The 57,671-nt window shown below is 69.8% G+C and carries 48 protein-coding genes (1 of these 48 running past the window's edge); 24 read left to right on the top strand and 24 right to left on the bottom strand.

The window, feature by feature from the left end:
- Together ACIA3K_RS27000 and ACIA3K_RS26995 are read right to left on the bottom strand one after the other, a co-directional pair.
- A protein-coding gene (locus ACIA3K_RS27000; RefSeq protein ID WP_396804459.1) for a type ISP restriction/modification enzyme crosses the window boundary here: on the bottom strand, positions 1-654 show its start. 2,493 nt of this gene lie to the left of the window's left edge; only the first 654 of its 3,147 coding nucleotides appear in the window; its start codon is at positions 652-654; the stop codon falls past the left edge of the window.
- Between the two features lie 398 nt (positions 655-1,052).
- Positions 1,053-1,187 carry a hypothetical protein gene (locus tag ACIA3K_RS26995; RefSeq protein WP_396804458.1) on the bottom strand — a complete coding sequence of 45 codons (135 nt, stop codon included), beginning with the start codon at positions 1,185-1,187 and terminating at the stop codon, positions 1,053-1,055.
- A gap of 385 nt (positions 1,188-1,572) precedes the next feature.
- Between ACIA3K_RS26995 and ACIA3K_RS26990 the strand changes: the two genes are divergently transcribed.
- Together ACIA3K_RS26990 and ACIA3K_RS26985 are read left to right on the top strand one after the other, a co-directional pair.
- A complete protein-coding gene (locus ACIA3K_RS26990) occupies positions 1,573-2,454 on the top strand; it encodes a helix-turn-helix domain-containing protein (RefSeq protein ID WP_396804457.1) in 882 nt (293 codons plus the stop codon).
- Positions 2,447-2,641, top strand: a complete 195-nt coding sequence (locus ACIA3K_RS26985; protein WP_396804456.1) for a DUF397 domain-containing protein — start codon at positions 2,447-2,449, stop codon at positions 2,639-2,641. Before ACIA3K_RS26990 ends, ACIA3K_RS26985 begins: the two co-directional genes overlap by 8 nt.
- A gap of 63 nt (positions 2,642-2,704) precedes the next feature.
- On the opposite strand, the gene ACIA3K_RS26980 is transcribed toward ACIA3K_RS26985, so the two are convergent.
- From ACIA3K_RS26980 to ACIA3K_RS26945, 8 genes are all read right to left on the bottom strand, one after another.
- Complete coding sequence (locus tag ACIA3K_RS26980; protein ID WP_396804455.1) at positions 2,705-3,148, bottom strand: hypothetical protein; 444 nt, start codon at positions 3,146-3,148, stop codon at positions 2,705-2,707.
- Positions 3,149-3,182: 34 nt separating this feature from the next.
- Positions 3,183-8,114: a class I SAM-dependent DNA methyltransferase gene (locus ACIA3K_RS26975; RefSeq protein ID WP_396804454.1), complete on the bottom strand. Its 4,932-nt coding sequence runs from the start codon at positions 8,112-8,114 to the stop codon at positions 3,183-3,185.
- The gene (locus tag ACIA3K_RS26970) at positions 8,111-10,912 is read right to left on the bottom strand and encodes a helicase-related protein (protein WP_396804453.1); all 2,802 of its coding nucleotides are present in this window, start codon (positions 10,910-10,912) and stop codon (positions 8,111-8,113) included. The genes ACIA3K_RS26975 and ACIA3K_RS26970 overlap by 4 nt, the downstream gene beginning before the upstream one ends.
- 13 nt (positions 10,913-10,925) lie before the next feature.
- Positions 10,926-11,978, bottom strand: a complete 1,053-nt coding sequence (locus ACIA3K_RS26965) for a serine/threonine-protein kinase (RefSeq protein ID WP_396804452.1) — start codon at positions 11,976-11,978, stop codon at positions 10,926-10,928.
- A 200-nt stretch (positions 11,979-12,178) separates the two neighbouring features.
- Positions 12,179-12,589: a hypothetical protein gene (locus ACIA3K_RS26960; RefSeq protein ID WP_396804451.1), complete on the bottom strand. Its 411-nt coding sequence runs from the start codon at positions 12,587-12,589 to the stop codon at positions 12,179-12,181.
- Positions 12,589-13,971: a WXG100 family type VII secretion target gene (locus ACIA3K_RS26955; RefSeq protein WP_396804450.1), complete on the bottom strand. Its 1,383-nt coding sequence runs from the start codon at positions 13,969-13,971 to the stop codon at positions 12,589-12,591. Before ACIA3K_RS26955 ends, ACIA3K_RS26960 begins: the two co-directional genes overlap by 1 nt.
- A complete protein-coding gene (locus ACIA3K_RS26950) occupies positions 13,968-14,300 on the bottom strand; it encodes a hypothetical protein (RefSeq protein WP_396804449.1) in 333 nt (110 codons plus the stop codon). The genes ACIA3K_RS26955 and ACIA3K_RS26950 overlap by 4 nt, the downstream gene beginning before the upstream one ends.
- 193 nt (positions 14,301-14,493) lie before the next feature.
- The gene (locus ACIA3K_RS26945; protein WP_396804448.1) at positions 14,494-16,392 is read right to left on the bottom strand and encodes an N-6 DNA methylase; all 1,899 of its coding nucleotides are present in this window, start codon (positions 16,390-16,392) and stop codon (positions 14,494-14,496) included.
- A 102-nt stretch (positions 16,393-16,494) separates the two neighbouring features.
- On the opposite strand from ACIA3K_RS26945, the gene ACIA3K_RS26940 reads away from it, so the two are divergent.
- From ACIA3K_RS26940 to ACIA3K_RS26920, 5 genes are all read left to right on the top strand, one after another.
- Positions 16,495-17,055 (top strand): DUF4352 domain-containing protein, encoded by a 561-nt coding sequence (locus ACIA3K_RS26940; protein ID WP_396804447.1) that lies wholly within the window; start codon positions 16,495-16,497, stop codon positions 17,053-17,055.
- A 275-nt stretch (positions 17,056-17,330) separates the two neighbouring features.
- Positions 17,331-18,230, top strand: a complete 900-nt coding sequence (locus ACIA3K_RS26935) for a hypothetical protein (protein ID WP_396804446.1) — start codon at positions 17,331-17,333, stop codon at positions 18,228-18,230.
- Positions 18,231-18,313: 83 nt separating this feature from the next.
- Positions 18,314-20,764, top strand: coding sequence for an AAA family ATPase (locus ACIA3K_RS26930; protein WP_396804445.1), 2,451 nt, complete (start codon positions 18,314-18,316; stop codon positions 20,762-20,764).
- Positions 20,761-21,153: a hypothetical protein gene (locus ACIA3K_RS26925; protein ID WP_396804444.1), complete on the top strand. Its 393-nt coding sequence runs from the start codon at positions 20,761-20,763 to the stop codon at positions 21,151-21,153. The genes ACIA3K_RS26930 and ACIA3K_RS26925 overlap by 4 nt, the downstream gene beginning before the upstream one ends.
- Positions 21,154-21,273: 120 nt before the next feature.
- Positions 21,274-22,911: a hypothetical protein gene (locus ACIA3K_RS26920; RefSeq protein ID WP_396804443.1), complete on the top strand. Its 1,638-nt coding sequence runs from the start codon at positions 21,274-21,276 to the stop codon at positions 22,909-22,911.
- Between the two features lie 43 nt (positions 22,912-22,954).
- On the opposite strand, the gene ACIA3K_RS26915 is transcribed toward ACIA3K_RS26920, so the two are convergent.
- Positions 22,955-23,725: a hypothetical protein gene (locus tag ACIA3K_RS26915; RefSeq protein WP_396804442.1), complete on the bottom strand. Its 771-nt coding sequence runs from the start codon at positions 23,723-23,725 to the stop codon at positions 22,955-22,957.
- Positions 23,712-24,041: an RNA polymerase sigma factor gene (locus tag ACIA3K_RS26910; RefSeq protein ID WP_396804441.1), complete on the bottom strand. Its 330-nt coding sequence runs from the start codon at positions 24,039-24,041 to the stop codon at positions 23,712-23,714. Before ACIA3K_RS26910 ends, ACIA3K_RS26915 begins: the two co-directional genes overlap by 14 nt.
- A gap of 129 nt (positions 24,042-24,170) precedes the next feature.
- Here ACIA3K_RS26910 and ACIA3K_RS26905 point away from each other — a divergent pair, with 129 nt between their 5' ends.
- The 5 genes from ACIA3K_RS26905 (at position 24,171) to ACIA3K_RS26885 (ending at position 29,255) form a co-directional block, all read left to right on the top strand.
- Complete coding sequence (locus tag ACIA3K_RS26905) at positions 24,171-24,647, top strand: hypothetical protein (RefSeq protein WP_396804440.1); 477 nt, start codon at positions 24,171-24,173, stop codon at positions 24,645-24,647.
- 27 nt (positions 24,648-24,674) lie between these two features.
- Positions 24,675-26,471: a glycoside hydrolase family 15 protein gene (locus tag ACIA3K_RS26900; protein WP_396804439.1), complete on the top strand. Its 1,797-nt coding sequence runs from the start codon at positions 24,675-24,677 to the stop codon at positions 26,469-26,471.
- A 122-nt stretch (positions 26,472-26,593) separates the two neighbouring features.
- Entirely contained in the window at positions 26,594-27,088 is a 495-nt protein-coding gene (locus tag ACIA3K_RS26895) for a hypothetical protein (protein ID WP_396804502.1), read from the top strand.
- Between the two features lie 45 nt (positions 27,089-27,133).
- The gene (locus tag ACIA3K_RS26890; RefSeq protein WP_396804438.1) at positions 27,134-27,973 is read left to right on the top strand and encodes an aldo/keto reductase; all 840 of its coding nucleotides are present in this window, start codon (positions 27,134-27,136) and stop codon (positions 27,971-27,973) included.
- Between the two features lie 46 nt (positions 27,974-28,019).
- Entirely contained in the window at positions 28,020-29,255 is a 1,236-nt protein-coding gene (locus ACIA3K_RS26885) for a hypothetical protein (RefSeq protein WP_396804437.1), read from the top strand.
- 272 nt (positions 29,256-29,527) lie between these two features.
- Here the strand turns inward: ACIA3K_RS26885 and ACIA3K_RS26880 are convergent, their stop codons facing one another.
- Positions 29,528-31,597 carry a phosphocholine-specific phospholipase C gene (locus ACIA3K_RS26880; RefSeq protein ID WP_396804436.1) on the bottom strand — a complete coding sequence of 690 codons (2,070 nt, stop codon included), beginning with the start codon at positions 31,595-31,597 and terminating at the stop codon, positions 29,528-29,530.
- 117 nt (positions 31,598-31,714) lie between these two features.
- Here ACIA3K_RS26880 and ACIA3K_RS26875 point away from each other — a divergent pair, with 117 nt between their 5' ends.
- Both ACIA3K_RS26875 and ACIA3K_RS26870 read left to right on the top strand, forming a co-directional pair.
- Positions 31,715-32,728, top strand: a complete 1,014-nt coding sequence (locus tag ACIA3K_RS26875; RefSeq protein WP_396804435.1) for an SEC-C metal-binding domain-containing protein — start codon at positions 31,715-31,717, stop codon at positions 32,726-32,728.
- Between the two features lie 100 nt (positions 32,729-32,828).
- Positions 32,829-33,314 (top strand): DUF2231 domain-containing protein, encoded by a 486-nt coding sequence (locus ACIA3K_RS26870; RefSeq protein WP_396804434.1) that lies wholly within the window; start codon positions 32,829-32,831, stop codon positions 33,312-33,314.
- Between the two features lie 49 nt (positions 33,315-33,363).
- On the opposite strand, the gene ACIA3K_RS26865 is transcribed toward ACIA3K_RS26870, so the two are convergent.
- Positions 33,364-36,714, bottom strand: a complete 3,351-nt coding sequence (locus ACIA3K_RS26865) for a S8 family peptidase (protein ID WP_396804433.1) — start codon at positions 36,712-36,714, stop codon at positions 33,364-33,366.
- Between the two features lie 319 nt (positions 36,715-37,033).
- On the opposite strand from ACIA3K_RS26865, the gene ACIA3K_RS26860 reads away from it, so the two are divergent.
- A complete protein-coding gene (locus ACIA3K_RS26860; protein WP_396804432.1) occupies positions 37,034-38,917 on the top strand; it encodes a Xaa-Pro dipeptidyl-peptidase in 1,884 nt (627 codons plus the stop codon).
- 9 nt (positions 38,918-38,926) lie between these two features.
- Here ACIA3K_RS26860 and ACIA3K_RS26855 read toward each other — a convergent pair whose 3' ends face one another.
- Positions 38,927-39,811 (bottom strand): helix-turn-helix transcriptional regulator, encoded by an 885-nt coding sequence (locus tag ACIA3K_RS26855; RefSeq protein ID WP_396804431.1) that lies wholly within the window; start codon positions 39,809-39,811, stop codon positions 38,927-38,929.
- A 190-nt stretch (positions 39,812-40,001) separates the two neighbouring features.
- On the opposite strand from ACIA3K_RS26855, the gene ACIA3K_RS26850 reads away from it, so the two are divergent.
- The 3 genes from ACIA3K_RS26850 to ACIA3K_RS26840 all read left to right on the top strand — a co-directional run bounded on the left by ACIA3K_RS26850 (position 40,002) and on the right by ACIA3K_RS26840 (position 42,614).
- Complete coding sequence (locus tag ACIA3K_RS26850) at positions 40,002-40,763, top strand: SDR family oxidoreductase (RefSeq protein ID WP_396804430.1); 762 nt, start codon at positions 40,002-40,004, stop codon at positions 40,761-40,763.
- Between the two features lie 290 nt (positions 40,764-41,053).
- The gene (locus ACIA3K_RS26845) at positions 41,054-41,941 is read left to right on the top strand and encodes a DUF1996 domain-containing protein (RefSeq protein WP_396804429.1); all 888 of its coding nucleotides are present in this window, start codon (positions 41,054-41,056) and stop codon (positions 41,939-41,941) included.
- A gap of 73 nt (positions 41,942-42,014) precedes the next feature.
- Entirely contained in the window at positions 42,015-42,614 is a 600-nt protein-coding gene (locus ACIA3K_RS26840; protein WP_396804428.1) for a DUF305 domain-containing protein, read from the top strand.
- A 22-nt stretch (positions 42,615-42,636) separates the two neighbouring features.
- On the opposite strand, the gene ACIA3K_RS26835 is transcribed toward ACIA3K_RS26840, so the two are convergent.
- Both ACIA3K_RS26835 and ACIA3K_RS26830 read right to left on the bottom strand, forming a co-directional pair.
- The gene (locus tag ACIA3K_RS26835) at positions 42,637-43,374 is read right to left on the bottom strand and encodes an alpha/beta fold hydrolase (RefSeq protein WP_396804427.1); all 738 of its coding nucleotides are present in this window, start codon (positions 43,372-43,374) and stop codon (positions 42,637-42,639) included.
- Positions 43,371-44,000 (bottom strand): TetR/AcrR family transcriptional regulator, encoded by a 630-nt coding sequence (locus ACIA3K_RS26830; protein ID WP_396804426.1) that lies wholly within the window; start codon positions 43,998-44,000, stop codon positions 43,371-43,373. The genes ACIA3K_RS26835 and ACIA3K_RS26830 overlap by 4 nt, the downstream gene beginning before the upstream one ends.
- A gap of 109 nt (positions 44,001-44,109) precedes the next feature.
- On the opposite strand from ACIA3K_RS26830, the gene ACIA3K_RS26825 reads away from it, so the two are divergent.
- Positions 44,110-45,198, top strand: a complete 1,089-nt coding sequence (locus tag ACIA3K_RS26825) for an aldo/keto reductase (RefSeq protein WP_396804425.1) — start codon at positions 44,110-44,112, stop codon at positions 45,196-45,198.
- Between the two features lie 175 nt (positions 45,199-45,373).
- Here ACIA3K_RS26825 and ACIA3K_RS26820 read toward each other — a convergent pair whose 3' ends face one another.
- The 4 genes from ACIA3K_RS26820 to ACIA3K_RS26805 form a co-directional block, all read right to left on the bottom strand.
- A complete protein-coding gene (locus ACIA3K_RS26820) occupies positions 45,374-46,354 on the bottom strand; it encodes an alpha/beta hydrolase (RefSeq protein ID WP_396804424.1) in 981 nt (326 codons plus the stop codon).
- A 77-nt stretch (positions 46,355-46,431) separates the two neighbouring features.
- Positions 46,432-47,337 carry an acetyltransferase gene (locus ACIA3K_RS26815; RefSeq protein ID WP_396804423.1) on the bottom strand — a complete coding sequence of 302 codons (906 nt, stop codon included), beginning with the start codon at positions 47,335-47,337 and terminating at the stop codon, positions 46,432-46,434.
- Positions 47,338-47,493: 156 nt separating this feature from the next.
- The gene (locus ACIA3K_RS26810; RefSeq protein ID WP_396804422.1) at positions 47,494-48,693 is read right to left on the bottom strand and encodes a low temperature requirement protein A; all 1,200 of its coding nucleotides are present in this window, start codon (positions 48,691-48,693) and stop codon (positions 47,494-47,496) included.
- A 53-nt stretch (positions 48,694-48,746) separates the two neighbouring features.
- Positions 48,747-49,655 carry an NAD-dependent epimerase/dehydratase family protein gene (locus tag ACIA3K_RS26805; RefSeq protein WP_396804421.1) on the bottom strand — a complete coding sequence of 303 codons (909 nt, stop codon included), beginning with the start codon at positions 49,653-49,655 and terminating at the stop codon, positions 48,747-48,749.
- A gap of 120 nt (positions 49,656-49,775) precedes the next feature.
- Here ACIA3K_RS26805 and ACIA3K_RS26800 point away from each other — a divergent pair, with 120 nt between their 5' ends.
- The 4 genes from ACIA3K_RS26800 to ACIA3K_RS26785 all read left to right on the top strand — a co-directional run bounded on the left by ACIA3K_RS26800 (position 49,776) and on the right by ACIA3K_RS26785 (position 52,743).
- Positions 49,776-50,186 (top strand): VOC family protein, encoded by a 411-nt coding sequence (locus tag ACIA3K_RS26800; RefSeq protein WP_396804420.1) that lies wholly within the window; start codon positions 49,776-49,778, stop codon positions 50,184-50,186.
- A 149-nt stretch (positions 50,187-50,335) separates the two neighbouring features.
- A complete protein-coding gene (locus ACIA3K_RS26795) occupies positions 50,336-50,791 on the top strand; it encodes a pyridoxamine 5'-phosphate oxidase family protein (RefSeq protein WP_396804419.1) in 456 nt (151 codons plus the stop codon).
- Between the two features lie 87 nt (positions 50,792-50,878).
- The gene (locus tag ACIA3K_RS26790; protein WP_355048143.1) at positions 50,879-51,298 is read left to right on the top strand and encodes a PPOX class F420-dependent oxidoreductase; all 420 of its coding nucleotides are present in this window, start codon (positions 50,879-50,881) and stop codon (positions 51,296-51,298) included.
- 119 nt (positions 51,299-51,417) lie between these two features.
- Entirely contained in the window at positions 51,418-52,743 is a 1,326-nt protein-coding gene (locus ACIA3K_RS26785) for a glycoside hydrolase family 18 protein (protein ID WP_396804418.1), read from the top strand.
- Positions 52,744-52,802: 59 nt separating this feature from the next.
- On the opposite strand, the gene ACIA3K_RS26780 is transcribed toward ACIA3K_RS26785, so the two are convergent.
- On the bottom strand, positions 52,803-53,159 hold the full coding sequence (locus ACIA3K_RS26780) for a hypothetical protein (protein WP_396804417.1): 357 nt from the start codon (positions 53,157-53,159) through the stop codon (positions 52,803-52,805).
- A 168-nt stretch (positions 53,160-53,327) separates the two neighbouring features.
- Here ACIA3K_RS26780 and ACIA3K_RS26775 point away from each other — a divergent pair, with 168 nt between their 5' ends.
- The gene (locus ACIA3K_RS26775) at positions 53,328-56,129 is read left to right on the top strand and encodes a M14 family zinc carboxypeptidase (protein ID WP_396804416.1); all 2,802 of its coding nucleotides are present in this window, start codon (positions 53,328-53,330) and stop codon (positions 56,127-56,129) included.
- A 73-nt stretch (positions 56,130-56,202) separates the two neighbouring features.
- Here ACIA3K_RS26775 and ACIA3K_RS26770 read toward each other — a convergent pair whose 3' ends face one another.
- Positions 56,203-56,394 carry a DUF397 domain-containing protein gene (locus ACIA3K_RS26770; protein WP_396804415.1) on the bottom strand — a complete coding sequence of 64 codons (192 nt, stop codon included), beginning with the start codon at positions 56,392-56,394 and terminating at the stop codon, positions 56,203-56,205.
- On the bottom strand, positions 56,385-57,185 hold the full coding sequence (locus tag ACIA3K_RS26765) for a helix-turn-helix transcriptional regulator (RefSeq protein ID WP_396804414.1): 801 nt from the start codon (positions 57,183-57,185) through the stop codon (positions 56,385-56,387). Before ACIA3K_RS26765 ends, ACIA3K_RS26770 begins: the two co-directional genes overlap by 10 nt.
- Positions 57,186-57,671: the final 486 nt, after the last annotated feature.

Raw genomic sequence — 57,671 nt, 5'->3', positions numbered from 1 at the left:
CAGCTCCTTGCCCTCGAACTCGATCCCTGACCGACGCGCCAACAGCAGCCCAAACGTGACGGTCTGCGCGTAGGCGTCGGCGAACAACTCCTCGCTCAGGTGGGGAAACAGCCAGGTGCGCCAGTCGGCTAGATGATCGCTGAAGAGCCGGACCCTCCCACCGAGTCGCTCCTGACCGAGGGTGTCCAACACCTCGTCGCGCAACAATCGGCAAAGTCGTGCCGCGTCTCGGACCAGATGTTCGAGGCGACGATGTTGACGTGGACGCCACGCAAGGAAAGCGTGGAGCACGAGCGCCAGGTTGCCGTTGGCGGGCCGAAGGCGCGCACCGGCCCGATGCAGGTCGCCGTCCATCCGTGCCACTGGCCCCTGCAATTCTCCCCAGCGATACACCGCGAAGGACTGACCATCGGTGTACAGAACGTTTGGAAGCAGCTGAAGCTGGACCCATTGCCTACGCTCCCGGGCCGTGGGATGCCAACCGTGGCCGGGAACACCCCTGCCCGGCGCCTTGAGTTCCACATACCCGATCGGGGCTCCGTCGACGTCGATCAAGTAGTCGGGGCGGATAGCAAGTTCCGGGAGGCGGACCTCGCCGTGTGCCCTGACCGGGCAGCCAATCGCTTGTCCAACCGCAACGAGAAGCTCGACCATTGGTGCCCGCAAGGTGTCCTCCCGAGCAGCCAGTCCCCGCTGAAGGATCGGCGCGACGGAAGCACCGAAGTGAGAAACAGCTGCCTCCAGCACGGCGCCGTACGCTTCAGCAGAACCCCGAGGACCGGGCACGTCGGCCGCACTGCGGGTGCGGGCGCTCCTGTCCATGCGCCCTCAACTCGACCGGTGAGTCGTAAACGTGCCCCCACCACTCAGCTCGCCATGGCTACTCAGAGTCATTAGCCGACCTCCCGCCGTATTGCCACAGCATGCGGCAGGCAGCGAGATAGATCAATGGCGACAGTGCACGTCTGACCAACCGCATGATGCCGGTAGGTACGCACGACAGAGAACGGAGGCGCTGAAGGTGACTGGCCCGACCGGCCCGCCGACGGGGCTCACATCAACATCTGATCTTGCACGTCGCGGCGGAGCGAGCCTTCGCGCTGTTGCCGAAGGACCTGCGCACGCGCTTCGGCAGGCAGCACGCCACCGTGCTCAACAACGACCTGCTGGAGATCCCGCTCAGCCATCAGGCGGAGCTGGTGGCCGAGCTACGGCGGCGCGGTTACGAGGTGCACCGCGATGACGCCGATCAACGTGCTCGACGGCCGCAGCTCCAGCCCGCTGCCCGGCTGACCGCGACTCCCCCGCGCCGACCGCCGGCTCCGGGCGACACGCCGGAGCCGGCGGCAAATTCCGATCACTCTGAAAGACATACAGAACCCCCATTGGTACGCCGACAATCGTCGTGTGGGAATTGCGCGTACATGACTGCTGCCGGGAGCGTCTTGTATGGTCAGACGCGTATCGCTATTGCTGTAGTGGTGCCGACAAAGAATGGCCTAACGGCAACGGTTCCACGTTTCAGCGATGGCGTTCGGATGTAACACCATGCAACACGGAGAGGGGTGGCGGATGGCCGACGACATGGGATCGACAGTGCCGCGACGGCAGCTCGGGCGAGCGCTGCGCGACCTACGCACCGAGGCCCGGATAACGCTGGACGGCGCGTCCGAGGCGATGCAGTTCAGCCGGCAGAAGCTGTGGCGCATCGAGACCGGTCTCGGCCCGGTCCGCACTGTGGACGCCAAGGCCATGTGCGAGCTGTACGGGGCGACGCCCGACCTGACCGGCGCCCTCACCGCCCTGGCCGCTGAGACCAAAGCCAAAGGCTGGTGGCACTCGTACGGCGACGCCGTCCCCGACTGGTTCGAGCTGTACGTCGGCCTGGAATCCGCCGCGTCGCAGCTGCGGGGGTACGACGAGTCGCTGATTCCCGGCCTCTTGCAAACAGAGGCCTACGCCAGGGACGTCTATCAAAATCGAACCGAGATGAGCGAGGACGAGATCGATCAGCTCATCAGCATCCGACTTCAGCGGCAGGGCCTCCTACGGCGACGGCTGCCGAAGGCACCTCAGCTCACCTCGGTGCTCGCCGAGGCGCTACTGATCAAGCAGATCGGCAGCCGCAGGGTGATGGCCGACCAGCTCCGACACCTGAGCGACCTCACTGGCCTGCCGAACATCTCCATCCGGGTCCTGCCACTGTCCGTTGGGGCGCACTACGGCGCGCTGGCCGGCACCTTCATGATGCTTGACTTCCCTTTAACCAACCGGGTCGTCCCGGAGCCGTCGGTCGTCTACAGCGAGTCGCTGACCGGTGCCCTGTATCTCGATCGGCCCGAGGAGATCGCCGCCTACGAGATGGTCTGGGCGAGTCTTACGTCCCTGGCTCTCGATGAGCAACAATCGAGGCAACTCATCAGCAAGATCGTCGAAGAGGTTCATCATGACTGAGCTGACCGGTGCCCAGTGGCGCAAGAGCACCCGCAGCGGTGACAACGGTGGCGCGTGTGTCGAGGTCGCCGACAACCTGCCCGGCCTCGTCGCGGTACGCGACAGCAAGGACCCGGCGGGACCAGCCCTCACCTTCTCCCCCGCGGCCTGGACCAGCTTCGTTCAGGTCACGAAGTCCGAGCACTGACATGCACGGCGGACGGGAGCGCAGCTGGCGGACGCGCCGGACGCGCTCCCGTCCGGCAATCGGTCAGGAGGTCGCGTCCCCAATCGCTGGCTGAGTCACATCCTCGAACAACGACCACCGGTTCCGCCACGCCTCCACGTCCTTCGGGTAGATGGCCGTGTGACGGCTTTCCGGGTTACGCGGGCGAACACCGCCGACGCTCGCCATGAACTCGTCGTGCCGCTCGCGCACGCCGGCACGCAGATCGTCTCCGGGCACGACATAGAAGTCCCGATGTCCCTCGGTCACGCCCACGAGGACGTAGACGTCAACCGACATCGCCGTCATCCGGTCGATGTCCGCGATCATCCAGGTGCCCTGCGCAGCAACCTGCACGGCCGCCTTCCGTCCGTTGATCGTTACGAAGGTCTGCGGACCGTTCAGGCTCGCCGAATAGCCGCGCAACAAAGCCTCAGCCACTGCTAGGTGTCGCCCAGCCTGGTGCTTCTGGTGGTTACTCGGAGCCATCTGCTCTCCTTCGGGGTCGAAGAGGGGTAGCGAGCTACGACGGCCGCCAACCCGCGTCGACCGCATCCTGAAGCCGCTTACTGAATAGTGCATGCGCTTGCCGATATTCGTTCTCGCGATCCACCTTGTAGAAGGGCGCCGAATATCCTTCTGGCACTGGGTTCCGCTCCGGATCGTCGAGGTATGCAACCAGTTGCTCGTAATGGCCCTTCGTCTGCCCGACCCCGTAGGCGTGGTGATTACCGGCAATCTTCCTGCCTGACGAATCAAACCAGATACTTGCCTCATAGTCGGCCATGATCGGATAGCGTGCACGGTAAACAGCTAACAGCTCATCGCAAGTTATGCCCAGCCAAACCGAAACCAATGCATCAATTTCCACGCTGGCGGCCCTGCGCTCATACTCACTACGCAGTGGGGTGGTCGGCTCCCAATAGGGAGTTAGGCTGATCGGGGCAATCTCACTGCTGCCAGCAAGGTTCGGCCAGTTCACTGCCCATCTCTCGAAGTCGACCCACGCTTCATCGTAGAGTTCCTCCCATAGCGACCAATAATGCCGAGTGAGGCAGTTAAGTCGAAGCGTTCGCAATAGCAACGCAGCCTCAAGTGGATGCCCAGTCATCGCCGCCGGCATTTTTCGCGCCTCACCAATCCTGACATCCGCTCGGGCCGTGATCCGAAGCAGATAGTCCAGCGGTAGAGACGCCCAAAATCCTGCGGCTAGCACCGTCTCACGATTGCCCTTCGCGACCACCGATTCGAGCGTGCGAAGGTGGGCGGGACCAGGCGACAGAATAGCAGCAAACAGGCTTCGCTCCGTATCAAATGCGATCATCCTTCGCCATGTTAGACGGAAGAAATCCGTGTAACGTCCATCGCCCCACTCAGTCTGTGCCGCCCGATATCGATCCCAGTTGGTGGCCCTGCGGTAGTTAACTCTTGGAACCGCCAACTCCGGCAGTACACGGAGATCCCAAGCAGTCCAATCACGGTTGGTTCGGCAAGGATCGTTTGGCTGCTTAAGAAATGGAGATGCTACCCCAATGTGAGGGCCCTGAAGAATAACTTCTTCCATCCTCCCGGGAGTCGAGGTATCCCATTTTATTAGGCCATCTCGACGAGCCTCGGATTCATCGTAAGCGCGACTCGGAAGCAGATCTTGCGTTGCCATCCTGTGCGGATAGGACGCCAGAGCCTCAATGGCACCTTGCTCCTCTGCCGTGACTGGGTACAGCAGGGGGGTCTGCCTCGTAGGACCATCATGGTCACCGAGGCGCTGCCATCGTGAAAGCAGAAGGTCGTCAATCCCGACGAGTCGAGCACGGTGGGGTCGGATTTCCCAGGCACCCTTGTGCTTGATTCCTGGGATTTCACCGGACCCGTCGTGAACCAAGGATCCAGTGAGGGTGCTTGGATCGAAGAGCCAACTAGCATGAACAAATTCTACATCCCGCGGAAAACCGTACACATGGATCGCAAATTCAGTATTGGCATGAATTTCCGGGAAGACGCCCTTGCGGTTATGGAAGTGCGCGTGGAATCGCAGACGCTCGAAGGAAGCTTCCCGCAGCCTTGCCTCCTTAGACCCACCCAGGTGTGTGTCAGGATGGATCAGACCAGCCACCCCTGCGCGACCAAGGAGAACCCATACACGACACATAAAAGCGCGATAGAGGTCGAGTTGAGTACCAACCAAGAGAGGGTAAGTAGCAGCGCCACCGATCATCGCTACTAAGCCGACATTGCTTGCAAACTCCGTCATGAACATCTTCGCAGTAGTTTCACGAGAGGCCAGCACAGATGCCTTTCGCTCACGCACCGCTGACATTGACGGCTTGTCACTTAATGCGAACCACGGGTCCCACTCTGCCAACAGCCCGTCTTCTTGCCATCGAGGCCGCACCCAAGGCGGGTTGCCGACCTGGAGGTCGAAGCCACCCATAGCGAACGCCTGAACAAAGGTCAGTTCCCAATGGAAGCATCCTTGCTGCTCGGCGATTTGATCGGCCGCGAGCAGCCATGGGAAACGATCGGAAAGGGTTAGAGTAGAGTCGACGCCGATGACGCCGTCGAGCTTTTGCTCGAAATCGCTCATCTCGTTTAGGCTGGTGAACTTCTGACCGTAGAACCGCGCGGTGTCCTCGTCCAGGTCACGCCGCCCGACGAGCGCCTCGGCGAAGGTCAACCAGTCATCCAGGTTGGACAGCGGCACCTGCTGCCGGAGCTGTTCCGCGACCGTCATCCGCCGGGTGCCGGTCGCCTTGGTCGGCATCTTCATCTGCTGCGGCTGCACGTTGCCGTAGAGATCCTGAGTCTCGTAGACCACCGGTTCCTCGTACGCCGGCTCGTCCTTGATGTGGGAGACCTGGACGGGCGCGGCCGGGTAGGCCGGGTCCGAGCCGTCCAACAGCCCGACCTTGTCCAGCGGCCAGAACCACAGCGCGCACCAGACGTCCATCAGGGTCTTGAGCCGCCAGTACGGCGTGCCCGGCGCGGTCAGGTCGGCAAGGATCTCGTCCCGGGGCACCGCCTCAGTAACGGCCGGCAGGTCGTCAGCACCCCAGACCTTGATGTCGCGGCGGATCTCCCGCTCGGAGATGTCGAGCCGCTGCTGCACCAGCCCCCACAGGAACTCGACCCGCCGAGCCAGCGCCTGCAAGCGCTGCACCTGCGAGTTCTTCCCCTTGGCGGACGGCGTGCGCTTCATCGCCGTACGCCAGGCTTTCAATCGGGCGGTCTCAGCCGGCGCCAGCTCGCGGGCCTCCTTCTCCCCCGCGACCGCGCCCCACCCGTCGGCGGGGAGCAGGAAGTGGTGGATGGTGCCCTCGTCGATCGGCCCGTCCCGGAAGGGCTGCTCCTTCGGCGCGGTGGTGAGCCAGGACTTGTCGGCGAGCTGCTTCGCGGTGTAGGTCTTGCGGCCGGCGCCGATGAGGGAGTTGCCGCGTTGCAGGTGCAGGCCGAACCAGGGTGCCTGGAGGCCGGCGTGCATGACGTTGAGCCAGAGCGACACCTCGGCCAGCTCGACGGCGGTGCGGTTGAGGTCGACGCCGTAGCTGTTGTGCAGGGCGATGTACGCCTTCACCCGCTGGAGTTCGAGGTGGTAGTCCTCCGGGTCGAGGGTGACGTCCAGTTCCTTCTGCCGGCGGCGTAGGTATTCGGCGGCGACCTGGTTGATCGCCTCGTTGAGGAACGCGCCGGAGCCGAGGGCCGGCTCGCAGATCGTCCAGTCCAGCAGTTCGCGGGCCGGGGTGATGGTGTCGTCCTGGTCGAGCCGGTACTTGAGGGCGAGCTGGACGGTGACCTCGGTCAGCGACTGCGGGGTGTAGTAGGAGGCGCTGGTCTGCCGGTCCCGGCCGGCGAGCCGGTAGACGAACTGGCCCGCCTCGTAGCAGACCCGACTGCGGACCCCGGTGTACGGGTTCTCCTTGTAGACGAAGACGTTGTCGTCGTACTCGTCGGTCTTGGAGGCCGGGATCATCCACGAGCCGTCCTTCGGGTCGCCGTTCTTGGCGACCTCGTAGAGCTGCTCGGTGGCGACGAAACCGGTGTACGACATCAGGCCCTCGTAGACCGCGCCGAGCTGGTTGATGCCGAGCTGGGCGTACGAGATGAAGCCGCCGCGGCGCTTCTTGCCGCCCTTGGTGAGCATCAGCCGGCGCAGCACCTCGTAGAGGACCTTGTTGCGCAGCCGGGTGTCGATCTTCGGGGCGTCGTCGTCGTCGGGGTCGCTGCCCGGTTCGGCGATCAGTCGGCCGATGAGTTTGGTCTTCTCCGGCAGGAACAGGTCCGACTTCATGGGCTCGAAGCGCAGCCCCTCGCCCTCGCTGGCCTTGTCGGCGATCTCCGCGCCGCCGCGCGCCCGGTGCCCGTCGTTGACCATGCGGAAGAGCAGGTCCAGCGACTCGTACAGGTGGGTGCCGTCCTCTGCGGAGGGGGCGAGGCGGCGGGAGACGAGGTCACCGAGGCGGGCGAGGCTGTAGCCCTCGACGTACTGGGGGTCGTTGACCGGCAGCACGCCCAGCTCGGGGCGGGCCTCGGCGTAGAGCAGGAACAGGATGCGGTACAGGTAGCGCAGCGACTCCCGGCCGAGTTCCTTGGCCAGCTCGTCGAGGGCCATCACCTGCTGCGGTTGGTAGCCGGCCCGCCGGATCTGGTCGAGGACCTCGTTGGCGATGAGTTCGACGGAGACCTTCAGACCCTCGCGGAGTTCGCTGGACACGCCCACGGCGTGCTGGCGGGAGCCGGCGACCAGGTCAGCGAGGGGTTCGGTGCCGCCCTCGGCGGGTGGGCGCAGCGAGTCGGCGCCGAAGAGCGCGGCGACGACGTCCAACTCCTTGTCGTCGTTGCGGGCGTACGCGGTGTCGAGGCTGACGGCCAGGTAGCGGCCCTCACCCCAGACCGTGCGGTCGGCGAGGGTGACCACACCACCGCTGAGGATCAGCACGTAGCGGGGCTTCGGACTGTCGGCGGCGAACAGCAGGGAGGCGAGTTTGGCGCCCGTCTCGATGGTCTCGGTGCTCGACAGGGTGAGCGGGTCGAGCAGGCGGCCGGCGTCGTCCGGGTCCTGGGCGGCCTCGGTGTCGACCGCCCAGCCGCAGTCCAGCGCCACGATGCCGTGCGCGGTGCCCAGCTCGGCGTGGGCGACGTGGACCTCGTACTCCTGGGCGTTGCGCTCGACGGTGATGGTCTGCGGCTGCGGGTCGAAGCCGAGCGCCCGCAGCACGTCCTGGTGCTGCTTGCGCAGCCGCTCCGGGTCGAAGAAGTCGACGTCGGTCAGCTCGGTCTTGGCGTCGAAATACTGCCGGCGCATGCCGCGCAGCAGGGTACGCGGCGTCTGCTCGCCGTTCTTCTCGGCTGCGGTCCACCGCTTGACCAGATCACTGCCCTTGAGGGTGGTGGGCAGGATCTCGGCCAGGTAGTGCGCGGAGAGGTACTCGCCACGGTTGGTCAGCGACTCGAAGCTCATGCGGCGTTCTCCTGCGACGGTACGAGGACGGCGAGCACCCGCAGCAGCGGGTCACCCGTGGTTTCTAAGCGGTCGAGCAGGTCGTGCTGCTCCTGGACGGTGGTGTCGACGCGCTGGCGTCGCTTCTCCCGATGCGCGCCGGGCAGCTCATCGAAGAGGCTCGCCTGTTGGAAGGCGCTCAGCTGCTCGCGATATTTGCGCAACGGCTCGGCGTTCACCTCGGCCCACTCGTCGCGCTTGCCCTCCAGGTACCGCCGGGCCACCTGGACGGCCTCCGGCAGCAGCTCCTTCAGCGGAGCGATGGCGATGGTCTCCGCGCGGTTGACCATCGTCGGGCCGACGTTCGCCTCCCGCAGCACCTCGTCCATGGCCCGGATGGTTGGCGCGGCGGGGAGGTCGGAGACGGCCATCCACTGCACGACGGTGGGTTGGCCGAGGCGGTTGGCGTAGACGCCCTGGATCAGGAACGTGGGCGCGGCCACGTCGGCGGTGAGCACCTGGGCCTGCTGGCGGCCCAGCCGGATCAACACCTTGTCGACCAACCAGTCGACCATCGGGTGCACGTCGCTGAGGAAGGCGATGTCCGGCCACATCGGGGTCTTGCTCTGTCGGGCCTGGTCGAGTTTGCGCTGGGCGAGCGGACGGTCGAAGGTGACCTTGAGCCGCAGGTCCTCGCCCTCCCGGTGCGCCCGCAGGTAGGAGCGGGGCAGGTCGGTGAGCCGGTGCACCAGGTCGTCGGGCGCGAGGAAAGTCAGCAGCTCGTCTTCGCGGCGCAGGTCGATGTGGTCCTCGGGGCGATCCTCGTAGATCTCGTAGAGGGCCGTGTCGACGAAGTCCTGCGTCGAGTCGAAGAGCTTGGGGACTCGGGCCTGCAACACGTCCGCCGTCACGGGCGCGGTGCCGACCTCACCGAAGAGGTCGGCCATCACGTCGACCTCGGCGTGGGCGGCCTCGTAGGACTCGTCCACCGACTTGCCGGCGAGCAGATCGCGGACCAGCCGGTCCTCCTCGGCCTTCGCGTCGAACTGACCGGTCAGGGCCTCGACGCTGCCGAGGCTTCGGTGCGCGGTCTCCTCACGGTTGAGCAGCTTCTCAGCGACCGTCCGGTCGTCCTTCGCGTCATCGCGGTCGGAGGTGAGGATCAGCGCGAGGAACTGCGGTTGGTGCTTCTGCCCGTACCGGTCGATACGGCCGTTGCGCTGCTCGATCCGGATCAGGCTCCACGGGATGTCGTAGTGGATCAGGTGGTGGCACTGCTGGTGCAGGTTCACACCCTCGGAGGCGACGTCGCCGGTGAAGAGCAAGCGGACGTCACTGCCGGCCAGCTCGAACTCCTGCAGGATCGTCTGCTCATCCTTGTCGGCCACGCCGCCGTGCAGCACCCGGATCGCGTTGGGCTTGAGGCCGAGCAGCCCGGGGACCACCTCGGCGAGCCACTTGATGGTCGACACCCGCTCGGAGAAGACCACCGCCCGGGTTTCGCTGCCCTTACCGACGCCAATCTTCCGCAGCTCGTCGACCAGCCCCTTGAGCTTGCTGGAATCCTGGTCGGTCATCGCGGACGTCAGCTCCGCGAGCCGGTCCAGCGCCGCCCGCTCCGTACCGGTGGCCTTCTTCCGCCGGTTGGTCACCGTCTCGTGCAACGCCCGGTGCGAGGACAGAAACGACTTCAACAAGGTGTACGGAAAGAGCCGGTGCTGACCCGTGATCGCCTCGTCGGACCACTTGCCGGCCAGCCACACGTCGGTCAGCTCGTCGAAAAACTGCTCCTCGATCGGTGTCGCCGCGCAGTGCAGCGCCTGCGACGTGCCGCGGTCGGCCCAACGGTCGCCGATCTGGTCGCGTACCTCCGGGCTGACCTTCGTGCGGCGCAGGTAAAGGTGCGCGATGTCGCTGGCCTGGTAGTCCTTCTCGTTGGCGATCGCCGCCGGGTCGAGCAGCGAGATCAACTGGGCGAACGACTCCTTGTCACCGTTGTGCGGGGTGGCGCTGGCCAGCAGCAGCGCATCGGTCTTCGCAGCCAGGCGGCGGGCCAGCTCGTTGCGCTGGGTGCCCTTGTTGATGAGATTGTGCGACTCGTCGATGACGACCGCGTCCCAGGTCGTGGCGTCGAGGTGGTGGCCGAACTGGCCGGCGTCCTTGAGGGTGTCGACCGAGATGATGGCCCGTTTGAAGTACGTGAACGGGTTGCGGCCCGCCGGGATCTCCTGCTGGATGCGCTGGATGCCGGTCGAGTCGAGCCGCACGAGCGGGATGGCGAACCGCGTCCACAGCTCACGCTGGAACTGCTCAAGCACCTGCTGCGGCGAGACCACGAGGATGCGCTCACCGCGACCCCGGCGGATCAGCTCGGCGAGGATCAGCCCGATCTCCAGCGTCTTGCCCAGGCCGACCACATCCGCGAGCAGAATCCGCGGCCGCAGACCGGACAGCGCCAGCTCGACGGGTCGCTGCTGGTAGGTCAGCGGGTCCAGCAGGAACCGGTCGGCGAGGGCCAACCCTCGCTCGGTGCGGGGCAACGGAGTACGCCGCAGCACCGCCTCCAGGAAGAGACGGCTCTGCCGGAATCGCGACGAGGTGTCCTGGACGAGTTCCGTCTCCCCGGGCACCAGCGGCGTGATGTCCTCCAGCTCGGTGAAGAAGGTCGCCTCCACGTCCTGCACGAACTCGGAGACGCCGACCGCCTTCACCATCGTGCCGTCCGCGGTGCCGGTCTTGACGCTGCGAATCAGCCACTCCTCGTCGCGGACGACGATGCGGGAGCCCGGGGCGAAGGTCGCGGCCTGGGTGGTGGTCATCGGTGGTGCCTTCCTACAGGGTCGAGCGGCGGGCATACTGGCGGCGCACCTTGTCGACCAGCCACGTCACGTCGGTGGACGCCTTGGCGGGTGGCTGGCGATCGGGCTTGGCCGGTTCCGGAGGGATCGCATCCTCGATGACCGGCGTGCCCTCCGGGTCCTCTCGCGGATCATCCAAGTCCGGCGGGACCAGCAGCTCGGTGCCACCGTCATAGGTGAGGTCGGCGACTTCCTGGCGCAGGGCATGGACGCTCTTGCCGCTGGTGGCGGTGGCGACGGCGAGCAGCCGGCCGCGTACGTCGGTGAGGCCGGGCCGAGCGGTGGGGTCGTAGGCGAGCATCGCGCCGAGCAACTGCACCAGCTCGGTCGGCACCCCGGAGAGGTCGGGAAGATCGTTCGGCTCGCTGATGCGCAGCAGCAGATTCCACGAGTTGGTCGGTGGGTAGAGCCCACGCCCGCTCAGCGCGAAGACCAGGGTCGCCGCGAGCGCATAGACGTCCACCGCCGGGGTGAGGTCCCGCTCGCCCTTGACCTGCTCGGGCGACATGTAGGCGGGAGTGCCGACGAACGCGCCGGGCTCGGTCAGGTAGTCGTTCCGGTCGATCAGCATCGCCAGCCCGAAGTCGATCAGCTTGGGACCGTCGGGGCCGAGGATGATGTTCTGCGGTTTGAGGTCTCGGTGCAGCAGCTTGACCTCGTGCACCTTGGCGAGGCCTTCGGCGAGCATCGCGCCGGCCATCGCGGCCAGCGGCAGGGAGAGCGGCCCCCGGGCGTCGACGTGCTGGCGCAGCGTGGCCCCGGGGACGTACTCCACGGCGAGCCAGGCCGGATTCGCGTACGCGTCGGCACCCTCCAAGCGGGCCACCCGAGAGCCGAAGACCAACTTGAGGCTCTCAACCTCGGTAGCGAACCGCTCACGTACCGTCGCCGCCTCAATCAGATGCTGCTTGATCACTTTGATGGCGACCCGCTCGGCGGTCGGCGACACCGCGAAGAACACGTCGCCCATACCGCCCGAGCCCAGCGGACGGACCAGCTCGTAGCCGCCGATACTGCCTAGCGTCATTCGTCCCCCTCGCAATGACACCCGCCTAAAATGCTCGCCCGCTTGCCGACCGGACGCCTAGGCGGACGCATGACCGTACAACGTTGAACTTTCCACGAGGAAGCGTCCGAACGGGGGTTCTTGTTAGGCGCCGTATTAATGCTGATGTGGCAGCTAGGGTCCGGCGTCACTGTCCGATTTTTGACTCGGAGAGCGGCTTGTCAACCGTTCCAGAACATCAGTTCGCGCGCCTGCCGTGAACAGGCCGTCAGCTCCGGCACGCCGCGCGGCGGGACGACGTAGTCCCGCTCACGGATGAGCGCGAGAAAATCCTGGGGCAATGCGATGCGGTGACGCCCCACGTAATAGGCGAGGTCCTTCCGCCAAAGCCAGTCACCGTCAGTCACGACGGTCGAGCCGTTCATCACCTGCCGGGTCGAGTCAAAGGCGTCGTCGGCGACGTCCATCACGTCGATGAGGACGTGCCCCGACTTCAGATAGGCGACCACCTGGGTGAGGTCGGGCAGTTCCTCGTCAGCGACGCTGTCGAGGATGCTCTCCTGCGGCTCGGCCGAGCGGACCGGCCCGAGTTCGCGGAACATCCCCGCCGTCTTCAACTGACCGCCGCCCATCAACGCCCGCCGTTCGGATAGAAGGTCTTCCACTCCCCGTTGCCCCGGATCATCGGGGTCTGCCCAACCGGACCATACCGGTCGACACCGACGGCGTCCGTCGGCGCCGTCACGGGCACCCCGAGAGCGTCGGCAACCCGTTGCGCCGCTGGCGGCACGCCAAGTTCGGGGTCGACATTGCCGGTGTGACAGGACACCAGGCGCACCGGGCCGCCGTCGTAGTGAGGATTGGCGCGGATCGCATCGGCGATCTGCTGTGGGTCGGTGAGATTCGCGGGATGGTCGCCGCCGTCCGCACCCACGAGGCCCGGCCGGAACAAACCAGTGGGTTCACCGTGTACGACCACATCGTGATGGCCAGGTTTGGGCGCGACGGCATCGAAGTTGCGCATCGTGGCGCTGTCGTAGCCGATGGCCGTGCTGTTCGGCCGGTGGTAGACCGGGTCTCCTGCGGGAAGGTTCGCGTCAGGCGGTGGCGGCACCTGAGGATGCGCGGAGGGATCCTCCCAATCCGACCGACGCCCCATCGAATCGAGATCAGGATCTCCCCACGGCGCTGTGCGTCCACCAGTTGTGCCGCCATGCACAGGGCTGACCGGGTCTGTGCGGGCAGCCCGCCGGAGCAGGCCGTTGAGATCGTCGATCAGGTCGCCCAGGCGGCTGAGCAGCGGGGTCAGCCGACGCAGGCTGCTGATCAGCGCGCTGATCAGCTCGCCGATCCGCGCCGCCCACTTGGCCACCAGGCTGCCCACCTGGGAGATCACCAACGGAGTCGCGATGCCCAGCGTCCCGCCGGCCTCGGCCAGCCAGAGCGGCAACCTGACCGCTAGCACCGAGACGAAGTCCGCGATCAGGTCCCTCACCAGCTCGCGGACCAATGCCACCAACAGTCCGGCGCCCTCCACGAGGGCAGCGATGCCGCCGGCAGCCCGCGCGATGGCCTCCATCGCTCGCACCTGACCCGACATGTGCGCCCGGTATGACCGCGCCGAGGCGCCCTCCCATTCACCGAGCTGCGTGGAGACTGCCGCTTGCAGGTCCGCCAGGGCGTCGGTGCTCTGCTTAGCGACGTTGCGCCACGTGTGCGCGTAGGCGTTGATCTGATCCGGGTCGCCGGCCAGCCAGTCCAGCGCGTCGGACAGCGGCCTGACGTGTTCGAGCAACCAGCCGACGCCCCAACTGACCAGCGAGCCGAGCGGATCGAGCACAGTGGCCAGCGCGTCCATCGACGTGGCGACACCACCGATCGTCGAGTCGATCCAGCTTCCCGACTCAATTCCCGACACCGTGTCGGCGACGTCCTCGACCAATCCGAGCCCGGTGTACCACCGAGTCGAGTCGTGGCGCTCGACCATGAGCGGGTTGGCCGCCATGTCGGTCACAGCGGCAGTTCCAGCCGGCCGGCTCTGTCGGCGAATCGTCGCGCGCTAGCCTCGTCGGTGGCTTCGGTCGAGGCAGCAGCCAGTCGCAGGCCGGCCGCCGCCTCGCGCAGTGCTTCAGCGGACTCTCCCAGCGCGGTCACTGTCCTGTCCGCCACAGGGTCGATCAGACGGGGCAGAAACCCGCAGATCTGGCCGTACGCGTTCGTGCCCATCTGCACGTACGCCGCCGCGCCACGAGCGGTTGCCATCTTGTCGGCGGCGTCGTTGACCGCGGCGGCGTGGCGACTGACCGCCGCAACCGACATGCGCATCTCCGCGTCACCGGCCATCACTGAAGCCCTCACGCCCAGCGACCGGCTGCTCGTCAGCGGGGTTGGGGAAACGCCTGGCGAAGGTGTCGGTGACCGCCCGTCCGATTCCAGAGTCGGTGCCCATGGTGTCGTGACCTCCCCCATCGCGCTCGCGGCGTTCCGCTCAGCCCTCCACTGTGCCCCATGACCGCGATGGACGGTGTCCCAGCCATCAGGCATCTGGCCGCAGGGCCCCCCGCGCCAACCCGTCAGCGGTCAGTTGCGCCAGCTCCGCCCCGAGCGACGCGGCCTGACGGATCGCCGACTCGAAGGCGTCCAAGCGCCGGAACGCCTCCCCGTGCGCCCGCTGTTCGTCGAGCGACAGGCGCCGCACCTGCGCCCGTCGGATGTCGAACCGCATCGTCCCCGAGAGGCTCGACGCCTGCTTCTCGTTCGCCGATGTCCGCAGCTGGCCGGCCAGGAACCACGGATCCAAGGCCGCCGGGTTCGGCCGCAGCAGGTAGAGGTTACGCCCCAGCAGCGCCCCCTCGGTCGTGACCACCCGTGCGGTGAGTTGCCGCGCGATCATCGGCACCACGACGTCCCCCACAGCGAGGGGAATCTCCTGACCAAGCCGGTCGTCGACCCGCCCGGACGCCGCTACCCCGGCGAGCACGTCCGGCACGGTGAGCACCGGCGGACCGTCCGGTGCGGGTGTGGACGTGCCGGCGCGGACCGGCCCGATCAGATGCAGAGCCCCGGTCTTGGCCAACTCCCCCACCGTCAGGAACGCACCGTCCGGCTCCCCTGGCGCGGGTGTGACCTGCGGCAGCAGCGCCGGCAGCTCGCCGACGATGGCGGCCAGCCGCTCTCTGGTGCGTACCAGATGCTCGCCGGAAGCCTCGCTCACGACGGCGGGTTGCCGTCGGGCGGGGGTGAGGTCGACGTCCTCGTCGAGTAGTTCGATGACCGGGACCGCACGGGCGAACCCGGCCTCCTCGACGTTGCCGTCCGGGGCGGCGGCGAAGGCCCGCCACGCGGCCAGCACGCGCGGCGCGGTGTCGGCCAGGTCGCCGGCGGCGGCGTCGATCAGCAGCGCCCGCGCAGGTGGCGGCGCGTCGGTGGCGGCGCGGCGCAGCACCCACAGGTGCAGGGGTACGCCGTGTGGCGCCGCCACTCCCGGCGGAAGGGCGATGACGGCGCGCAGGTGGCCGCGGCGCAGTAGTTCGCCACGGATCCGTTTGCCGGCACGGCGGCTGGCCACAGTGGGTGGCATCAGCAGGACGGCGTGTCCGCCGACCCGCAGGTGGGCCAGGGCGTGCTGTGCCCAGGCCAGCTCGGGTTCGGTGCGGGGTGTGGTGCCGACGATCCAGCGGGGGTCGTGACCGAGTTCGTCGTCGCCCCAGTTCGTGGCGCCGAACGGTGGGTGACAGACGACGGCGTCGACGGCGCGGCCGGCGAACGCGTCGGCGCGCAGGGTGTCGCCGGGGCTGACCTCCCCGGGAACGTCGTGCAGGGCCAGCCACAGGCCGGCGAGTTTGGCGAGGTCCTCGTCGAGTTCCTGCCCGTATACGGAGGTGCTGCCGGCGCGGACGGCGGCGCGGAGGATCGCGCCGGAGCCGGCGGCCGGGTCGAGTGTCGAGCCGCCGCCGACGTTGGCGAGCCCGATCATCAGGTCGGCGAGGTCGTCGGGGGTGGCGAAGGGGCGGCCGGGCCCGGGTGCGGAGAAGCGCTGCCACAGCTCGTCGAACGCGCCCTGCGGGCCCAACTGGTCGGCGAGGGCGTCGATGTCGGGCAGCAGCGGCGCGAGCTGCCCGACGGGGTGGCCGGTTCGGGAGCCGCGTTGTCGGGCCAGCAGCACCGCGCCGACGGCGGCGAGCCCACCGGCTGGGGTGTCGCTGGCCGCGGCGAGATGTCGCCAGAGCCGGTCGGCGGTGGCCAGCTCGGGAAGTTTGCCCTGGGCGCGTAGCCACTGCTCGATCTGGATCAGGTCGAACTCAGGGCTCGCCGTCGTCCCGCCCACCGGCGCGGGGAAGTCGGGATGCCGCTTACGCCAGTTGCTGACCGCGGCACGACCGACGCCGGCGAGCCGGGCGATCTCCGCTGCCGTGATGGTCGGGTTCTCCTGCACCCCGAAAGTCTCGCACATCCGTCAAGCACGAGATTGTCTGTTGACACCGTTCTAGGACGATGCTCTCATTGACGCCGCAACGTTCACATCAGGAGGACAGCGATGCGCAAGACCACGACTCTCGCCCTGCTCGCCACCGGCCTCATCGCCTTGGGCTGCGGTTCCGGCGCCGCCGACAAGGCGAGCGACTCCACCGGCGACGACAAGGCGAGCGGCACCATCAGCGAGGAGGGCAGTGCCAAGGCCGAAGAGAAGCCGGCGAAGACCGCGAAGATCGGTCAGCCGGCCCGGGACGGGAAGTTCGAGTTCACGGTCAAGTCGTCCAAGTGCGGCGTGGCCAAGATCGGCAGTGACGTGCTCGGCGCGAAGGCGCAGGGCCAGTTCTGCCTGGTCATGGTCAACGTGAAGAACATCGGCAAGGAGGCGCAGATGTTCGACGGCAGCAGCCAGAAGGCGTACGCGGCCGACGGCACCGAGTACTCCGCCGACACCGGCGCGGCCATCTACGCCAACAAGAACGCCGAGACGTTCCTCAACGACGTCAACCCGGGCAACCAGGTGACCGGCGTCGTGGTCTTCGACATCCCGAAGAACGTCAAGCTCACCAAGCTCGAGCTGCACGACTCGCCGTTCTCGGGCGGCGTCGACGTCACCCTCGGCTGATCTCGCCCACCGCCCGGAGCGGGTCTGAACGATCCGCCCCGGCTGTTCACACCATCCCTGTTCACAGAGGGAACCAAGTGATGACCAACCTGATCACACCAGATCCAAGCGAGAGCCCCGAGTGTCTGGAGTCGACCGCTGGCACCTCGTCCAACCCGCGAGTGACGCCTTCAGTGCGAGCACAGCGATCATCACCCTCTCGGACTGACTCGTTGCTCTTCATGGCGGTCCAGCACTCGACCGTACCGCTGTCCTTTCGCTGCTTGGAGACGACCATGGCCCTCCCACACCCGTACGGCACCCTCCGCTGCTCGGCGAAGAGTGTCCATCCGCGTCGAGCCGTCCGTGCCACCGCCACGCTGCTCACCACCGCCCTGCTGGCGACGATGCTCACCGGCTGCGGCGACGAGAAAAGCCCCACCGCCACGTCAGCGACCGCCTCACCGAGCGCGTCCGTTTCCCCCAACGCGTCACCGACGCCGCCGCTCGACCGAGACGGCGACGGTGTCCCCGACTCGAGCGACACCTATCCCGACGACCCGAAGAACACACCGCAGCAGCCACCGGTCAGCCTTGAGTGCGACACCGGCAACGACTGGGATGCGCTGCTTGTGGTGCGGCCCGGCAAGAACGGCCGTCCGGATTTCAGCGAGGTGTGGGCGGCCAAGCCGACGTCCTGTGACTCCCAGGCCGAGATCTACCCGGTGACCGAAACCGAAAAGGCGGCTTTGAAGACGTCCAAGTACAAGGACGGGAACATCACGACCCTGTACGAGATGTGTGCTGCCGTCGACCCCGAGGACACGTATCTGGAGGCGGACTACGCCGCCAGTAGCGAGCAGATCCCGGAGATCAACGCAGCCCTCCTGCTCTGTCCCACCTACCCGTACGCGAAGAAGTGGCGCGAGGCGGTGAAGCGCGGGCAGGCCGACGCCGACCTGGCAGCCCAGGGTCGGATCTTCGGCGAGGGCACCTTCCGCGTGGGTAAGGAAATCAAGCCCGGCACCTACGTCACCACCGACGTCGACGGCTGCTACTGGGAGAGGCAGAACGCCTCCGGCGACACGATCGACAACTACTTCACGAACAGCGCCCGACGGGTGCAGGTGACCATCCGCTCCTCCGACTACGCCTTCAGCTCCGAGAACTGCGGCGAGTGGCGCCCCGTGCGCTGAGCTGAGGCACCCACATCCACCGCTCACCCTGGGCGGGCCGACGAGTCGTCGGTCCGTGGACCCCGCACGCCCTGGAGACGATCATGACCCAGCCTCCGCAGCCCACCATGCCCCTGATCGAGCTGATCTTCGAGCGGCTGGCCGCCGCTGACCTGCCGACCGAGACCGCCGAGCTGGTCCTCGCCGCGCTCACCAGCGAGCAGGACCTGACCGCCGCCCTCGCCGGCGCCCCTACCCGGCTCGACCCCCACGCCCCCACCGGCGGCGACTCGGCGCAGCACATCTGGTTGAAGTCGGTGACCGTCGCCGGTTTTCGCGGCGTCGGCCCGGAGCGGACCCTCCAGGTCGATCCCGGTCCGGGCCTCACGCTGGTCGTCGGCCGTAACGGTTCCGGCAAGTCCAGCTTCGCCGAGGCCGTCGAGCTCGCCCTGACCGGGGACAGCGCACGGTGGGCCGACAAGACCAGCGTCTGGCGTACGGGGTGGCGCAACCTGCACAGCCCGGACCCGTGCTGGGTCGACGTGGAGCTGCGGGTCGACGGGGTGGCGACGCCGACCCGGGTGCACCGCGCCTGGCCGGTCGACGCGGGGCTGACCGACGCCGAGGTGACGGTGACCAGCGCGCACGGGCGGCACGGGGGCCTCGACGAACTGGGGCTGGCCCGCCCGCTGGAGCTGTACCGGCCGTTCCTCACCGCGGCCGAACTGGGCAAGCTCGCCTCCGGCACGCAGAGCCAGCTCTTCGACGCGCTCTTCGCGATCCTCGGGCTCGACGCGCTCACCGACGCCGATCAGGGTCTGCTACGCGCCGCCCGGCCGCACGACACCACCATCAAGGAGGTACGCGCACAGCGCACCGCCCTGGCCAACGCGCTCGCCGACATCACCGACGAGCGGGCCCAGCGGATCGCAGAACTGCTGCGCGGCCGGGGAGCCGTTGACCTCGGCGCGGTCACGGCGGTCCTCGACGAGCCGGACGAGGCGACCACCGACCGGGAGGTGCTGCTCTGCCGCGAGCTCGTTGACCTCGACCCGCCGCCGGTCGACGAGGTGACCCGGCTCGCCGGTCAGCTACGGCAGGCGGCCGACGAGGCGGTGCGGTACGACGGTGGTCGGTCCCGGGCCGCGTTGCGCAGCGCCGAACTGCTCCGCCTCGCCCTCGAACAGCACGAGGACGACGGCGACGGACCGTGCCCGGTGTGCGCCACCGGCACCCTGAACGGTGGATGGCGTGCCGCCGCCGCACAGTCCCTGACCGAGCTGCGGCAGCGCAGTGTCGCCGCCCAGACGGCGGCGACCCGGCTCACGGCTCTGCTGCGGCAGACGCACCACCTGATCGACGACCTCGCGGTGCCCGAGGGTCCGGGGTCGGAGGCGGCGGTCGGGGCACTGCGGGACGCCGTGGCGGCGCTTCGACGCGTACCCGGGGAGCCTGCCGCGCTGGCCGACCACCTGGCCGCGTGGTACCCGGCGGTGGTGGCAGCGGCGGACGCGGCCCGCGCGTACGCCGAGGGATTCTTGCGGCAGCGCGACACCGGCTGGCGGGCCGCCGCGGCCGACGTGCGCGAGTGGTTGACCGTTGCCGGCGGGCTTGCGGCGCGGGAGGCGGCCCTGGCCCGGTTGAAGGCCGCGCGCGCGTGGCTGAAGGAGGCGGCGATGGAGATCCGCAACGAGCGGATCGCGCCGTTCGCCGGGCATTCGCAGCGGATCTGGGCTCAGCTGCGGCAGGAGAGCAACGTCGAGTTGGGTGCGATGACGCTGGAGGGGATCAACAACCGGCGGCGGGTGGTCTTCCCGGTCAGCGTGGACGGCGCCGACAACGGCACCGCGCTGGGCGTGATGAGTCAGGGCGAGATGCAGGCGCTCGGGTTGGCCACGTTCCTGCCGCGCAGCTGTGCGCCGGAGAGCCCGTTCCGGTTCATCGTGGTCGACGACCCGGTGCAGAGCATGGATCCGTCGAAGGTGGATGGCCTGGCCCGGGTGCTCGCGGAGTTGGCCGAGCAGCGGCAGGTGGTCGTGTTCACGCATGACAGCCGTCTGCCGGACGCGGTGAGCCGGCTCGACCTGGGCCGTGCACGGATCGTCGAGGTGAACCGGGCGGAGAGGTCGGTGGTGACGCTGCGGGCCGGATCCGATCCGGTGACCCGCTATCTGAACGACGCCCACGCCCTGTCGCGCAACGACGAGATCCCCGCCGAGGTGCGCGGCCCGGTGGTGGCCGAGCTGTGCCGCTCCGCAGTGGAGGCCGCCTGCCACCGGGCGATCTGGCGGTCCCGGGTCGCGCGCGGCGTCCCGCACACCGACATCGAGTCGGCCATCGAGGGCGCGTCGCGCCGACTGGCGACCGTCGTCGCCCTGGCCGCGTTCGACGACGCCGAGAAGGGCGGTGACGTGCTCGGCTGGCTCCACCGCCGACACGGGCGGCGGGTCGTCGACGCGTACCAGGCGTGTCGGGAAGGGGTGCACGGCGCGTACCAGGCGGACCTGCCCGGCCTGGTCGCGGACGTCCGTCTCCTCGCCGGGGCGCTGTCGTGACCGCGCCGACGCCGCAGCGCTGCCTGGCGGCGGCCGACGAACTGCTGCGTGGATCCGGTCTGCTCGGAGCTGCGGCCCTAAGCGCCGGTTGGTGGCCGCGGGCCTGCGCCTGCCTGATCCGGCTCGCCCTCGAAGGCGGCGTCGACGCGTACTGGGGGCGGGTAAAGCCGACCGTCGCGGCCTGCCGCCAGGGCCGCGCGAAGCAGTTGATGCTGCGCGGCCGGCTCGGTCCGGGCTCGGAGGTCGCCCGCCGGGTGGCGTTCGCGTGGACGACGCTCTCCGCCGCCACGCACCACCACTGCTACGAGCTGGCGCCCACGGCGACCGAGTTGCGTCGCCTCCACAGCGAGGTGAGCACCCTCCTCGCCCGACTTGAACCGAGCGGCTAGACCTGTTCAGTCACTCGTGTGTGGACGCTACGGGGCTTGAAAGTGCCGCTCCGGTTGAGCCGGCGTGAGCAGCTTGACACTTACCGTGATGCCGCTGTTGCCGATCATGGAGGATGTGCGATGCCGCCCGAGTTCGAAGAATCCGCGAACAAGGTCTCCATGCCCGCTGACGACGTTCCCGACGCCACCGTTGCCCTTGACGAGGAACCGACAGTCAGCCTGGTCGAGATCGAGCCAGGGCTGGCCGTCCTCTTCGCGGACCAGCCGCCGGTCGGCTTCGACGTGATCCCCTTCGAGATGATGAGTACTCAGGCGAACAAGGGCCTGACCGACAAGCTGGCGTTGGCCTCGGGCATCGGCAATCTTGCGGCGCAGGGCGCGCAGAGCGCGGTCAACGCGCACGGCCTGGTGCGGCTGGCGCCCGAGACGCTGCAGGCGCTGAACAGGGCGCGACCGATGACGTCGGGCGGTTGGAATCTGGGCTCACTCGTCACCGGCAAGGGGAGGATCGCCGCCTCGGTGCGCTGGGCGCCTGTGACGGGGGCGCAGACCGCCTCCATACTCTCCGCTCTCGGGCCGGCCGCTGCGCTGCTGGCGCTGCAGGTGCAGCTGGCGTCGATCTCACGTCGTATCGACGAGAACGTCGAACTCACTCGTGACGTCCTTCGTGCCCTGCACGAGGATCAGTGGGCAACGCTGCTCGGCCTGCACGAGACGACAATGCGCGCCGTGCGCGAGGCCCAGGCGGCCGGCACCGTCAACGACCACATCTACTCCGCCATCGCGACCAGGGACCCGGACCTACGCAAGCAACGACTGCTCTTCCGGTCGTTCGTCCGCGGGCACATCGACGCGCTGGACACCGACGGGCAGAGCCGTCGTGCCCATATCCAGAAGAATGTCGAGCAGATCCTCGCCGACGCGCACGGCATGCTGATGGCAGAGTGGTCCTGGTATCGCTCTCAGGTGTTGCGAGCGAGTCACATCAGCCGCGACGAAGCCCATGCCGTCGAGAACGAGCGGCTTCTGGCCGAGTTGGTCGCCGACACCCAGCGCGAGCACAGCCGAGCCATGGACGAGGTCGGGGGTCTCCTCACCGACCTTGAACGTCAGTGCCGTCTGATCGCCGAACTCCCGGCCGAGCGGAGCCTGCCGTTCACCGCCAAGCGTCAGAACATTCGGGACACCGTCGCCATGGCCGAGGCCTTGGCCGAGCGGGTGGCGATTCTCCGCAACCGTGTGCACACGCAACCCGCTCCGCTGGACCCACCGCTCACCGCCTTCCCCGAGGCGGTGCCGGATGAGGTGCTGCGAATCCTTCGTTGGATAGTGCCCGGTGACCAACCCCTGCTGGCCATCGCCGATGTCAATCTCGACCGTCTCGTCGGCGACGACGCCTACCTCGGAGTGACACCCGACCGTTTCTTTATCTCGGCGCAGGGCGCCGTGCGCAAACAGGGGATCATTGAGCGCGAATTCCCCCTCGCGGACCTTCGCTACGTGCGGTTTCGCGAACGTGACAAGCGAGGCCCTGTCCTGGATGTCATCACGACCGAGGAGAACATCCGGCTCACCTTCGACGACTGGGCCGGCAAGGGGCAGGGGTTGGACGACACTCGCCGGCTTGCCAACCTTCTGGCCGCGGCGATGAACCTACCCGAGGCCGAGCGGCGCACCGATCCGCTGTTGACCGGCAGCCTTCGGGACGCTACTCGCCCGTCTATTCCGCCGGCGAAGGCGGACGCCCTCCCGAGGTAGAGCTCGTAGGCCCTGAAGGTGGGCTGCGCGGGGAAGACGTCGTTCAGCCCGGCAAGGCCGCCTTCATCACCAGCGAGGCGGCCGCGGGCGGGAGCGGAACATTGAGGAGAAGCTCATCCCCGCGGTCTTCGACCGGACCGATCATCACCGCGACCTCGTAACGATCGGGTGTGGCCCAGATGTCGGGCCAGGTCAACGACGGGCACAACATCTCTCGCGGACCCAACTGCAGTTCGTGAGGTTTGCCAGGAGCGAGATCAAACCCACCTCGGATCGCATCGATGCCCTGGGAACCGGGATCGCCCGGTCTGTTGACCATCGGCCCTCCGCCGACAATGACACCGTCCTTCAGATAGAGCACCTGAAAAAGCGATGGCGGACTGGAAGCCACATGGACCGCCCGCGTGGCGGCGAATGTCACCGTCACCGCTGGACCGGAGTCGGTTTTCACCTTGACCACCGAGGACACCTCCGCCGTAAGGAGGCTGCCCGGAGTGGGAACCACGTGGTCGTAGCGGTCGCCGCAGACGTACACCCCAGGCTCTTTCTTGGCAGTGGCGGTTGGCCCGGTGGGAGTCGACGGACCTGGACTCGCGCCCGTGCCGGTGGTCGGATCACCCCCGCCGACGATCCCGGCCGCGGCGACCGTTACCAGCGACAGCACCATGATCGAAGCAACGCCGGTTCCGGCCGCCAGCAGCCCTCGCCGTCGCCGGACACGTGCGCGCACGCGATCAGTGGCGAACGACGGCGGATCGGCCTCGTCCGCCACCCTGGCCAGGCGGTCCCGCCAAAGACGGTCATCGGACGGCACGGTCGTCCTCCCCTACGTCGTCGTGCAGCAGCCCGGCCAGGCGACGTCTACCGTCGTGCAGGTGGCGTTTCACCGTGCCGGCGCCGCAACCGAGTTGCGCGGCGATCTCCGGAATGGGCAGATCGACGTGGTAGTAGAGGACAACGCACGCACGTTGTTGTGGGGTGAGCTTCAGGAGCGCCGCCCGGAGGTCATGTCGGGCATCCGCAGCACGTGAGCCGTCCTCGACCCGATCCGGCGCCAGCGCGAATGGCATCACGCGCCGCCACACGTCCCGCCGCCGGACCCGATCGAGGTAGAGCGAGCGGGCCAGCATGACAGCTTCAGTGGCTTATGGTGATAAACCGGACGCCCGGTGGGTGAGCGTCCGGCGCGGATCACGCGCCGTTTCAGCCGAAGGGTGGACCGATGATTGAGCACGCCCGCGGCGTCGACGACTGCTGAGATGGACTGGGCCGGATGGGCGTTGTTCGGGTTGGTCGCCACCGCGGCGCTCACCGCGGCGATGATCACCGCGCAGCTGGCTGGCCTCACCCGGCTCGACCTTCCTCTGGTGCTCGGGACCTTCGTCACCGCCGATCCCGACCGGGCCCGGGTCGTCGGGTTCTTCCTGCACCTGTGCGCCGGTCAGGGTTTCGCCCTCGGGTACGCGGGCACGTTCGCGCTGTTGTACCGCGCCACCTGGTGGATCGGAGCGCTGCTCGGGATCGTGCACGTGGGGATCGCCCTGACAGTGTTGCTGCCGCTACTTCCCGGTGTCCACCCCCGCATGGCGTCGCAGCGGGCGGGACCGGCCAGCACGGCGGTGTTGGAGCCGCCCGGGCTGTTCGCCCTCAACTACGGCGTCCAGACTCCCCTGGTCACAGCCGTCGTCCACGTCGTCTACGGGGTCGCGCTCGGAATACTCCTGCAGGCCCGCTGACCCGGCGCTCGTCGAGGAGCGACCGCCGTGACCGGTGAGCGGCCGATCAGCGACTACGGGCTGCTCGGCGACACGCGTACCGCCGCCCTGGTCGCCAGTGACGGCGCGATGGACTGGCTCTGCGTGCCGCGCTTCGACGGCGAGCCGCTGTTCGGGAGGCTGGTCGGGGGCCCGGACGCCGGGACGTTCCGGGTCGGCCCGGCGCGTCCGGCCACGGTCCTCGAACGCCGGTACCGGCAGCACACCGCCACGCTGGAGACCACCTGGGCGGTGGGCGGCGGCCGACTCCGCCTCACCGAGGCGATGGTCGCCGAGGTCAGCGGTCGCCTGCTGCCCACGACACTGGTGGTGCGCCGGCTGTCGGCCGAGGGGGCGGCGGTCGACGCGGTGGTGGAGTTCGATCCCCGCCTGGGCGTACGGCACCGCCGGCCCCGGGTCCAGCAGCGGCATCGGACCCTGGTGTGTGAGTGGGGGGCGCTGGCGGTCGCTCTGGACAGCACGCCCACGTTCCGGATCGAACCGGGCCGAGCCACTCCGCTCACGGTCCGGCCCGGTCATCCGGTCACTCTCGTGCTGGCCGTGGCCCACCGTGAACCGCTGATCCACATCGAGCCGACGGCCGGCTGGGACCTGCTCGTCGCGGACGAGGCCCGCTGGCGCGCCTGGATCGCCGAGATCGACGAGCGGGTGCCCTTCCGGGAGCACGTCGTACGAAGCCTGCTCACGATGCGGCTGCTCACCTACTCCCCCTCGGGAGCGCCGGTGGCCGCGCCCACCACGTCCCTGCCCGAGGATCCCGGCGGGGAACGCAACTGGGACTACCGCTACGTCTGGCCCCGGGACGCCAGCATCGGCGTCAGCGCCTTCCTCAGCGTCGGCAAGGCCGACGAGGCCCAGGGCTTCCTCGCCTGGCTGTTGCACGCCAGCCGGCTGCAACGGCCACGCCTGCCGGCGCTGCTCACGCTGCATGGCCGGCACGTACCAGCGGAACGGGAACTCGATTGGCCCGGCTACCTCGACAGCCGCCCGGTACGCGTGGGCAACGCCGCCGCCGGTCAGCACCAGCTCGACGGCTACGGCTGGGTGATCGACGCGGCCTGGGCGTTCGCCCAGGCCGGACACCGCCTCTATGCCGAGACGTGGCGGGCGGTACGCGGTTTTGCCGACGTGGTCTGCCAATGTTGGCCGGAGCCCGATGCCGGTATCTGGGAGGTACGCGAGCCCGCCCAACACGTCCATTCCAAGCTCATGGGCTGGCTCGCGTTGGACCGTGCCCTGGCCATCGCCGACACGCACCCCCTGTCGGACCGGCAACGTCGACGCTGGCAGCGGTCCCGGGACGCCATCGCCGCCGAGGTCCGGACGCGCGGCGTCGACCCGAGCACGAACAGCTACGTCCGCACGTACGGCTCCCGGGATCTCGACGCGGCTCTGCTCGTCCTGCCGCTGCTCGGCCTGGACCGGACCGGGTCACCCCGGGTACGGGGCACCATCGACGCCATCCGGGACCGGCTGTCCGCCGGTGGTCCACTGCTCTACCGCTACCCGCCCGGGCGGGACGGCCTTCCCGGCACCGAGGGCGCGTTCCTGCCCTGCTCGTTCTGGCTCGTTCAGGCCCTGGCCCGCACCGGGCGTCGCCGCGAGGCCGTCGAGCTGTTCGAGGCCATGGTCGACCACGCGAGTCCCCTCGGCCTGTACGCCGAAGAGGCGGACCCGGCGACGGGCGCCCACCTCGGCAACTACCCCCAGACGCTGACCCACGCGGCGCTCGTCCAGGCCGCGCTCGCCATCCGCGACGCCGTTGGTGATCCCGGGCCTGCCTGAGGGTAAGTCGCACGGCTAGCGCCGCCGCGATGCTGTCGTCAGTATCGTGGACCAACCAGAGGCCGCCGGTTGAGGTATCGGGTCGCTTTCCGCACAACAGGTTCGACAAGGAGCACACCGTGATGGTTGGCCTTCGCGCCGGGCTGGTGGCGACGACACTCGTCGTCGCTCTCGCCGGATGCTCCGACAACGCCCGAAACGACGATCCGCCAGATCGGACCGCCAGCGTGAGCCCGACACCGGTCCAGACCGACAGGGAACCGATCACGAAACGGTTCCCGCGCCTCGGCGACTTCGTCGAAGCCCACTGGAAGGCAGCAACCGCCGGGGGCGAAAGCCGCGTCACCGTGCCGGGCCCGACCGACACGCAGATCGAGGCACTCGTCGTCCTACGGCCCGACACCATCGCCACGATCCTCAAGGGGTACGAGTGGCAGCCCGCGCCACCCGGCTGGGAAGCGTCGTTGAGCGCCGAGCTGCGTCCGTTCCTGCCCACCGGTGGCACCTGGCAGGTCAGTGAGAAGTACGCCGAGGAGGTGCAGACGGCCCAGTACAACGGCACCGTCTACCTCGATGCCGGCAGCGGCACGGTTTTCCTCCGGGTGATCGACAGTTGACCCAGCCCACGGTGACGCGCCACTCGTGCGAGTAGGGTCCCGATCATGACGATTCCGCACCTGAGCGCCGCCGACGGCACGACCCTGCCCGCGATCGGGCTCGGCACGTACCAGCTGAACGGCTCGGCGGGCGTCGACGCGATCGGGCACGCGATCCGGGCGGGTTACCGGCTGCTCGACTCGGCGGTGAACTACGAGAACGAGGGCGCGGTCGGTCGGGCCGTGCGGGACGCGGGCGACGGCGTACGCGACGAGCTGATCGTCACCTCGAAGCTGCCGGGGCGGCACCACGACCACGACGCGGCGCTGACCACGATCGAGGAGAGCGTGTTCCGCACCGGCCTCGACCGGATCGACCTGTACCTGATCCACTGGCCGAACCCCAAGGTCGACAGGTACGTGCAGGCGTGGCGGGCGCTCATCGAGGCGCGTGAGCGGGGTCTGGTGCGACACATCGGGCTCTCCAACTTCCTGCCGGAGCACATCGACCGGCTGGTTGCCGAGACCGGCGTCGCGCCGGTGGTCAACCAGATCGAGGTGCATCCGTACTTTCCGCAGCAGGAGGCGCTGGACTACCACCGGGAGCACGGCATCCTGGTGCAGGGGTGGAGTCCGCTGGGCCACGGCAACGACCTGCGACAGCACCCGGTCATCGCCGAGATCGCGGCCGCGCACGGCGTCAGCACCGCGCAGACGATCCTGGCCTGGCACGTGGCCCGCCAGGTGATCCCGCTGCCCAAGGCCGCGTCGCCGCAGCGGCAGGTCGAGAACCTGGACGTCTTCGGTATCGCGCTCACCGACGACCAGGTCGAGGCCATCACCGCGCTGGGCCGCCCGGACGGCCGGCTGTCGGATCAGGACCCCGCGGTGTACGAGGAGTTCTGACCGACCCGGCACGCCGGACGGTCAGCGCCTGGGAGAGCATGTCGGCGTGCTCGACGGACTTGACGACATCGACTGGGCGCGGCTGGGCCACGCCTACGGGGCGGCCGACGACGTGCCCGGCCAACTGCGCGCGCTGCTCTCCCCCGATGCGTCAATTCGGGACAAGGCCCTGGGTGAGCTGTACGGCAACGTGTTCCACCAGGGCAACCGGTTCGAGGCGAGCGCCTACGCGGTGCCGTTCCTGCTGGAGATGCTCACCGGTCCGGGGACTCCAGACCCGGCATCGGTGCTCGGCCTGTTGAGCGCCCTGGCTGTCGGGTTCGACGAGGGTGTCCTACCGGACGGCTTCCCGGTGGTCGAGTACCGCCGGGCCGCCGATGGCGGGCGGGCGCTGCTCGCGGCCAAGCCGCCGCCGTGGACCGGCAGCGACGAGACCGAGAAGGAGTACGTCGAGTACCTCTACGTCGAGTCGCTGTCCGAGGCGGATCAGGGCCGACTGTGGGCGTACGTCGCGCTGGCGACCTACGACGCGGTGCGCGCCGGGGTCCCCGTGTTCCGCGCCCTGCTGGGTCACTCCGATCCGGATGTACGCCTGGTCGCGGCGTACCTTCTCGCCTGGTTCCCCGAGGAGGCCGACGCCAGCGTGTCCGCGCTGGCCGGCGCGCTCGACGCCGCGTCGGGCGTCGCGGCGACGCCCGGCGAGGTGGCCACCATGCTGGTGTCCACGGGGCTGCTCGGCGCCGCGCCGAACATCCGTTGGTTGACCGATGCGCGCCCGCTGGTCCGCTGGGCCGCCGCGATCGGTCGGGCCCGGGTCCTCGGCGCTACGGCCGACCCGGCGACCGTCGCCGAGTTGTTGGGCTGGGCGGCGCTGGCCTCCGGCGATGCCCTGGTCGAGCCGGTGGAGGGTGAGTGGGTGCCGTTCCTCGGTGGCGATCTCGGCGGCTACGCGGCGCTCGCCCTACGGCAGCTCGGTCCGCGACACGCCGACCGCGCGTTCGACGCGCTGCTCGACCGGCTGCCCACCGTGGACGGCGACCGGTCGCTGACACTGCTCGGCGCGGCACTGCGCCTCGCCTTCCCGGACGGTCCGCTGCCGGCAGGAACGCCGGTCCACGCGTTGACGCCCCAGCAGCGGCGGCTCGCCGAGGCCCTGGGCAGCTCCACCGAGCCGTGGCTGATCGACGGGCAGGAGTTCGGCAACGTGGCCGAACTGGTCGGCGGGTACGGCCTCCCCGCGAGCAGACCGGCGATACGCGCCTACCTCGCCCGCACCCCGTAGCGGCACGTCGCCCCGCAGCCCTAGCGGCACGTCACCGGCAACCCGTCGATCGCTACCGCGGGTCACCTCTGCGCGGGCGGGTGCCCCGACGAGCGTGATGCCTGTGTGGCATCAAGATGCCACTGAGGCATCAGGCTCACCCGGACATCCGCCTCCGACCACCGAGCACAGATCGTCCACCGCGCCAACCGCCACCTGCCACGGGTCGCCCCCACCGGCGGCGAACGCACGCGGCACCGGGGCAGCGGTGAACCCGGTGCCGCGCGCGTCCGTCAGACGAGCCCGCCGAGGGCCGGGTCGCTGATGCTGTCCTTGCCGTTCTCGACGTGGCCCGCGCAGCGGTACGCGAAGCCGGGGTCACCCGCGACGGCGACCGTGAGGTCGTACCAGCCGTGCGTGCGGGCCAGCGGCCAGGTGGCGCGCTCGGTGTGACCGGGGCGCAGTGACAGCGTGACCGGCCGGGAGTGGTAGCCGTCCCGGACGGTCACCTCGACCCGCTTCGGCCAACGGTTGGTGATCGTCAGCTCGATCTTGTCGCCCCGCTCGTCGACGGCGGGCGTGATGTCGAGATCCGAGCGGCCGGCGGCGAACCGGCGGAAGAAGCCGTTCGGTCCGTGCACCGACAGGTCGTACCCGGAGGAGATCTGCCAGGTGTCGGCCAGGCGCTTGCCCGGCTCGACCGTGTAGCTGCGCGGCGCGGCCGTGCTACCGGCCTGACGGACCTGGAAGACCGCTCCCGCGCCGCCGGTGTTGCGGAAGTCGATCCGGAACTCGCCGTCGCCCCGACGTCCGTCGGCGTGCAGGGCGTACGGGATCGCCCGCGCCGGCCGTACACCGCGCTCCTGCTCGGGCAGCCGCCCCTCGGCCGGCGGTACCGGCACCTCGTCGGGGTGCCGGACCAGGTCCTCGGGCTTGAAGTCGTCGGTGTCCGGCAGCTTCACGTCACGCGAGCGGTTCGGGTGCCGGAAGTCGAAGGCCGTGGTCAGGTCACCGACGACGGCACGCCGCCACGGCGTGATGTTCTTCTCGACCAGGTCCGGCCGGCCGTGCCCGAACCGCGTCTCCAGGAACTTGATCAGCGAGGTGTGGTCGAAGACCTGCGAGTTGACGTAGCCGCCCCGCGTCCACGGCGACACGATGATCATGGGTACGCGGATGCCGAGGCCGTACGGGCCCGCCGGGTGGTCGGCGTCGCCGGGGAAGATCTCGTTGGTGGTCGGCACGGTCGACTGTCCGTGCTCGCGCGTCTGCGGAGGCGTCGGCGGGACCACGTGGTCGAAGAAGCCGCCCTCCTCGTCGTACGTGATGAAGAGCGCCATCTTGCTCCACACCTCGGGGTGCGACGCGAGGATGTCGATGACCTGCGAGACGTACCAGGAGCCGTAGGCCGGTTCCCAGTTCGGGTGCTCGGTGTACGCCTCGGGCGCGGTGATCCAGGAGACCTGCGGCAGGCGTCCCGCCTCGACGTCGGCCCGGAAGTCGGCCAGCAGCGCCTCGGGGTCGCGGCCCTGGGTACGGATCTCGGTGCCGGTCTTCGCGCGGTCCGCCAGCGGCGTGCCGGGCTGCGCGTTCTGGTACTGGTGGAAGTAGAGCAGCGAGTTGTCGCCGTAGTTGCCGATGTACGGGTCGTTCGTCCATCCCCAGGAGCCGGCGGCGTTGAGCCCGGTGCCGACGTCCTGGTAGATCTTCCAGGAGATGCCGTTGCGCTCCAACCGCTCCGGGTACGTCGACCAGTCGTAGCCGGCCTCGGCGTTGGTGATGACCGGGCCGCCGCCCTTGCCGTCGTTGCCGACCCAGCCGCTCCACATGTGGTAGCGGTTCGGGTCGGTCGGCCCGATCAGCGAGCAGTGGTAGCTGTCGCAGACGGTGAACGCGTCCGCGAGCGCGTAGTGGTAGGGCAGGTCCTGCCGGGTGTGGTACGTCATCGACGTGACGCCCTTGTTCGGCACCCACCCGTCGAACCGGCCGTCGTTCCAGGCGGCGTGCCCGTCGTTCCAGCCGTGCGGCGGGTCCGGCAGGAAGGTCTGGCCGAGGTCCTTCACCTCGGGGCGGAACGGCAGCAGCTCGTCGGCGCCGTCGGGCTGGTGCCAGACGTCCTTGCCCGACGGCAGGGTCACCGGATGCGGGTCGCCGAAGCCGCGCACGCCACGCATGGTGCCGAAGTAGTGGTCGAAGGACCGGTTCTCCTGCATCAGGATGATCACGTGCTCGACGTCCTCGATCGAGCCGGTCCGGTCGTTCGCCGGGATGGCGAGCGCCTTGCTGAGGTCCAGCGGGAGCGCCGCGCCGATCGCGGGAACTCCCATCGCCTTGAGGAACGTACGCCGATCCACCGTGCCCATAACTCCGCCTTTGTGTGCTCTGGTCGAGAAACTGGCGACCGGACGCTATCGGGGGCGGGTTGACGGCAGATGACCATAATTGGGCCGGACGGGAGCCCTCCGACGTACCGTGAGATCGTGCCGACGAGAGACGTACTCACCAAGGCTGACCTCGCCGAACTGCGCCGCTCGGCGCTCGGCGCGGCCGACCCGCTCGGTGTCGCGGCCGACCTCGCCGAGGCGGTCGAGCAGGGCCGGTTGGAGGATCCCGACGATGCCGGGGACGCCCTGACGCTCGCCGCCGAGATCGCCCGGATCCGGGCCCGGACCGACGCGGCCCTGCGCTACGCGGATCAGGCGGTGGCGGCGTACCCCTCGGTGGACGACCCCCGGGCGGGCGTGGCCCGCGCGCTGCGGGCCCGGGTGATGTTCCAGGCCGGCGGCCGGGACGACGAGGCGATGGCCGAGCTGACGGCGCTGCGTCCGTTGCTGCTCACGCAGCCCGACGTGCCGGCCTACCTGAGCGCGGCGCTGGACGCGGCCGGTCGGTCGTCGACCGCCGAGACGTGGCTGAGCGAGGCGGTCGGCACACTGCTCGCCGAGCACGACACGACGGCAGACCCGCAGGTCGGTCCGCCGGACGCCCCCGGTGTGCTGTTCCTGCTGCTGCAACAGCGCCACCGGGTACGCCGCAACCTCAACCTGCCGCACGACCGGCAGGACGATCTGGCCGACCGGTTGGAGAACCAGCTCGTCCGCCAGGTCTCGGAGCGTCAGGGCGGCGCGTCGGATCTGCTGCTCTGGCCCCGGGACGAGTTCGACAAGCTGCTCGCCGCCCACCCAGAGCTGACCGACGTGTACGGGCCGGACTGGGACGCGCACCGGGCGCGGCTGGAGAAGGAGCTGGTAAGGCTGACCGGCGCCGGCCGGACCGGGCTGGGCGTGTACCGGGCGACGGTGGCCGGCCTGGACGCCTTCGCCCGTGGACGCGACGGCGACCCGACCGACGCCGCGGTCCGGGCCGGCTACGCAGCCGAGGTGTCGGCGCGGCCCGCCGCCCGCGTTCCCTGGCCACCCGAGCGCAACGACGCGTGCTGGTGCGGATCGGGTCTGAAGTACAAGAAGGACTGCCTGCCGCGCTCACGGAACTGAGCGGTGGCTCTGCGTACGCGACTCTGGGCACACCCGATCGGTACCGATAGCCTCCATGCCGCGGATCATCGAGATCCGCCGTGGCCGGAGGAGTCGCCGAATGTTCGAAGAGTTCCAGGGCATCCCCGCCCATCCGCTCGTGCTGCACGCCGCGGTCGTGTTCGTGCCGCTCCTGGCGCTCCTGGCGATCGCTTACGCGCTCGTCGCGCCGATCCGGCCGCACACGCGCTGGGTGCTGGCGCTGCTCGCGGTGGGCGCGCCCATCTGCGCGCTGCTGGCGAAGCTCACCGGGGACGCCTTCTTCGAGCGGTTGCGCTCGGCGAACCGGGTGACGCCGGAGTTCGTCCCGAAGCTGGAGGCGCACCAGGATTTCGGTGACCTGACCCTGTACGCGACGATCGCGCTGGGACTCGTGGCGCTGGCCCTGGTCCGCTTCGTGCCGCCGCGCGCCGCCGAGGGCGTACCCGCCAACCGGACGGTGACCCTGGCGTTGCAGGTGCTGTCGGTGGTGGCCGCCGCCGTCGCCGTGTACTACGTGGTCCGTACCGGGGACTCCGGCGCGAAGGCGGTCTGGGAGGGTCAGTGACGGCGGTGGTGTCGGCCCGGCCGTAGCCGAGCCGACACCACGTCACTCGTCAGCCGGCGTGGTACGCCCGGATGACGGTCTGGTCGATGCCGCTACCGCCGTTGCCGGCGGCCTTCACCCGCAGCGAGACGGCCTGCCCGGAGGCGACCTTCGGCAGGTCGAACCGGTAGTTGTCACCGCTTCCGGTGACCCGGGCCGACTTCCAGGTGACGCCGTCGTCGGTCGACGTCCAGACCTGCATCGACGTCACCTTCTGCGCCTTGACGCCGTGCGCCTGCCGGACGGTCAGTTCCGCCGGACCGCCGACGGGGTGGTTGTCGTGGTCCATCGGCAGCGCGTAGTCGACCGCGAGCAGCGGCAACGGCACGCGACCGGTCCCGGCCGGCCCGGCGGACCGGAACGTCCAGGACGTGTTGACCTTGGTGGAGATCGGCAGGATGAGGCTGGTGTCGACGTCGAAGGTCAGCCGGTAGTCGGCCATCGCCTGCGGCACCGTGAAGTCGGCGATCGGCCGGTCGCTCTGCTCGACCAGCTTGCCGTTGCGGTACAGCGACAGCGTGCGCTTCACGCCGATCGCCTCACCCTGCAGGCAGTCGGCGCGCTGGTGCTGGTCGGTCAGCGTCACCATGTCGAGGTGCAGGTTGCCCTGGGTCCGCGACGGCGGGCTGGCGCAGCTCCAGCCGTCACCGGCCGGGTCGTCGTACCAGTCGGAGTGCAGCGGCTGCCGTGCCCAGACCTTGGACTGCTGGCTGCCCGGCCGGTACTGGCGGGGCGCCTCCATGGCCCCCAGTCCGCCGTAGACACCCTGGTCGGCCCAGACGATCTCCGGTGAGAGGTACGACGTCCGGTTCGGCGGCATGACGCCCTCGAAGGTCTGGGTCACCGGCACTCCGTCGGCGGTCTCGCCGAGGCGGACGAACGTGGTGTACATCTCCGGCGAGTCGGTCTGGTGGAACCGCTCGTCGATGCGGGCCAGCCGGGCCTGCTCCGCCCTGGTCACCCGGAACGACGGGTCGGCCGGTACGCCGGCGGTGTACTCGTGCACGATGTTGTAGCGGTACGGCTTCGCGGTGCCGGCGGGCGAGTCCATGTTGACGGCCGCCCAGGTGCGCCGCGATCCGATGGTGGGCTTCGGGACCGCCACGCTGCGGATCGCCGCCGCCACACCGAACCCGCTGATCTGGTGCCACCACGGCAGGCCGTTCACCGCGGTCTGGAAGGTGGTGAGGTCGGTCCGGGTGGTCCGGGTGGCCGCCCCGTCGACGGTCGCCGTGACCGGCCGGGCCTGCGCCGGGTCGAGGGTCACGCTCCGGTCGGCGTGCACGTCCAGGTCACCCGCCGCGGTGAGGGTGCTCTCCTGCACGTCGCTGTCGACGTAGTAGGCGATCGACGCGCCGAGCACCGAGTACCGTCCGGCCGGCACCCGCAGGGTGAACGTGTCCCCCTGGGTGCCGCCGGCTCCGCCGTAGAACAGCAGCGGGTCGGTGAGGTTGGCGACCATGAGATTGATCCAGGCGTCCGCGCCCTCCCGCAGGCCGGGCATCGGCTTGGTGTGGATCGTCAGGTCGTAGCTGGGCTGCTCGACGGAGAAGCTCACCGGAGTCGTGGCGACCACGTTGTGGCCGGTGCGAGCGGTGACGGTGGCAAGGTAGAGGCCCGGCCGGCTGGCCAGCGCCGTGCGGTTGATCCGCAGGGTCGCCGCCCCGGTGGTGCCCCGCTTGAGGGTCACCCGGCTCGTCGACAGCGACGCCGCGCCGCGCGGCACGCTCTGGCCGTCGTGGTTGACGATCGAGACGTCGAGGTCGAGGACCGTCGTGGCCGGGGTGGACCCGCCGGTCCAGCTCAGCTTCGTCTCGCTGGTCCCGGACTGCGGGTACGCGAACGTGCCGAGGTTGATCACCGGCTGGTCGCTGGTCGGGCCGCCGAGGGCACGGGCCGCGTTGAGGCGGCCGGCGCCGATGGCGTACGGGTCGAAGCCGGTCAGCGGGTCGGCCGCGCCGACCAGGGCGGCCTTGATCTTCGCGCCGGTCCAGTCGGGGTGCCGCTGGGCGAGCAGCGCGGCGGCGCCGGCGACGTGCGGCGTTGCCATCGAGGTGCCGCTGAGCGACTCGTAGTACCTGTCGATCGGGTCCTGGAGGTTGGTGCCGGCGGCACGGGCCGCGACGATGTCGACGCCCGGCGCGACCAGCTCCGGCTTGGCCGCGTTGTTGTTGATCAGCGGTCCCCGGCTGGAGAAGTCGGCGAGCTTGTCGTCGCGGTCGACGGCCCCGACGGTGAGCGCGGTGGCGGCCGACCCGGGTGAGGAGATCTGCGCGCCGCTGTTGCCGGCCGCGATGACGAACAGCGTGCCGGTCTGCTCGCTCAGGGCGTCGACGGCGAGCGAGAGCGGGTCGCTGCCGTCGTCGGCCTGGCTGCCGCCGAGGCTCATGTTGATGACGTCGGCCCGGGTGGCCGCCCACTCCATGCCGAGGATGATGCCCGAGTCCTCGCCGGAGCCGTGGTCGTCGAGCACCTTGCCGATCACGAGCTGGGCGTCCGGCGCGACGCCACGACGCTGACCGTGAGAGGCCGCGCCGGTGCCGGCGATGGTCGAGGCGACGTGCGTGCCGTGGCCGTTGTGGTCGACGGCGTCACCGCCCTCGGCGGTGAAGTCGGCCCGCTCGACGACCCGCCCGGCGAGGTCCGGGTGGCTGAAGTCGGCGCCGGTGTCGAGCACCGCGACCCGGGCGCCCTTGCCGGTGTAGCCGGCCTTCCAGGCGTCGGGCGCGTCGATCTGGGTCAGGTTACGGTCCAGGCCGGCGGGCTTCGCGGCGGCGGGCAGGGCGGTGGCGCGGACCTTGCGGTCCAACCAGACCTTCTTCGCGCCGGCCAGCAGCGAGTTGGTCGCGAGCTTCGCGGTGGCCGGGCTCTTCTTGGGTACGTGGCCGGCCACCGCGCCGATGCTGGACAGCGTCTGCACGTCGGCGAGCGCGGCCACCCGGGCGGAGGCCGTGGCGGGCTGCACGATGACCGGCAGCTGGCTGGTGCTCTCGTCGTCGTACCCGTCGGCGATCAGCGCGGTGACGTCGAACAGGTCGGGGTCGAGGACCGAGCCGATCTGGGACGCGACACGGGCGGGGACGACGTGCAGGTGCCCGTCGGGACCGCAGCTCTGGTCGATCACCGCGTTCTCGTCGACCGGCCGGATCGTGACCTGCGGGCAGCCCGAGCCGGTGCTGCGGACGGTCACCACGTCGCCGGTCAGCAGGGTGACAGTGTGCGTCTTGCCGTCCGGGGAGGTGCGGGGTGTGTCGGTGCCGGCGATACCGCCGGGGCCGGCCGTGGCGGTGCCGCCGGGCACGGCGGTCAGCGCCGTGGCCGTCACGGCGACGGCCAGCAGCCAGCGTGTTCTCCTGAGCATGTCGCTCCTGTCTCATGTGGACAAATGGCGCCTCTTGGGCGACATTTGCAAGATCATAGGTCTGCGCGACGGATCTTCGGGAGGTCGCGAAGACAGTTTTTTCGTCCACCGAGACAACGTTGCCTGCCATGTGTCGACGGCCTACCTGGTTCGATGTCGATTCGGTTACCGCCGCGATCCCGGTCGGGAGAACGGCCGGAGGTGACCACCCGAAGGGATCGACGCCGACGTCCACCCGCACCTAGCATGGCGACGAATGGATCTTCGCGACTGGCCCCTGCCGAGACCCGGCAACCAGCCCGACCGAAGGGAGACGCGCGTGCGTCGACCCCGTCATCTGGCACTTCTGAGCGTCGGCGTGTCCGGCGCACTGGTCCTGAGCGCGACACCGACACCCGCAGCCGCCCGCCCCACGGCGTCCGCGCCCACCGGCATCGTCGTGGCCGACGGCATGACCCAACCGGTGTTCTCGCTCGCCGACGCCATCGAGGAGCGGGTGTACGTCCAGACCCCGGTGGACACCGATCACGACGGTCGTCCCGACCGGGTGGCGATCGACATCTCCCGGCCCCGGGAGACCGCCACCGAGGGCTTCAAGGTGCCGGTCATCTTCGAGCACAGCCCGTACCGCAAGGGCACCTGGGGCGACGTGCCGTACCCGAGCGTGCTGGTCGACGACCTGCCGCAGAACGGCCTGACCGACCACTCCGGCCGGCGTGCGCTCGACGCCGGCACGCAGCGCGCCCAGGCCAAGGCCAACCTGCCCGGCTCGCTCGACGACTACTACGTGCCGCGCGGGTACGCGGTGGTGCTCGGCCAGAGCGTCGGCACCGGCGACTCGGACGGCTGCCCGACCAGCGGTGACCAGGCCGAGACGCTCGGCACCAAGGCCGTCATCGACTGGCTCAACGGACGGGCCAAGGGGTACGACGCCAACGGCGCCCCGGTCACCGCCGGCTGGACCACCGGCGCGGTCGGCATGACCGGCGTCTCCTACAACGGAACGTTGCCCAACCAGGTGGCCACCACCGGGGTCAAGGGTCTGAAGACCATCGTGCCGGTCTCGGCGATCAGCAGCTGGTACGACTACTACCGGGCCAACGGTCTGGTGGTCGCGCCCGGCACGTTCCAGGGCGAGGACCTCGACATCCTGGCCCAGTACACGGCCGGGCAGGCACGTGCCGAGGGCCAGTGCGCCGACGAGCTCGCGCAGATCACCAAGGAGCAGGACCGGGTCACCGGCGACTACTCGCCGTTCTGGCGCGACCGCGACTACCTCGACGCCCGCAACGTCCAGGCCAGCGTCTTCGTCGTGCACGGCCTCAACGACTGGAACGTCAAGACCGAGCACTTCGCCGGCTGGTGGGACGAGCTGGCCAAGCGCCACGTGCCGCGCAAGATCTGGCTGCACCAGGGCGGGCACGGCGGGCCCGGCAGCAGCGCCTCGGTGACCCTGCCCAGCGGGCAGACCTGGACGTACAAGCAGACCGAGAACCGGTGGTTCGACTACTGGCTGTGGAACGTGCGCAACGGCATCATGGACGAGCCGACGGCGGTGCTCCAGCGCGAGGACCGGGCGTACACCACGTACGCCAACTGGCCCGACCCGGCCGCCCGCGAGGTCGGGCTGCGGTTCGCCGCCACCGACGCCACCGCCCCGGGCACGCTCACCACGGGCAAGCTGCCGAAGGCCCGCATCGAGCAGAGCTTCGTCGACGAGGGACGGACGATCCACCCGGACACCCTGGTCGCCGACCCGGACACGGCCAGCGCCAACCGGCTGGCCTACCGCTCCCCCGCGCTCGCGCAGAGCGTCCGCATCTCCGGCCGCCCCGAGATGCGGCTCCGAATGGCGATCGACAACAAGCCCGACGCCAACCTCACGGCCTACCTGGTCGACTACGGCCCGGCCGGGTCGACCGCCACGCCCGTCGTGGTGACGCGCGGCTGGATGGACCCGCAGAACCGCGTCAGCGCCGCGCGCACCGCGCCGGTCAAGCAGGGCAAGCTGTACGACTACCGGTGGACCATGGAGCCGAAGGACTACGTCTTCCCGGCGGGCCACCGGATCGGCGTGGTCGTCTTCTCCTCCGACCAGGAGTACACGCTGTTGCCGCTGGGCGGTACTGAGTTGCGGGTCGCCCCGAACGACAGTGAGCTGCGGCTGCCCGTGGTGGGCGGTCGGGGCGTACTCGGTTTCTGATCGACTCCGTCAACGGGTGGGGCGGTCCGACGAAGCGTCGGGCCGCCCCACCCGCGTCTGGTCGTCGGCGGTCCCGGTGTGGGCGAGTGCGGCGAGGAGCCGCAGCTTCTCGTCGCTGTCGCTGTCCTTGTCGGGGTAGTACACGACGAGGATGACGTCATCGATGGGGAGCTTGTCCCGGTGCAGGCGTAGGTCACCGACGACGGGGTGGTGCACCGTCGTCGTGCCTCCGTCGAGATTGCGGACGTCGTGGCGGGCCCACAGGGTGCGGAACCGCTGACTGGACAGCGCGAGTTCGCCCACCAGCTCAACGAACCGGGGGTTGTCGATGTCGTCCCCGATGGTCGTACGGAGGGTGGCGATGAAGTTGGCGGTGGCCTTCGTCCAGTCCTGGTGGAAGGCTCGTTCCTCGGGATCGAGCAGGAGCGACCGCAGCCGGTTCTCACCGGGCCGCAGGCGCGGGGAGAACGCCACGGCCATCGGGTTGGAGGCCAGCACGTCGAAGGCGCGTCCTTCGACGAACGCGGGGATCTGAAGGTGGGCAAGCAGCTCGTACACCCGCGCTGGTACGTGCTCGGTGCGCTTGCGGCGCGGCGTCCGTGGGCGCGCCGCCGCGAGGTCGAGCAGGTACATCCGCTCGATGTCGTCGAGCTGCAGGACGCGCGCGAGCGATTCGAGGACCTGCGGTGAGGGGTTCTTGTCCCGGCCCCGTTCCAGCCGCAGGTAGTAGTCGGGGCTGATCCCGGCGAGCAGGGCGACTTCCTCGCGTCGTAGGCCGGGCACGCGGCGCCGGCCGCCGGTCGGGAGCCCTACCTGCGACGGTGAGACCAGTTCCCGGCGGGCCCGCAGGTAGCTGCCCAGCCGGTGGCCGCCGCCCGACTCCTCTTCACTCATGGTCACCACGGTAGTGCGGCGCGCGTGCCGCAGAGGGGGCCCTGGTGGGACCTGGGAAAACGGGGGCCCTGCCACCTCCACCGGGCTCGGTCAAGACTGGTGATCGCCCTGCTCGGCAAGGACAGCGAGCAGCACCGTAAGCGCCCGCGAGCTCACCCGCCGGCGCCCTCTGGATCGAAGGGAAGATCTCGTGGATCTCTCCAACCGCACAGTTCTCATCGTCGGCGGCACCTCGGGTATGGGGCGGGAGTTGGCCCGGCGGTTCGCCGCGGCGGGCAGCACCGTGGCCGTTGGCGGTCGCAACCCCGAGGCCCGCGCGGAACTCGCCGCGGAAGGTTTCGGCACGTTCGGCATCGACGTGACCGAGGGTGCCTCTGTCGCATCTGCCCGGGACGCCGTCCTCGCCCGCTACCCCGAGCTGGACACGGTGGTGACGATGTCGGGTGCCATGCTCCTGGAAGACCTTCGCGACCCCGCGCACTTCGCGGCGGCGCAGACGACGATCGACACCAACCTGGTCGGCACCATCCGGGTCATCGACGCCTTCACGCCGCATCTGGTCGGTCGGGGTGCGGGCACCTTCATCACCGTCACCTCCGGCATCGCCTTCCTGCCGTTCCCGCCCATGCCCAGCTACGCCGCCTCGAAGGCCGGGGTGCACGCCTACTCCGAGGCACTGCGCGCGCAACTCGACGGCACCGGTGTCGACGTCGTCGAACTCGTCCCCCCGGCCGTCGCGACCGCCGGTCAGGACACGGTGAACCCGCGCGCGCTGCCGCTCGACGACTTCGCCACCGAGGTCATGCTGCTGCTCTCGGCGAACCCCACCCCGAGCGAGATCCTCGTGAAGGGCGTACACATGCACCGCTGGGCCGAGCGCGACGGCACCTACGCCGACCTCGTCGCACAGCGCTCGAAGGCCCTGGCGATGCTTCCCGGTCGCCAACGCTGACACCGTTCGGGGTGGCGGGCACACCCTCTAACGCGTCCTAGGAAGATAGTTCACCGCGGCAGCCGGTCGGGTCCGCTACGGGCCCGGCCGGTGTGCTGTCGTCGTCATTTTTCCAGCAACTGCGGGACGTATTGACAACTTTCGACATCAGGGCGAGGCTTGGACTGCTGAGAGCGCTCTCTCGCACCGGCCCCACCGGGCCACCACCAGTCTGGCCAGGGCACACTCCGCTGTCTTCGGCGGCGGCACCGGAGTTGCCCCTGACCCGTCCCCCCGACAGGAGTTACCAGATGGACAGGGCCGCACCCCACGTCCCCCGCCGGCTACGCCTCACCGTGGCGATCGGCGCCCTGCTGACCCTCCTCGGCACCTACCTGGTCTCGACCACCGACCGGGCCGACGCCGCCCCGGTCGCCAACGTCATCCGGGTCGCCGAGTTCCCCGCCGACTGCACGTACAGTCACCGGCTGCCGGACGACCCGATCGTCTTCCCCGGACTGCCGGGGGCCTCACACATGCACAGCTTCTTCGGCAGCACGGCGACGAACGCCACCACCACCCTGCCCGACCTGGTGAAATCCACCACCACCTGCAACCCGGCGGTGGACGTCTCGTCGTACTGGGTGCCGACCCTCTACCGCGACAACGTCGCGGTAGAACCGGCCATCGCCACGTTCTACTACCTCGGTGAGGGCGTGCGCTCCGATGTCGTCGCCAACACCCAACCGATCCCGCAGGGCCTGCGGCTCGTCGCCGGCAACGCGAAGGCCACCGGCCCGAACGACAGCATCGCCCGCTGGTCCTGCCTGCACGCCGGTCAGGTGCCACCGTCCAAGGACTTCGTCAACTGCCCGGCCGGCACGATGCTGGAGTCGTACCTCGACTTCCCGCAGTGCTGGAACGGCCGCGACCTGGACTCCGCGGACCACAAGAGCCACCTCGCGTACCCGGTGAACCAGGCCTGCCCGAGCACCCACCCGGTGCACGTGCCGAAGTTGCGGCAGGTGCTGCGGTACCCGGTCAACGGCGACCCGTCGCACTTCCGGCTCGCCTCCGGGCCGGGCTACACGATGCACGGCGACTTCTTCAACGCCTGGCCGACCGCGGAGATGGCTCGCCGGGTCCAGGACTGCATCCGTCCGGTCGTCAAGTGTGGACACGACGGCCGACCGATCTGAGTCGTCGTGGGGGCGGCCCGGTCCTGCCGGGCCGTCCCCTGCCCCTCGGGGGCCGCGCCGGAAAGGAGGAGGCATGCGCGTTCACGTCGCGTTGCTCATGACGGCGGTACTCGCCGCCGGCTGTGCCGGCGGACCGTCGAGCACCACGGACGAGTCGACGCCACCGCTTCCCACGCCGGCCGCCGCCACCCCGTCGACCGGCGCGTTCAGCCCCACCGACATCGCCTGGCTGCAGCTCACGGCGGCGATGACGCAACGACTGATCCCGGTGCTGGACCTGGTGCCCACCCAGACCACCGACCCGACCTGGCACGGGCTGGCCGCGCGGGTCCAGGCGAGCAACCGGGCCGACCTGGCCCGCTCCCATGACCTGCTCGGCGAGGCCGGAGCGCCGACGACCAATCCCCACGAGGGTCACGACATGCCCGGCATGATCACCGCTGACGAGCTGGCCGCGCTCCGGTCGACCACCGGGAAGGCGTTCCAGCGGCTGCTCGCCACCCATCTGCGGGCGCACCTCGCGCAGGCGGTCAAGATCGCCGCCGCCGAGCAGCGGGCCGGCGTCCACCCGGACACCACCGCACTGGCCGCAGCCGTGATCCGAGCCGGTGACGGCGATCTCGCCCGTCTCGACCAGCTCGACCGACCACCGGCGACGCCCCGGCCGACCTGACGGTCCGGGCCCGACGCCGAGTTCAGCTCGCCAGCAGCCGGGCGATCGTCGCCGGTTCCGCCAGGTGCGGGAAGTGGCTGCCGGGCAGCACGGTGACCTCCACCTCCGGCAGAACTCCCGTCAGCCAGGCGAGGTAACGAGCCGGCGGCTCGGACGAGGTCACCCAGCGGTAGGGAACTCCGCGCTCCGCGATCGATCGCAGGTCACCGGACCGCGCGGCGGCGACGCCCTCGTCCAAGGAGTGCAGGATCTCGCCCCAGTACCCCAGCAGCAGATCCGGCCGGGGGTCGGTCGCGGTGGTGACGATCGCACGCGCCTCGGCCGGCAACGACTCGATGCCCATACCGGCCAGCATGCGGTCCCACACCTGCCGCCACTGCGGGCCGCGCAGCGTCGGCTCGGCCTCGCGTACGGCGGCGCCGAACGGGCCGGGCAGCAGGATCTGGTCCAGGTTGACCACTCCCCGCACCGGATGACGCGCCGCGTAGGTCGTGGCGACCACCGCGCCCACCGAGTGCCCCACCACGATCGGCGTGCCGAGATCCGCCTCGGTCACCCTGGTGTGCACGACGTCGGCGACCTCGGACATCCGGTAGGAGTTCCGCCGGGGCGCGTCGCCGTGACCGGGCAGGTCGAGGGCGAGGACCCGCCGGTCGGGGTCGATCGCCGCCAGCTCGCGCCGCACCGGGTCCCACTGCCTCCTGTCGTAGGTCAGGCCGTGGATCAGAACCAGTGGCGGTCGGTTGTCGTCGTCGTTCACTGCCGTACCTCTTCCGGTCTTCGATCATCTCGGCGGGCCGCCCGCAGGCGTTCGATGGTCACATCGAGCACCGCCTCCAGGTGGTCGATCCTGCCGGTGGAGAGCAGCAGCAGGACGCCACCCTGGATGCCGGCCAGCAGGGCCGCGGCGGTGCGCTCGGCGTCCACGTCGGGAGCGATGTCACCGGTCGACTGCATGTGCCGGACGCCTTCGGTGATCTTGTCCTGCCAGCGCCACATGAGCCCGGTCACGATCGCCTGGGCGCCCGGCGCGCGCCGACCCGTCTGGCCGAGCAGCCCGTTGAGCGGGCACTTCACGCCCTGGGCGCGGTAACGCTCGATGAGCCGGTCCCGCCACGCCTGCCAGGCCAGCCAGGAGGTCAGGTTGCTGAGCATCGGCTCCTGGTCGGTGAGCACCTGGTCGGCCTCGTGCTGGGCCACCGCGAGCAGCAACTCCTCCTTTCCGTCGGGGAAGTAGTGGAAGAGCTGGCCCTTGCTGGTGCCCGTGTGGGCCATCACATCTTCGAGGCGTACCTCGTCGACGCCGCGCTCACGGATCTCGGCGGCGGCGCCGGCGACGATCCGCGCTCGGGTCGCCTCGCCCTTGCGGGTCAACGCGCGAGTCATGGCCCCACCCTAGCTGGGGTTTTGGACTTGCAGGTCCATTTCTGGCGAGCCAAGGTCGTGAACGCGCGGCCCGCTCCGAGGACCGCACAGCGACCAGGAGGACGCGACGATGAACCAGTACTACCTGCTCGGACGGTCCGGCCTGCGGGTGAGCCGACTCGCGCTGGGCACGATGAACTTCGGTGTCGACGGCTTCCACGCCGCGTACGGCAAGACCGAGGAGGAGTCCGAACCGATCTTCCGGCAGTATCTCGAATCGGGCGGGAACTTCGTCGACACGGCGGACTTCTACACCGCCGGAGAGAGCGAGAAGATCCTCGGCCGCCTGATCGACCGGGCCGGTGTCCGCGAGCGACTCGTGCTCACCAGCAAGTTCACCAACACCATCGACCCGAGCGACCCGAACGCCAGCGGCAACGGCCGCAAGCACATCATCCGGGCCGTCCAGGCGTCACTGGGCCGACTCGCCACCGACTACATCGACCTGTACCTGCTGCACACCTGGGACCGGATCACCCCGGTCGAGGAGGTCGTGCACACCCTCGACGACCTGGTGCGCTCCGGCAAGATCCGGTACGCCGGCCTCTCCGACGTACCGGCCTGGTACGCGGCCCGCGCGCAGAGCTACGCCGAGGCGCACGGCCTGGCCCCGCTGATCAACCTGCAACTGCCGTACTCCCTGGTCATGCGGGACATCGAGGCGGAGTACGTGGCGATGGCCCAGACCCTGGGCATGGGCATCACCGCGTTCAGCCCGATCGGCGGCGGCCTGCTCAGCGGCAAGTACCGACGCACCAGCGAGGGCCTGAGCGGCACCGGCCGGTTGACCACCCCCAACGCCGCGGGTCGGGAGATCAGCCCCAACGACTGGACGGTCATCGACGCGCTGGAGAGCGTGGCCGCCGATCTGGGACGCAGCATGGCGCAGGTCGCGATCAACTGGGTGGTCACCCAGCCCGCCGTCGGCTCGGTGATCATCGGGGCGAGCAGCGCCGGGCAGGTCTCCAGCAACTTCGAGGCGCTCGACTTCGAGATCCCGGCCGACGCCCGCCGCCGGCTCGACGAGGCCAGCGCCCCGAACCTCGGGCTGCCGTACGGCATGTTCACCCCGCAGTACCAGTCCTGGGTGGTGAGCCCGGGCCTGCACATCGGCGACAAGCCGGCCGGCTACGCCCCGCAGGTCGTCAACGCGGCCTAGGTGTGCTGTCCAGGGACGTTGGTGACAGGGCGTAGAAAGAGGGCGTCCTCGTCACCGAACGCGCCGCCGGGGCTTCCCTTGCACGCGCTCGCTGCATCCAACGCCCCGACGACCGCCAACGGATCCCGGGCGGCAGGTGACAGCGGTGCTCGCCCGATGACCGCCGCCACCGTCGTCACCCGGCGACGGTGGCGGTGTCGGCGGTCCCGGACGTCGGCGTCGGAGCGCCCTCGTAGAGGTCGACGTAGCGCCGCAACACGTCGGCGGCCCGGTCGTCGAGCGCGGTCAGGTCGAGGGTGTTGTGGCGGACGCTCAGCGACTCGGGCAGGGCGTACACCCGCAGGTCGATGCCGTTCGCCCGCGCGATCCGGCGGGGCACCCGCACCGCCGCGGCGGGGTCCACCACCGTGTCGAGCGGACTGATCGCCACGGCCGCGCCCACGAGGCCGGTCCGGTGGAAACGACGCGGCAACGACCGCACGATCGTCAGGTACCGCGTGACCGCCACGAGCGAGTAGCCGCGAGCGGTGACCCGGTCGCGCAGGACCCGCCGCCCGTACAGCGTGATGAGGGGCCGGACCGCGAACGCCGGTGCCTGCCGGGGGCCGAAGAACGGCGACAGCACCAACAGCCGCCGTACGACGTCCCCCCGGGTCTGGGCCAGCCAGGTGGCCAGCACCGCGCCACCGGAGATGCCGACGACACCCACCTCGTCCCCCAGGCCCGCCGCAACCGTCACGGCCTGCTGGGCGTACGCCGTCAGCTCGCCGGCCTCGACCCGGTGGTGGACCCGCCGGTCGACGGTGCCGTGGCGCGGGGCGCGCGGTATCCACACGTTGTAGCCCCGGGCGTAGAACACCTCGGCCAGCGCGTCGTACTGCTCCGGCGCCATGGTGTAGCCGTGCAGCAGCAGGACGGCCCGGGCGGTACGCGTGCCGTGGCTCAGCAGACGGCTGCGCGACTCCGGCCGTACCTCCGGATCGGTCGCCTCCGCCGCCGTGATTCTCCCGGCGGCGGCGGTGGCGGCGTCGAAGTCGAGCGGTGACGCCGGCGCGAGCCGCAGCTTCCGGTGCCCCAGCGGCCAGAGGTAGAGCCCGGCGACCGCCGCCGCGACCAGCGCCGCCCCGCCGACGACGAGGGTGAGGAACTCCGGCATGGGCAGATCCTGACAGGAGGTGACGTGGGCACGGCCGCGGGGGCGCGCCCCGGTGACCCGGGGCGCACCCGAAGCGACTACGCCGTCTCGGTCGTCTCGCTCGGTGGCGCGAACAGCACCCGGGCGCGGAGCTGCCGGAAGCCGGTCCGTTCCAGCTCGGCGAGCACCGCGACGCGGTGGGCGTCGACGTCGGCGATCACCTCTCGCGCGCCACCGGCGGCGAGCACCCGGACCGCCTCGGCCAGCAGCTCACCGCGCGCCGCGTCGTCGAGCAGGCCGAGGTACGCCAGAAGCGGGTAGCAGGCGTCGCCGGCCGTGCCGACCAGGCCCACCGGCCGCCCGTCCGCCACGCCGACCCGCCAGTCGTCGGGAGACTCCCCCACCCAGGCCACCGGATCGCTGGCCAGGTCGACGCCGCCGACGGCACGCGCGATCTCCCTGACGGTCAGGACGTCGGGCTCGGCGACCTGGGCGACCAGGGCGTTGATCTCCGCCACGTCGACGGGTGGCCGGAAGGCGTAGCGGCCGGAGGTCGCCGGCAGCGGCGTGCCCGTCCACGAGCAGCGCAGCCGCTCACCCACCTCGAGCAGGCCGGCGAGTCGGGCCGCCTCCATCGGCGCGGTGACCACGGCCAGCACCTCGGGTCGACGCCGCCAGTGCGCGGGCAGGGCCGCGTAGTAGCGGCCGGGACCTCCCAGCGCCTCGTGGGCGGCGCGCAGCAGCGCGGCCCCCACCTCCGGCTCGGCGGCCAGGTCGAACCGCTCCAGCCAGGGGGCGCCAACGGCCCCGGGCGGGAGGAGCCAGGCCGCCCGGCCGACGACCCGGCCGCCGCGCAGGGCGATCCAGGTGGTCTCGGGTCGATAGCCGCCGCCGGCGATGCCGTCGGCGTACGGGATCTGCCGCAGTTGGGGCAGCGGATCGGTCATGGAGTCGAACAGGTTTTCCTCGCCCGCGACGAGCGGGCGGATGACCAGACTGGTCATGGCGGACCTCCGGGAAGCGCGCGCCCCGGGTCAGATCCGCGTGGACGCCGGTACGCGGAGGGGGCGCAGAACATCGGACATTGTTCTGACCTCCTTCCGGCTCGACGGCGTGCCGCCACCATACGGGAGGCGTCCTCGGCGTTCAACGCCGCCAGGTCACAGCGTCGGGTTGGTCTGCGCGCCGCGCCGGTGGGCGTGCCCGTCGGCGACGGCGATCCCGGCCAGGATCAGCGCCGCCAGGCCGGTCACGGCGACCGGCGGGAGCAGGACGCTGGGCAGGGCCGCCACCGCCAGCACCGCCGCGCCGAGAAACAACATCTGGCAGCGCGGCGCGGACTGGTACCGACGCTCCAGGAAGCTGCGGCCGATCAGGAACAGCACCGGACCACCGAAGATGATGGCCACCAGCGCCCAGTCGATGGGCGGGTGCGGATCCTCGATGACCTGCCCGAAGCCGACGGCGGTGCAGATGATGCCGCCGACGATGAGCAGCAGGCTGTAGCTCGCCAGCCGGGAGAGTTGAAGGCCCTCCCCGGCTGGGCTGCCGCTGGCCTGCTTGCCCGGTCCCACGTGGTAGAAGTAGATCCGCCAGAACGAGACCGTCGCCACGAAGGCGGCCACGAGGGTGATGGTCCGGTCGGTCGAGAAGCCCGGGAAGCTGACGGCCGCGCCGGCTTCGAGCACCACCTCGGCCAGCGCGATCATGAAGAACTGGTTGTACCGCTCGGCGAGGTGCACCTCGGAGACCCCGGCCAGTCGGGCGATCGGCGCACGACCGATGAGCGGCACAGGCCAGTTGATGGCCGCGCCGACGACCTCGATGCCGAGGGCGAGCGTCCAGAGGACACCACGGCCGAGGCCGCCGTCGAGACCGCCGCCGATCCAGAGCACGCCGGTGACCGTGTGCCAGGCCAGCACCCGGTACGAGAACGTCTGCGCCGGATGACCCTGTAGGGCGAACACCAGGTACAGCGATCTGCCGAGCTGGATGGCGACGTACGTGCAGGCGAAGATCATGCCCCGCTGGCCGAACGCCTGCGGCAGCGACACCGCCAGCACCAGCGTGCCGAACATCGTCATGAGGAGGACGACCTGGACGTCCACCCGGCGCGGGTCGTAGGTGCTGGCCAGCAACGCGTTCAGCGACCAGATCATCCACATCGCCGTGAAGATCAGCAGCGTCTGCCCCGCCTCGGACAGCAGCGTGTGCCGGACGATGGTCAGGTCGTCCGCGACCCGCCCGGCGAGACGGGCGAGCGCGAAGACGTAGACGATGTCGAACAACAGCTCCAGGACGGTCGCCGAACGCGGGCTCGTGCTCTCGGCCAGCCCGCGCATCCAGGTGCGCGTCAGCATGGCCGCACCCCCTCGTACCGGTTTAGGGAACTTTATCCCGGTACGCCCACTCGTCAGGCCGGATCGCCCGCAGCGGGCCCGACGTGGTCGCGCCACGAGTGCCGGGGCTCGTAACCCAGGACCCGCCGCGCCTTGTCGATGCTGAGCAGGGTCTCGTGCTCGCCCAACTCCTTGCGGACCTCGACGCCCGGGTAGACCTCGGCCAGCAGGCTGGCGCTGGAGCGGGTCATGACGGTGTCGGCGTTGGCGATGATGAAGACGTCCGCGCCCGGCCGGTCGTACGCGAGGGCCCGTTCCACCGCCTGGGCGCCGTCACGGGAGTCGATGTAGCCCCACAGGTTCCACCGCCGCGCTCGCGGGTCGGCGTCGAACGACGGGAACGGCGCGTAGTCCTCGACGTCCATCACGTTGGAGAAGCGCAGACCCACCATGACCAGCTCCGGGTCCCACCGGCAGAAGTGCCGCGCCATCTCCTCCTCGAGGGCCTTGTTCAGCGAGTACGTCGACTCCGGCCGGGGCGCGTACTCCTCGTCGACCGGCGCGTACGGCGGCGGGGTGTCGAACGGCAGCCCGAGCACCGTCTCGCTGGACGCCCACACCACCCGCCTGATGCCGGCCGCCCGGGCGGCGGCGAAGACGTTGTACGTCGCGGCGGAGTTGTTCGCGAACGTGACCGCGTTCGCCATCAGCCCGGGCGCCGGGACGGCGGCCAGGTGCACGACCGCCTCGATGCCACCGGCGTGCTCGTCCGCGCCCCCGGTGAACGCCTCGACGACCTGCCCGTAGTCGGTCAGGTCGACGAGGAGGAACTCGCCGTCGACGTCGCGGGGGTCGCGCCCGCCCGCACGGTCCACCGCGAGCACGTCGACGCCGACGCCGCGCAGGTGGGCGACCACGGCGCGGCCGAGCTTGCCGGTGGCGCCGGTGACGACGACACGTGCGGGGAGTACGGGATCGCTCATGGACCCATCCTCGCCGGACCGCTCCGGCGGCCCGCACGCGGGTGCGTACCGGCGGGCCACCCGCCGCACCGATCAGGAATCGAGAAGTCACCGCTGGCGGCCCTCCCTAGCATGACCAGCATGGACATCACCATTCACACGACCGTTCTCCCGCACGTCGACCCGGACGCCTCGGTGGCCTTCTACCGCGACGCCCTCGGCTTCGAGGTTCGCAGCGACGTCGGAAAGGGCACGATGCGGTGGATCACCGTCGGCCCCGTCGGGCAGCCCGGCACGTCCATCCTGCTGGCGCCCCCGGCCGCCGATCCCGGCATCAGCGAGGACGAGCGGCGCACCATCGCCGAGATGATGGCCAAGGGCACGTACGGGTGGATCCTGCTGGCGACCCGGGACCTGGACGGCACCTTCGAGAAGGTCCAGTCCGGTGACGTGGAGGTCGTCCAGGAGCCGACGGAGCAGCCGTACGGCGTGCGGGACTGCGCGTTCCGCGATCCCGCCGGCAACATGGTCCGCATCCAGGAACTGCGCTGAGCCCGTGTGTCTCGCCGCCTGGGGGCGCGCACGCGCCGAGGAGCAGCGCCTGAACGAGCTCGCGCGACTGCGTCGCGTGCCGGACGTGCCGCTGGTCGCGGCGGGGGCGGGCGAACCGCTCACGGATCACGAGGCCGAAGGGGGACGACATGGCGAGCGCCCCGCCGCGCAACCGTGAAGAGCGGCTGAGGGACACCCGCCGGAGGTTGGACGACGACGTCGACCTCTGGGTCGCCACGTCGGGCTCCCCGGGCGGCGCGTACCTCGTCCCCCTCTCCTTCCTCTGGGACGGGACCGTGTTTCTCATCTCGACGCCGCGCGCCTCGGTCACCGGCCGCAACCTGCTCGGGGATGGCCGGGTGCGGCTCAGCCTGGGAACGACCCGCGACGTCGTGATCGTCGACGGCGCCGCCGAGGCGGTGGACACCGCCGACCTCGGCCACGAGCGGCGGGCGGCGTTCGCCGCCAAGACCGGGTTCGACCCGAGCGCGGGCGCGGAGCCCTACCAGTACTTCGTGATCCGGCCGCGGCGCGTCCTGGCCTGGCGGGAGGCGAACGAGCTGAAGGGGCGCCTCCTCATGCGCGACGGCAGTTGGCTCGCCTGAGTCACCCGACGATCCGCGTCCTGGCGTGCGGGGGCCGGCCGGGTGCGTACCGTGCAGGGGGTAGACGCTCGTGTGAGGAGAGAAACCATGTCCAAGCCACCGCTTCCCGAGGCCGCGGTCGAGATGCTCAAGAAGCCGAACCCGGCTGTCATGACCACGCTTCGCAATGGTGGTCAGCCGGTGTCCGCCGCGACCTGGTACCTGTGGGAGGACGGCCGGATCCTGGTGAACATGGACGAGAGCCGCCGCCGTCTGGAGCACGTCCGCAACGATCCCCGGGTCTCCCTCACCGTGCTGGACGAGGCCGGGTGGTACACCCACGTGAGCATCGTCGGGCACGTCGCCGAGCTGCGCGTGGACGAGGATCTGGCCGACATCGACCGGCTGTCGCGGCACTACACGGGCAATGCCTACCCGCGGCGGGAGCGTGGTCGGGTCAGCGCCCTGATCGAGATCGACCGCTGGCACGGCTGGGGGTCGATGAAGGACAACAACCAGGTCGGTTGACCGACTCAAGGCGGCGGTGGCGGACGGGCGGCTCTTGACCGCAGAGCGTGATCGGCTTAACTTCATCAATCAGATAAGTGTCTTTACTAATTCTGTTTTGATCCCTCGTGGGAGTGCCGATGCGTCCATTGCGCCACCGCCGCCTCACCGCCGTCGTCGCCCTGGCGACCCTGTTGATCACCGCTGCCCCGCCCGGCGCCGCGAACGCCAGCGCCAAGCCCGACCGCCAGCCCGGCTACCACCGGGTCGGCTACTTCACCCAGTGGGGCATCTACGGTCGGGCGTTCCCGGTCAAGAAGCTCGACACGTCCGGGGCGGCGAGCCGCCTCACCCACGTCAACTACGCCTTCGGCAACATCAGCGAGGACGGCCGCTGCTATGTGGACGGCGGGCCGGGCGAGGGCGACGCCTGGGCCGACTACCAGCGACCGGTGCCCGCCGAGGAGAGCGTCGACGGCGTCGCCGACGCCCCGGGCCAGGCCCTCAACGGCAACTTCCACCAGCTCGCCAAGTTGAAGGCCAAGCACCCCCAGCTCAAGGTGCTGATCTCGCTGGGCGGGTGGAGCTGGTCGACGTACTTCTCCAACGCCGCCCGCACGGACGCCTCCCGTAAGGCGTTCGTCGCCTCCTGCATCGACCTGTACCTCAAGGGCAACCTCCCGGGCGCGCCGGGCGCCGGGGCGGGCGTCTTCGACGGCGTCGACCTCGACTGGGAGTGGCCCAACTGGGACGGTGAGCCCGGCAACGTCATCCGCCCCGAGGACCGGGAGAACTTCACCAAACTGCTCGCCGAGTTCCGCCGGCAGCTCGACGCGTACGGTCGCACCACCCGCGTGCACCACCCGCTGACGGCCTTCCTGCCGGCCAACCCGGCCGCCATGGACGCCGGCTTCGAGGGCCGCAAGATCTTCAAGTACCTGGACTTCGGCACCGTGCAGGGGTACGACTTCCACGGCGGCTGGGAGGCCCGCGCCAACCAACAGTCGGCGCTGCGCGTACCGGCGGGCTCGCCCGACAACCCGGACTTCTCCGTCGAGGTGGCCGTCGACGGGTGGATCGCCCGGGGCGCGCCCCGGCACAAGCTGGTCCTCGGCATCCCCTACTACGGTCGCGGCTGGACCGGCGTCACCGGCGGCGGCAACGGCCTGTTCCAGCCGGCCGCCGGGCCCGCGCCGGCCACCTTCGAGGCCGGGTACGAGGACTACAAGAACCTCAAGAACCTGGCCGGCAACGGCTACACCGTGCACCGCGACCTGCGCGCCGGGCACGCCTGGCTGTTCGACGGTACGACCCTCTGGACGTACGACGACCCGGCGGTCGTGTTGCAGAAGACGCTCTACATCCGGCGAACCGGTCTGGGTGGCGCGATGATCTGGTCCCTCGACGGTGACGACGACAACGCCACCCTCACCAAGACGATCGGCCTCGGCCTGACCACCTGGTAGGCGTCCGGACGCCCGTGATCACGCGCTGCGCGAGCGGCACGGGATCACGGGCGTCGCTCCTACGGCGTCACGGCCCGCACGGTGGCCTCGATGAGCGCGGTCACCTCGGTCATGTCCCGCGCGCGGGGCACGTCCAGCTCGGCGGACCAGTCGTCGCCCCGACTGAACCCCACCGACACGTCGTCGCGGCGGTGGGTGAGCCACCCGGCGACCGCCTGGACGAGCACCATGGCTACGCCCGCGTCCTCGACCGCCACCCGCAGTACGTCCACGCCGCCCTCGGGCGCACCCTCCGGTGGTGTCGGGGCCACCCCGGCGCGCAGCCGGTCGTCGGCGCGCAGCCAGGACGCCAGCGAACGCTGGGCGTCGGCAGACGGAAGATCTGGACGAACCGCGAGCGTTATCGTCTCCGGCACGTTCTGCTCCCTCCAGGACGACGCTGAGTCACGCCACCATCCTGCCAGCCGGATCCGCGCAGGGCATCCCACGCACTCACCGAAGTCGATCAGAGCTTGACCGCCGCCTCGACGGATCCATAGGCTCCGGCCACTGCGAGGCTTTCCCCCAAGAAGGGAACCCGAGACATGGCCCCATCGTCGCGTCCGTTCTGGACGGTCCCTGCGAGACGGTTGGCGGGCGCCGCCGCGATCACGCTCCTGCTCGGCACGACTCCCCTGCTCGGCGGCACCGCACCGGCGAGCGCCGCCGCACCGTCGACGTGCAGCAGCGACCCGACCGCCCGGCTGTCCGACGTGCCGAGCCCCGAGGCGGCGCTCGGCTTCCCCCTCGGCGCCGGCCAGGAGCGGGTCGTCACCAACGACGAGGTCCGCACGTACCTCGGGGCCGTCGACCGCGCCTCCGAGCGGGTCGTCACCGGAGTGCTGGCGTCCAGCGTCCTCGGCCAACCCCTGCCGTACGCGGTGGTGTCCAACGAGCGGCACGTGCGGCCGTCCGCGCTGCGCAAGATCGCCGGCGACGTACGCGACCTGCGTGATCCCCGCCGGACGAGCGCGCGGACGGCCGCCCGTACGGCGAAGGACAGCCCGGCCATCGTCTGGATCACCGCGAACGTGCACGGCGGCGAGAAGAGCGGTACCGACGCGGCCCTCAAGACCCTGTACGAGCTGGCCGCCGGCCTGTCCTGCGAGGTCGCCCGGCGCAACGACAACCTGGTCACCGTCATCGTGCCGACGCAGAACCCGGACGGCCGCGACGCGACCCGGCGGCAGAACGAGTTCGGCTTCGACCTGAACCGGGACTGGTTCTCCCGTACCCAGCAGGAGACCGACGGCAAGCTCGAACTGCTGCGCCGCTACCCGCCGCAGGTGTTCGTGGACGCGCACGAGATGGGCGGCCGGCAGTACTTCTTCCCGCCCAACGCCGACCCGATCCACCACGAGATCGCCGGTGAGTCCGTGGACTGGATCAACCGGATCGGCGAGGCCAACAAGGCCGGCTTCGGTTACAACGGCGCCTGCGGCGACACCGTCACCACCGAGTGCTACTTCAACTACGACACGTACGACATGTTCTTCATGGGCTACGGCGACACCGTGCCGACCACCGGTTTCGGGGCGGCCGGCATGACGTACGAGAAGGGCAGCGCCTCGGCCGTCCCCGACCGGGTGCAGCAGCAGTTCCACACCCAGTGGTCGACGCTCGGCTGGGCCGCCGCCAACAGGCGCGAGGTGTTGGACGGCTACTTCGACATCTGGACCGACGCGCTCGCCCAGGGCCGGGCGGGCACCCTCGAACCGAACGAGGTGGTGCAGCCCACCAACGAGGTCCAGTTCCCGGTGCCCGACGTGACGATCCGCTCGTACTTCCTGCTGCCCGACCGGCAGCTCGCCGACGTCCGCCGGCTCGTCGAGCGGCTGCGCCGCATGGACGTCGAGGTGTACGAGGTGCAGAAGCCCACCCGCGTGCCCACCGCCCGCGTCTTCGGGGGCCGCAGCGCCACAGACGTCACGGTGCCAAAGGGCGCGTACTGGATCCCGATGGACCAGCCGCAGAAGCACTGGATCCAGGCGATCATGGGCGAGGACCCGTACGTGCCGTTCCCGTACTTCTACGACGTGTCGTCCTGGAGCAACCCGCTGCTGATGGGTGTCTCCACCATCTACACGGGCGACAACGTCCGGCCGAAGGCGCAGTTGGTGCGGGGAATCACCGGCGGCTGCAGCGGGCTGGCCTGGCCGTGGGGCTCCTACACCTACCCGCTGGACTCGGCGGCCGCCGCCGAGCTCACGTTCACCCTGCTCGGCCGGGGCGTACCGCTCGTGCGGGACCTCGACACCGGCCGCGTCGCGATCCCGGCGCGCGGCCTGAGCCGTACGGTCGACGACCTGGCGAGAGCCGCCGGGGTCACCCTCGCACCGGGCGGACGCCCCGCCGGCACCCCACTCGCCCGGCCCGACGTCGGACTGTTCCAGGGCACCGGCATCTCCACCACGTCCGGCTCGCACGGCGAGGCCCGCTACGTGCTCGGTAAGCGGTGGGGCCTCGACCTGAAGCCGGTCACCACGGCCGACATCAACGACAACACCGAGGCGTTCACCGGACGTACCGTGCTGCTGGTCCCCGACGGCAGCAGCCCCACCGGCGGCCTGACCGCCGCCGGGCAGGCCAACCTGCGCGACTGGATCGCCCAGGGCCACACCTACCTCGGGCTGCGCAACGAGGGCACCCGGCTGGCCCGCGCCGCCGGCCTCACCTCCACCACCGAGAAGACCAAACCGGCCGACTACCTGGTGATCGGCTCCCACCTGCGGGTCGACGTCGACACCGACAACCCGGTCGCCCTGGGCCGCCCCGCCGAGGACTTCGAGTTCAACAACAGCGACCCGATCCTCACCCCGAGCAGCACCGGGACGAACGTGCTCAGCTACCCCAGCGGAGACACGTTCTGGGCCAACGGCTACACCGTCGGCGCGGACACGCTCAAGGGCACGGCCGCGGTCGTCGACGAACCCACCGGCGCCGGTCGGGCGGTGCTGTTCGCCTTCAACCCGCTCTTTCGGGCGTATAACGAAAATGGTCTGCACCTGGTGGCCAACGCGCTGCTCTACCCGCCGGGCGCGCCGGACGCCCGACGCACGCCGGGCGGGGACGCGGCTCGCGCCAGCGCCGCCGCCGCGCCGGTCGCGGCGGACCTGGGCGGCGGCTGGCGGCCCATCACCATCGAGGTCGCGGCGGCCGACCTGCCGCGCGCGCGGGCCGTCGTCGAACGCTTCACGACCGACGCGCGCACGGCCGCGAAGGACACCTCGGCGTACGTCGTGATCCCCAACCCGCAGGGCCTCCAGGCCGACGAACACCCCTTCACGAACGATCTGGTACGCGCGCTGCGCGCCGCCGGAGTGCCGTTGCGGTCGGTGGTCGCCTGACCGCTCCCCCGCACAGCGAAAGCGCCCGCCCCTCTCGTTCGAAGGGGCGGGCGCTTGTTGCTGGGGCTGCCGGTTACGGCCGGCGGGCGATCTCGGCGACGAACGTCCGCCACCGGGCCGGCTCGAAGACCAGGGTCGGCCCGTCGGCGTCCTTGGAGTCCCGCACGCCTACGACACCCGGAAGATTGTCGGCAACCTCGACGCAGTTGCCGCCGCCAGAGCCGCTGCGGACGGACTTACGCCACACAGCGCCGATCAGGTCCATGACGTCACCACATCCTTCATCAGCTCGATCGACTGACGGCGGGGAAGTGCTTCGCTGCGAACCATCTCCCACCTCGACATGAGCGTATCTACATCTTCGTCTCGATCGATGACGACCCCGCCGAGCTGGTTCTCCATCTCTGCCACCCATTTGTGCTCCGGAAGGCGTGCCAGGCTGAACGGCCCGGTCAGGCCGACGTGCATGCTGACCTCGTCCGGCAGCAGGTGAACGTTGATGTTGGGTTGCTCTGCGAGGGTGGTCAACTGCTTGATCTGTCCCGCCATGATGTCGCGGAAGTCCGTACCGGCGCGGCGCAGCACCGCCTCGGCGATCACGGCGACCACATGCGGGGCGTTCGCCTTCGTCAGGATTGCCTGCCGGTCGATCCGGTGTGCCAGCCGCTTTTCCACCTCGTCTTCGCTCAGCGTCTCGTTGCAGCGGATCACCGCTCGGGCATAAGCGTCGGTTTGCAGAAGACCCGGGACGAGGTTCGGCTGAAAGCACCTGAGCTGGGTCGCGGTGCGTTCGGCATCGAGCCACGGCAGGAACCAGGACGGCGCTCCGAGCTTCGCGACCATGCGCTCGAACAGGCCGTTGTTCTTGAGGGCGCGGTCGGCGCCCTTGATGAAGTCCATCGTCAGCGCCCGCGTCTCGCTCTCGACGGCGCTGACGTGCGAGGCGCTGAACCCGGCACCCCGACCGAACGATTCCTGCGTCATCCCGGCGGCCCCTCGGGCGCGACGGATCTCGGCAACGATGAACGCGGCGAGCGAGTGCGGCAGATCGGCCATTCAGTGTTCCCCAAACCGGAAGATCGACTACTCACGCCACTGCCCGGCGTGGAAAGCTTCGCCAGCTCAACCGGAGCGACGAAACGCCTTCCGAGCGTAGTGCCTTCCGACCATCAACCGGTCCGCCCGACATGGCGCTGCGGCACCTGCGGAGTCGCCTGGCCGTGCTCGGCCGCCAAGCTCCGCCTCCTGGCGACGTACCGGATGGAACGCCCGGCCCTGCTGGACCACCTGGCCGTGCTTCAGTCAGGAGCCGCCGCTCACCTCTCGGCACTCAATCCCGACAATCCACCCATCGACCTGACCGACCGCTTCATCACCTGGCTCCCCCCGCTAGCCGACCGTCCACTCGCGCCAATCCGTGCAAATCTTGGACAATTTCCGTTAGCAGCTTGGGCTCAACCGGTGGTTGCAACACCCCCTGTTGGTGGTTGTCGTTGGGGTGGTTATGGCGTCGAGGTTGAGTGCGTTGGAGCGGGAGCAGAT

This window comes from Micromonospora sp. NPDC051543, assembly GCF_044454415.1.
Lineage (GTDB): Bacteria > Actinomycetota > Actinomycetes > Mycobacteriales > Micromonosporaceae > Micromonospora.
This window is presented reverse-complemented; position numbering and strand designations above follow the sequence as displayed.

Coding starts and splice junctions, on each gene's coding strand:
- ACIA3K_RS26995 (WP_396804458.1), bottom strand. CDS start 1,187: ATGGCTGAGCGGGATCTCCAGCAGGTCGTTGTTGAGCACGGTGGCGTG.
- ACIA3K_RS26990 (WP_396804457.1), top strand. CDS start 1,573: ATGGCCGACGACATGGGATCGACAGTGCCGCGACGGCAGCTCGGGCGA.
- ACIA3K_RS26985 (WP_396804456.1), top strand. CDS start 2,447: ATGACTGAGCTGACCGGTGCCCAGTGGCGCAAGAGCACCCGCAGCGGT.
- ACIA3K_RS26980 (WP_396804455.1), bottom strand. CDS start 3,148: ATGGCTCCGAGTAACCACCAGAAGCACCAGGCTGGGCGACACCTAGCA.
- ACIA3K_RS26975 (WP_396804454.1), bottom strand. CDS start 8,114: ATGAGCTTCGAGTCGCTGACCAACCGTGGCGAGTACCTCTCCGCGCAC.
- ACIA3K_RS26970 (WP_396804453.1), bottom strand. CDS start 10,912: ATGACCACCACCCAGGCCGCGACCTTCGCCCCGGGCTCCCGCATCGTC.
- ACIA3K_RS26965 (WP_396804452.1), bottom strand. CDS start 11,978: ATGACGCTAGGCAGTATCGGCGGCTACGAGCTGGTCCGTCCGCTGGGC.
- ACIA3K_RS26960 (WP_396804451.1), bottom strand. CDS start 12,589: ATGGGCGGCGGTCAGTTGAAGACGGCGGGGATGTTCCGCGAACTCGGG.
- ACIA3K_RS26950 (WP_396804449.1), bottom strand. CDS start 14,300: ATGGCCGGTGACGCGGAGATGCGCATGTCGGTTGCGGCGGTCAGTCGC.
- ACIA3K_RS26940 (WP_396804447.1), top strand. CDS start 16,495: ATGCGCAAGACCACGACTCTCGCCCTGCTCGCCACCGGCCTCATCGCC.
- ACIA3K_RS26935 (WP_396804446.1), top strand. CDS start 17,331: ATGGCCCTCCCACACCCGTACGGCACCCTCCGCTGCTCGGCGAAGAGT.
- ACIA3K_RS26930 (WP_396804445.1), top strand. CDS start 18,314: ATGACCCAGCCTCCGCAGCCCACCATGCCCCTGATCGAGCTGATCTTC.
- ACIA3K_RS26920 (WP_396804443.1), top strand. CDS start 21,274: ATGCCGCCCGAGTTCGAAGAATCCGCGAACAAGGTCTCCATGCCCGCT.
- ACIA3K_RS26910 (WP_396804441.1), bottom strand. CDS start 24,041: ATGCTGGCCCGCTCGCTCTACCTCGATCGGGTCCGGCGGCGGGACGTG.
- ACIA3K_RS26905 (WP_396804440.1), top strand. CDS start 24,171: ATGGACTGGGCCGGATGGGCGTTGTTCGGGTTGGTCGCCACCGCGGCG.
- ACIA3K_RS26895 (WP_396804502.1), top strand. CDS start 26,594: ATGGTTGGCCTTCGCGCCGGGCTGGTGGCGACGACACTCGTCGTCGCT.
- ACIA3K_RS26890 (WP_396804438.1), top strand. CDS start 27,134: ATGACGATTCCGCACCTGAGCGCCGCCGACGGCACGACCCTGCCCGCG.
- ACIA3K_RS26880 (WP_396804436.1), bottom strand. CDS start 31,597: ATGGGCACGGTGGATCGGCGTACGTTCCTCAAGGCGATGGGAGTTCCC.
- ACIA3K_RS26870 (WP_396804434.1), top strand. CDS start 32,829: ATGTTCGAAGAGTTCCAGGGCATCCCCGCCCATCCGCTCGTGCTGCAC.
- ACIA3K_RS26865 (WP_396804433.1), bottom strand. CDS start 36,714: ATGCTCAGGAGAACACGCTGGCTGCTGGCCGTCGCCGTGACGGCCACG.
- ACIA3K_RS26855 (WP_396804431.1), bottom strand. CDS start 39,811: ATGAGTGAAGAGGAGTCGGGCGGCGGCCACCGGCTGGGCAGCTACCTG.
- ACIA3K_RS26845 (WP_396804429.1), top strand. CDS start 41,054: ATGGACAGGGCCGCACCCCACGTCCCCCGCCGGCTACGCCTCACCGTG.
- ACIA3K_RS26840 (WP_396804428.1), top strand. CDS start 42,015: ATGCGCGTTCACGTCGCGTTGCTCATGACGGCGGTACTCGCCGCCGGC.
- ACIA3K_RS26830 (WP_396804426.1), bottom strand. CDS start 44,000: ATGACTCGCGCGTTGACCCGCAAGGGCGAGGCGACCCGAGCGCGGATC.
- ACIA3K_RS26825 (WP_396804425.1), top strand. CDS start 44,110: ATGAACCAGTACTACCTGCTCGGACGGTCCGGCCTGCGGGTGAGCCGA.
- ACIA3K_RS26820 (WP_396804424.1), bottom strand. CDS start 46,354: ATGCCGGAGTTCCTCACCCTCGTCGTCGGCGGGGCGGCGCTGGTCGCG.
- ACIA3K_RS26815 (WP_396804423.1), bottom strand. CDS start 47,337: ATGACCAGTCTGGTCATCCGCCCGCTCGTCGCGGGCGAGGAAAACCTG.
- ACIA3K_RS26810 (WP_396804422.1), bottom strand. CDS start 48,693: ATGCTGACGCGCACCTGGATGCGCGGGCTGGCCGAGAGCACGAGCCCG.
- ACIA3K_RS26805 (WP_396804421.1), bottom strand. CDS start 49,655: ATGAGCGATCCCGTACTCCCCGCACGTGTCGTCGTCACCGGCGCCACC.
- ACIA3K_RS26800 (WP_396804420.1), top strand. CDS start 49,776: ATGGACATCACCATTCACACGACCGTTCTCCCGCACGTCGACCCGGAC.
- ACIA3K_RS26795 (WP_396804419.1), top strand. CDS start 50,336: ATGGCGAGCGCCCCGCCGCGCAACCGTGAAGAGCGGCTGAGGGACACC.
- ACIA3K_RS26790 (WP_355048143.1), top strand. CDS start 50,879: ATGTCCAAGCCACCGCTTCCCGAGGCCGCGGTCGAGATGCTCAAGAAG.
- ACIA3K_RS26785 (WP_396804418.1), top strand. CDS start 51,418: ATGCGTCCATTGCGCCACCGCCGCCTCACCGCCGTCGTCGCCCTGGCG.
- ACIA3K_RS26775 (WP_396804416.1), top strand. CDS start 53,328: ATGGCCCCATCGTCGCGTCCGTTCTGGACGGTCCCTGCGAGACGGTTG.
- ACIA3K_RS26770 (WP_396804415.1), bottom strand. CDS start 56,394: ATGGACCTGATCGGCGCTGTGTGGCGTAAGTCCGTCCGCAGCGGCTCT.
- ACIA3K_RS26765 (WP_396804414.1), bottom strand. CDS start 57,185: ATGGCCGATCTGCCGCACTCGCTCGCCGCGTTCATCGTTGCCGAGATC.